Genomic DNA, 56932 nt, shown 5'->3' on the forward strand with positions numbered 1-56932 from the left:
GCTGCGCCGATGGTAGTGTGGCTCAAGCCATGCGAGAGTAGGTCATCGCCAGGGTTTACACCCAAAACCCCGCTGCTCACGCAGCGGGGTTTTTCTTTGGCCGCAGAAAATGCGGGTGGTGGTGCCCGCTGGCCGGCAGGCGCGTTGATGAAACCGCCGCGAGCGGCAGCGCCAACCAAGGTTGGCATCCACCCAGGGTGGAGCGCCCAAAAAAAGCGGCGCCCCGTGGGGCGCCGCTTTGATCTCAAAGATACTCAGTCGAGCAAGCTCGACTCTACTTGGCCGGCGCCTTGTCCTTCATCATCGCGTCGCGGGCCGCCTTGAACGGATTGCCCTCGTACCAGTTCGGCCAACGCTCACCGCCAGCCAGTTCCTTGCCGACGCCGTACATCAGCTGCAGGTCTTCGACGGTGCCGTCCAGCTTCCAGGTGGCCGCGTCGAACTCGTCCTTCGGGCCGTGGTAGCGGTTGGCACCGTAGTCGGCGGCGGCCTTGCGGCCGGCCTCCACGCCGCCCTCGCGCAGGTCCTCACCGCCATCGGCATACAGGGCCGGCACGCCGGCCTTGGCGAAGTTGAAGTGGTCCGAACGGAAGTAGAAGCCACTTTGCACCGAGGTCTCACCGTGCAGGGTACGGTCCTGGGCGGCGGCCAGCGGCTTGAGGATATCTTCCAGCTCCGAGCTGCCGAAACCGGTCACGGTCACGTCCTTGGCGCGGCCCGCCACCGACATCGCGTCGATGTTGATCACACCGGCAATCTTGTCCAGCGGGAAGGTCGGGTGCGCGACGTAGTACTTCGAACCGAGCAGGCCCGACTCTTCCAGGGTCACTGCCAGGAACACCACCGAGCGCTCCGGCTTCGGCTGCTGGTGGGCCATCGCTTCGGCCACTTCAAGGATGCCGGCCACGCCGGTCGCGTTGTCCACCGCACCGTTGTAGATGTTGTCGCCGGTTTCACCCTCGTGCTTGCCCAGGTGGTCCCAGTGCGCCATGTAGAGCACGGCTTCGTCGGCACGCTTGCTGCCCGGCAGCACGCCCACCACGTTGCGCGACTGCTTCTGCGCGATCCGGCTCTTCAGATCAACCGCCGCAGTAGCCTTCAGCGGCACCGGCTTGAAGCCGCGCTTGCTCGCATCCTTGTAAGCCTGCGCCAGATCCAGGCCGGCACCGGCGAACAGGGCCTTGGCGGCCTCCGCACTCAGCCAGCCCTGCACCGGGATGCGGGCGTCCGGATCATCCTTGGCGGGCAGGTCGTACTGCGGGCCGGCCCAGGAGTTCTTCACCACATCCCAGCCATAGGAGGCGCCGGCGGTGTCGTGCACGATCAGCGCGGCGGCGGCGCCCTTGCGCGCCGCCTCTTCGAACTTGTAGGTCCAGCGGCCGTAGTAGGTCATACGCTTGCCGTCGAACAGCTTCTCGTCATCGACGTGGAAGCCGGGGTCGTTGACGAACATGACAACCGTCTTGCCCTTCCAGTCCTGGCCGGCGTAGTCGTTCCACTTCTGCTCTGGTGCATCGACGCCGTAGCCGACGAACACCAGGTCGCTGGCATCGACCTTGACCTCGGCCTGGCCGGTACGCGTGCCAACCACCATGTCGGTGCCGAACTTCAGCTCGGTGGTCTTGCCGCCCTGGGTGATCTTCAGCACGGTCGATTCGTCGGCCGTGGTCTCGGTCATCGGCACGTCCTGGAACCAGCTGTCGCCGTTGCCGGGCTGCAGGCCGATGCGCTGCATCTGGTCGCGGATGTAGTTGACCGTCAGCTCTTCGCCCTTGCTGCCCGGGGCGCGGCCTTCGAACTCATCCGAGGCCAGGGTCTTGACCATCTCGGCGAAGTCGCCGGCATTGATGTCCGGCGAGAACTGATGGGCGGCGGGCTTGGCGGCCGCAGTATCGGTGGCTGGCGCGGTGGCCGGCGTGTCTTCGCCTTTGCAGGCACTGAGCGCGGCCGCGGCGGCCAGGCACAGGAGGAGTTTGCGGGGCATCGTCGATTCCTGGGTAACAAAGGGTGGCCGTACGTTCTGCACGACCGGTTGGGCGAGGATCACCGGACCGAACGGCGCGGTGGCTCAGTCCGCCGGGGCGGTTTCGGTGTCGAACGGGATCGGCTCGGCGCCGGTGACCGGCCCGATGCGGGCGCTGCGGTGCACGTACAGCACCACCTCGCGTTCGAACTGCAGGGGGCCATTGACCACGGCATTGGGGCCGATGATCACGCGCGGCTTGCGGCTGGCAGTCAGCGAGACGCTGAAATTGGGCTTGCGGACGTGCACACCGCCGTTGACCTGCGAGCCGATCCCCACGGTGATGTCACCGTTGACGGTCTCCACATCCTTGCCGACGCGGCTTTCGACCAGGCCGATGCCACCGTTCACGGTTTCAACGCCGCCTTCGATCTGGCTGCCACGGTCGCTGAAGATGCTGCCGTTGACCGTGCTGACGCCGCCATGCGCAATGACTTCGCGGCCCAGGCGTACGCCGCCGTTGACTGTCTCGATCTTGCCGGTGCGTGCGCGATCGGCCACTTTTACCCCGCCGTTGACGGTATCGATGCTGCCGGTCTCGACGCCTTCGCCGACGCGGATACCGCCGTTGACCGTGTCCAGCTTGCCGTAGCGCTGGCCGGGTTCGGCGCTGATGCTGCCGTTGACCTTGCTGATGTTGTCCTGGGCGCCGGCCGGGCCGGCGGCGAGCAGGACGCCCAACAGCAGCGGAATGGAAAGAGCTTTCATGGGGACCTCGATGGATGTGCGGCTGGCAGGCCGCGTGCGGAGATGTCACCATTCCCCGGTAGCCCCCGCAACTGCCTGAAGTCACTGGAAAGCCCTTGCACGACAACGCCTTCCCATCACGCCGACATCACATCGCCGCTGCCCGCGGCGGGCGCTGCCTGCTGTTGGCGCTGGCGATCGCGCTGGCCCTGCCACTGCCCGCCGCGGCGCAGAGCACCCGTGAGACCGAGCGCAAGCTGCAGAAGCTGCGCACCGAACTGAAAGGCGTGGCGCAGGAGCGTCGGCAGATCGAAGGCCAGCGCGGCCAGGCGTCACAGCAACTGCGCGAGGCCGACGAGAAGGTGGCCCGCAGCGGACGCGCGCTTGCGCAGACCGAGACCGCACTGCGTGAGCAGAGCCGTGCCCTGGCCGAAGCCGAGCAGCGCCGCAGCAGCCTGCAGAACAACCTGGCCCAGCAGCACCGCGAACTGGCCGGCCTGCTGCGCGCGGCCTATCAGCTGGGCAACCACGCACCGCTGAAGCTGCTGCTGTCGCAGGACACTGTGGCCGATGCCAACCGTGCCCTGGCCTATCACCGCTATCTGCAGCGCGAACGCGCGCAGCGCATCACCACCCTGACCGCCGACCTGAAGGAACTGGAAGCCCTGCAAACGCAGATCGCCGAACGCCAGCAGAAGCTGCAGGGCGCGCAGCGTGACCAGAAGCAGCAGGCGGCCACCCTGGCGGCCGATCGCCGTGATCGGGCGCAGACCGTGGCCTCGCTGGACGAGCGCTTCAAGGATCAGCGCGAGAAGGAACAGGCGCTGGGCCAGGATGCCAAGGCGCTGGAAACGCTGCTGGCCAACCTGCGCGCCGCCGCAGCCCGCGCCGAAGCCGAGCGCCGCGCCGCCGCGCGCCGGGCCGCTGCCGAGAAAGCGGCAGCCGAGAAAGCCGCACGCCAGGCCAAAGCGGAAGGCCGCCCGCCACCGCCGACCAAGGTGCCGCCCGCGGTGGCCTCGGCACCGGCACCGAAGGTGGGCGGACTGGGCTGGCCGTTGTCCGGCAATCTGCTGGCCCGCTTCGGCGGCAAGCTGCCCGACGGGCGCACCAGCAGCGGTGTGCTGATCGGCGCACCGGCCGGCAGCACCGTCACCGCCGTGGCCGACGGCACCGTGGTGTTCTCCGACTGGATGACCGGCTACGGCATGATCCTGATCGTCGACCACGGCAACGGCTACATGAGCCTGTACGCACACAACGACACCCTGCTGAAGGATGCCGGCGCACGGGTCAGCCGCGGCGATGCGGTGGCCAAGGTCGGCAATTCGGGCGGCCAGGGCGTCACCGCGCTGTACTTCGAGCTGCGCCGTGGCGGGCAGCCGGTCAATCCGGACAGCTGGCTGCAGCGGCGCTGAATCCGGCACTTCCGCGAGCCTGGTGGATTCAACGGGAATTTAGCTGTGCTTCGCGCATAATCGGTGCATGTGCCTTGGGCACGATGCCACCGTCGACAGGAGTGATCCATGCGCGTAGCCCGTACCGCCACCCTCTTGCTGGCTTTGTTGCCAGCGCTGTCCTGGGCGCAGCAGACCGCGCCCGCCCCGAGCCAGGAGACCAGTGGGCAGGCAGCGAACAGCGAGGAGGCGGTAACCTCGAAGGTGCCGCTGGAGGAAATCCGCCGTTTCGTGGCCGTGTACAACGCGGTGCGTGCTGCCTACGTGGATCCGGTGGACGACAAGAAGCTGATGCAGTCAGCGGTGCGTGGCCTGCTGCTCGACCTCGATCCGCACAGCACCTACTTCAACAAGGAAGACGCGCAGGCCTTCGACGAGCAGGCCAACGGCGCTTACGAGGGTATCGGCGTCGAGTTGCAGCAGCAGCCGGACAACGCCAGCATGAAGGTGATCTCGCCGATCGACGACACGCCGGCAGCCAAGGCCGGCATCCTCGCCGGTGACCTGATCATCGCCATCGACGGCAAGCCGATCAGCGCGATCGACGCCAGCGAGCCGCTGCGCGGCCCGGCCGGCAGCAAGGTGGTGCTGACCATCGTGCGCGAAGGCAAGCCGAAGCCGTTCGATGTCAGCCTCACCCGGCAGACCATCCGCGTGACCAGCGTACGCAGCCGACTGCTGGAACCGGGCTACGGTTACATCCGCCTGAGCACCTTCCAGGCCGATACCGGTTCGGACTTCCAGAAGCACGTGCAGCAGCTGCAGAAGCAGTCCGGCGGCCAGCTCAAGGGCCTGGTGCTGGACCTGCGCAGCAACCCGGGCGGCCTGCTGACCGCCGCGGTGCAGGTGGCCGATGATCTGCTCGACAAGGGCAACATCGTCAGCACCCGTGGCCGCATCAGCATCAGCGACGCACGGTTCGACGCGACCCCCGGCGACCTGTTGAAGGGGGCACCGGTGGTGGTGCTGGCCGATGCCGGTTCGGCCAGTGCCTCGGAAGTGCTGGCCGGCGCGCTGCGCGACAACAAGCGCGCCCGCGTGGTCGGCAGCCGCACCTTCGGCAAGGGCTCGGTGCAGACCGTGCTGCCGCTGGACAACGGTGATTCGGTGAAGCTGACCACCGCGCGCTATTACACGCCCAGCGGCAAGTCGATCCAGGCCACCGGCATCGTGCCGGACGTTGAATTGAAACCTGCCGCCACGCCGGCGGAGGATGCACTGCCGGCCAGCCTCAGCGACTACAGCGAAGCGACCCTGCCGGGCCATCTGCGCGGTGACGATGAAGGCACCGAGGGCTACCACGCCGGTGCCGTGCTGCCGGGTGACGGCCCGATCAACGACGCGCTGGCCGAACTGAAGAACCCGGGTTCGGTGGCGGCACGCCTGAAGGCCGAAGCCGCCAAGGCGGAGGCGGCCAAGGCCGCGAAGGCCGCTGCGGCGAAGCCCGAAGCCAAGCCCGAAGCCAAGCCGGAACCGAAGGTGGACAGCGTGCCGGAAGCCAAGCCCGCACCGGTCCCGGCCAAGCCTTGATTCTGTAGAGCCGAGCCATGCTCGACTGATCTACGAGCGGGTGAGCGCGGAGCCGGCCAGCGGCCGGCACTACCCGGTGTCAGAATCCGTGGCGCTTGCGCAGCCGGCGCGCGATGGCCGCGCGCACGTAGACCCCGTACAGCAGGCCGAACAGGAAGCCGCCGATGTGCGCCCACCAGGCCACCATGCCGAAGCTGGGGCCGATGTGCGCGAACACCACCTGCAGTGCGGCCCACACGCCGATCAGCAGGTAGGCCGGGGCGCGCACGAACTCCAGGAACAGGCCGAGCGGGATCACCACGCCCAGCCGGGCGCCGGGGAACAGGGCCAGGTAGGCGCCGATCAGCGCCGAGACCGCGCCGCTGGCTCCGATGATGATCTGGTCCGGGCTGCCCATGGTGTAGATCGCGACCAGGTTGGACACTGCGCCGCCGACCAGGAACAGCAGCAGCAACCGCCATGGCCCCAGCACGCGCTCGGCGGGCAGGCCGAAGATCAGCAGGAACACCAGGTTGCCCAGCAGGTGTGACCAGTCCGCGTGCAGGAACAGGGCGGTGAACAGGCGCAGCACGCTGCCGTCCTGCAGGGTCGCCCACCAGTCCAGCGGGTGGGTCAGCCCGGTGGACAGCGCGCCCCAGTCCAGCCAGAGGCTGCCGCGGGCGTCGTCCGGACGCGAGATCGACCACAGGAACGCCAGCCACAATGCCGCAAACAGCACGGGCGTGGCCCAGCGCAGGGCCGCCTTCTTGCGCGACGGGAGGGAGACGAACATGGCATTAGCCTAGCGTGCGGGCGCTGGCGGCGGGGATGGTCCTGTTCAGCTTTTGAGACGAAAAAACCGCCGGCGCTGTTATTGTTTCATTAACAGCTCTGGGTAATACTCGCATACGGCGTCGTATGTCGGGAGGGGAATCCGGCGCGCTCCGAAGGGCCCCAGGGCCTGCCGGGCGCAGGCGCACTCAGAGCACCATCACCGCTTACCGGAGAGAGAACTACGATGCAAACCGCTTCCACCATTGCCCGTTTGACCCTGCTGGCCGTCGGCGTTGCCGGTGCGCTGGCCGCCGCCGATGCCAACGCCGCCGCCTTCCAGCTGAAGGAAAACAGCGCCAAGGGCCTCGGCCGTGCGTTCGCCGGCTCCACCTCCGCTGAAGGCGATGCCTCGGTGGTCGCCACCAACCCGGCCTCCATGCGACTGCTGGAAGGCACCCAGATCCAGGGCGACGTCAGCGCCATCAGCTTCGGCGCCAAGTTCCGTGGCCAGGGCAAGTACGGCAACGGCGCTCCGATTTCCGGCGGCAACGGCGGCGACGCCGGCATGATCGCCCCGGTTCCGGCGGCCTACTTCCACCTGCCGTTCGGCGAGAAGGAGAACATGCACTTCGGCGCCTCGCTGACTGTGCCGTTCGGCTTCAAGACCGAATACGACCGTGATTGGGTCGGCCGCTACAACGGCGTCAAGACCGAGCTGCAGGCGATCGACCTGGGCGTCGCGTTCTCCTATGACGTCAATCCGTACCTGTCGTTTGGTGCTTCGGTGTTCGCCGAACGCCTGAACGTCGATCTGACCAGCGCCGTCGACACCGGCACCGCGATCAACGCCAGCGCCCAGCAGAAGGCGGCTGCTGCCGTTCTGGCCGCCGGTGGCACCCCGGCCCAGGCTGCTGCCGCCTCGCGTCAGGCCGCCGTGGCCATGGCCCAGCAGGGCTTCGCTCCGGGCACCGCCGATGGCTACCTGCGCATCAAGGGTGACGAAGTGTCCATGGGCTACACCCTGGGCATGACCGTCAGCCCGGTGGAAGGCACCAACATCGCCTTCAGCTACCGCTCGCAGGTCAAGCACAAGATCAACGACGGCAAGGCCGACTTCACCATTCCGGGCAACGCCGCGACCTTCCTGGCCGCTGCCGCTCCGGGCACCTTCATCGACAGCAAGGGCCGTGCTTCGATCACCCTGCCGGCCAGTGCCACCGTCAGCTTCACCCACCGCGTGAACGACCAGTGGAAGATCATGGCCGACGTCTCGCGCACCGCGTGGAGCAAGTTCGACCAGGTCACCGTCGACTATGACTCCAACCAGCCGGACAGCGTGCTGCCGTTCCACTACCGCGACACCACCTTCGCGTCGATCGGTACCGAGTACCGCATGAACGAGAAGCTGACCCTGCGCGGCGGTCTCGCCTACGACCAGACCCCGACCACCGACGCCCACCGTGACGTGCGCGTGCCGGACACCACCCGCAAGTGGCTGTCGCTGGGTCTGACCTACGCGGCCTCGGACAAGATGGAATACAGCGTGGGCTACACCCACCTGTTCACCAAGGATCCGAACATCTCCTCGACCTCGGCCACCGCCAACACCGTGACCGGCAAGTACAAGGTCAGCGGCGACGTGCTGGCAGCTTCGATGCAGTACAAGTTCTGATCCAGGCGATCGCCTGAAGCAGGACATGGAGGGCCCCGCGCAAGCGGGGCCTTTCCTTTTTCATGGCGTGCCCTCCCAGCAGGGCGCGGATCCATGACAATAGGGCGATGAACCTGTCCGACCCGAACTTCCAGCTGGAGCTGGCTGCCAACATCGCCGTTGCCGGCTCGATCCTGCTGGCCGGCCGCAACAACGTGCACACCTGGTGGTTGGGCATCGTCGGCTGTGCACTGTTCGCAGCGGTGTTCGAACGCTCGCATCTGTACGCGGACATGGTGCTGCAGTTCTTCTTCATCGCCATCAGCGTGCTGGGCTGGTGGCAGTGGCTGCGTGGCGACCACGGCGCGCCGCTGCCGATCACCGCGCTGCGCCCGCGTGCGTGGGCCTGGCTGGCGCCGTTGGCGGTGGCGGCCACCTTCGGCTATGGCTGGATGCTGACCCGCCTGACCAACGCCTACGCGCCGTACATCGATTCGGCGGTGCTGGTGCTGAGCGTGATCGCGCAGATCCTGATGATGCGGCGCAAGCTGGAATCGTGGTGGGTGTGGCTGCTGGTGAACACCGTGGCGGTGCCGCTGTACTACAGCCGTGGCCTGCACCTGACCTCGATCCTGTATGTCGGCTTCTGGATCAACGCGCTGGTGGCGCTGCGCCATTGGCGCAACCTGATGCGCGTCGAAGCACGTTGAGCAACAAAAAACCCCGCTTTCGCGGGGTTTTTCGTTTACCGCATCAACCGGGCGATCAGTCGCCCAGGGTCAGCAGCGAGGCGTTGCCGCCCGCGGCGGTGGTGTTCACCGTCACCGTCTTCTCGGTGGCGAAGCGCAGCAGGTAGTGCGGGCCGCCGGCCTTCGGGCCGGTGCCGGACAGGCCCTGGCCGCCGAACGGCTGCACGCCGACCACCGCACCGATCTGGTTGCGGTTGACGTAGACGTTGCCGACGTGGACGCCGTTGCTGATGCGATCAACGGTTTCGTCGATGCGCGAATGCACGCCCAGGGTCAGGCCGTAGCCGGTGGCGTTGATCTGGTCGATCACCGCGTCGAGCTGGTCGCCCTTCCAGCGGATCACGTGCAGGACCGGCCCGAAGATTTCCTTGTGCAGCTGGCCCAGGTCCTTCAGTTCATACGCACGCGGCGCGAAGAAGGTGCCATTGGCCGCTTCAGCGGACAGCTCGGCGGCGGCGATCAGGCGTGCTTCGCGGTCCATGCGCACGGCGTGGTCCTGCAGGATCTTCAGTGCATCGGCGTCGATCACCGGGCCGACGTCGGTGGACAGCAGGCCCGGGTTGCCGACCTTCAGTTCCTTCATCGCACCGGCCAGCATGGTCATCACCTTGTCGGCGATGTCGTCCTGCACGAACAGCACGCGCGCGGCCGAGCAACGCTGGCCGGCGGAGGTGAAGGCCGAACCGATGGCGTCCTTGACCAGCTGTTCCGGCAGCGCCGAGGAGTCGGCGATGAAGGCGTTCTGGCCACCGGTCTCGGCGATCAGCACGCCGATGGCGGCGTCACGGGCGGCCATCGCGCGGTTGATCGCACGGGCGGTGTCGGTGGAGCCGGTGAAGGCCACGCCGGCCACGCGCGGGTCGGCGGTCAGCGCGGCACCGACGGTGGCACCGTCGCCCGGCAGGAACTGCACCACCTCGGCCGGCACGCCGGCGTCGTGCAGCAGCTTCACTGCGTAGTAGCCGATCAGGTTGGTCTGTTCGGCCGGCTTGGCGATGACACTGTTACCGGCGGCCAGGGCGGCAGCGACCTGGCCCAGGAAGATCGCCAGCGGGAAGTTCCACGGGCTGATGCAGACGAACACGCCGCGGCCGTGCAGCTGCAGCTCGTTGGATTCACCGGTCGGGCTCGGCAGCTTCTCGGCGTGGCTGAACTGCTCGCGTGCCTGCTTGGCGTAGTAGCGCAGGAAATCCACGGCTTCGCGCACTTCGGCGATGCTGTCGGGCAGGCTCTTGCCGGCTTCCTTCACGCACAGCGCCATGAACTCCGGCATGCGCGCTTCCAGCTGGTCGGCGGCGTGCTCGAGGATGGCGGCGCGGCTGGCAGCCGGGGTGCGGTTCCAGGCCGGCTGCGCGGCCACGGCATTGGCCAGCGCCTTCTGCACGGTGGCGGCATCGGCGGCCAGCCACTGGCCGACCACCTCGCGGGTGTCGGCCGGGTTGGTCACCGGCAGCGCGGCGCCGGCCGGGTTCGCACCCGGCACCAGCGGGGCAGCCTGCCAGGGCTTCACGGCCGCGTTGATCTGCTCGGCCAGGGCGCGCAGTTCGTTGTCGTTGGCGAGGTTGGCGCCCATGGAGTTCTTCCTGTCGTGGTTCTGGCTGCGCAGCAGGTCAACCGGCAGCGGGATCTTCGGGTGGGGGATCGAGGCGAACGAGGTGACCATCTCGACCGGATCGCGGATCAGGTCGGCGATCGGCACGCGTTCGTCGGTGATGCGGTTGACGAAGCTGGAGTTGGCGCCGTTTTCCAGCAGGCGGCGCACCAGGTACGGCAGCAGGTCTTCATGCGAACCGACCGGCGCATACACGCGGCAGGGCAGGCCGAGGCGGTCGGCCGGCACCACTTCGGCGTACAGGTCGTCGCCCATGCCGTGCAGCTTCTGGTGCTCGTACACGCCACCGTTGGCGATGCTGCGCACCGCGGCGATGGTGTGCGCGTTGTGCGTGGCGAACATCGGGTAGATCGCGTCGGCATGGGTGAACAGCCGCTTGGCGCAGGCCAGGTAGGACACGTCGGTGTTCTGCTTGCGGGTGAACACCGGGTAGCCCGGGTAGCCTTCGATCTGCGCGCGCTTGATCTCGGCATCCCAGTAGGCGCCCTTGACCAGGCGCACCTGCAGGCGACGACCGGCGCGGCGCGCCATGTCGGCCAGGTGGTCGATCGTGTACGGCGTGCGCTTCTGGTAGGCCTGCACGACCACGCCGAAGCCATCCCAGCCCGCCAGCGAGGCATCGCCGAACACCTGTTCGATGATGTCCAGCGACAGTTCCAGGCGGTCGGATTCTTCGGCGTCGACGGTGCAGCCGATGCCGTAGCTCTTGGCCAGCTGCGCCAGTTCCAGCACGCCCGGCACCAGGTCCTTCAGCACGCGCTCGCGCTTGGCGTGCTCGTAGCGCGGGTACAGCGCCGACAGCTTGATCGAGATGCCCGGGGCGTTGTTGACGTCGCCGTCGGGGCGGCCGCCGCGTGCCTTGTGATCGCCGCCGATGGCGTGGATCGCACGACGGTAGTCCTCCAGGTAGCGCAGCGCGTCCTTCATGGTCAGCGCGCCTTCGCCCAGCATGTCGAACGAGTAGCGGTAGTCCGCGTTGTCACCCTTGTGCGAACGCGACAGCGCTTCGCTGATCGTGCGGCCCATGACGAACTGGTGGCCCATGATCTTCATCGCCTGGCGCACGGCCAGGCGCACCACCGGCTCACCGACGCGGCCGACCAGGCGCTTGAACGCGCTGGGCGCATCGGCGCGGGTGGCGTCGTTCATCTGCACCAGCTTGCCGGTCAGCATCAGGCCCCAGGTGGAGGCGTTGACCAGCACCGAGTCGCTGCCGCCCAGGTGCTTTTCCCAGTCGGCGTCGGCCAGCTTGTCGCGGATCAGCTTGTCGGCGGTGTCCTGGTCCGGAATGCGCAGCAGCGCCTCGGCCACGCACATCAGCAGCACGCCTTCCTCGCTGCCCAGGTCGTACTGGCGCATGAAGGCTTCGATCGCGCCCTGGTCCTTGGCGCGCACGCGCACCCGGCCGACCAGATCGGCGGCCAGGGCCTGCACCCTGGCCTGCTCCTCGGCGGGCAGGCGGGCCTGCGCCAGAAGATCGCGCACGTGGCTGGCCTCGTCCTTCAACCAGGCATCGGTGATGGCCTGGCGGAACGGGTTGGGGGACGCCGGCAGTTCCGGCGACAGCAGCGCGCCGGGACGCGGGGCGTCGCTGGCGGCAGGGGAGGAGGAGGGTGCGTTCATGCCGGTCCGGCCAGTGGAAAACTTGGCGATTTTAATCATTTTTCCGGGTTCCGGAAGTGCCCCGCAGCTACCTTCGTGAAGTGCTGATAGCCCCTAGCTGCGGTGGATTCAGCGTGTTCAGCAGGCTCGACAATATTTGTGCTGAATTCGTCATTCGTGCCGCCGACCTCATGCTGTGTTGCAGCATGGGAAAAAGTGTGAATGCACCCTTGCTACCGGCGAGAGCGCGGGGCTACCATCGAGACGTTTCCCGCGGCAGGAACGCGGTTGCGACATGATCGAGGTGCTTCCAGCTCCGGATGGGTCAGGTACGCAGCTGCGGCTGCGTCCCCCACGGGCGCTCGATGCCCGGCAGTTCGTCCTGTTGTTCACCGTGTTGTCGGGTGCGATGTGGCTGGTGTCCGCCCTCGGGTGGTTGGCCGGCAATGCATTCGCCCCCCTGTTCGCGCTGCTGTACAGCCTGGTGCTGGCGGCGGCGCTGCGTGCCTTGTGGCGCAGCGGAGAACGGCAGGAGGAGATCCGGGTAGTGCCGGCGTACGTGGAGGTCATCCCCGTACCCGGTGGATCGCCGGTGTTCCGGGCCCACCCCCACTGGGTGCGCCTGCTCACCGACGATGAGAGGGTCCGGCTGGCATCCAGCGGCCGGCAGGTGGAGGTGGGGAGTTTCCTCGCGCCGGCCGAACGTCAGACGCTTGCAGAGACACTTGAAAGCTTGCTCGCCGCCAGCGATGGCGGCAACCGACGACGCTAAGGGTCTAGGCAATGAAGCAAAGCAGCAGGTGGGGCACGAAGTGCGTTGCAGCGGTCGCCGCCATGGTGGCCGGGGGACTGGTTCCGGCATTGGCATGGGCCCAGGCGGCCGATCCCAAGCCGTGGCAGCTGAACATGGGCAAGGGGGTGACTCAGACCTCGCGCCTGGCCTGGGAGTCGAACAACCTGTCGTTGATCATCTGTACGGTGATCGGCGTCATCGTGTTCGGGGCGATGGCCTACGCCATCTTCAAGTTCCGCAAATCCAAGGGCGCGGTGGCCGCCACCTTCAGCCACAACACCAAGGCCGAGGTGATCTGGACGGTGATCCCGGTGATCATCCTGATCGTGATGGCGTGGCCGGCCACGGCCAACCTGATCAAGATGTACGACACCCGCGATGCCGAGATGACGGTGAAGGTCACCGGCTACCAGTGGATGTGGAAGTACGAATACCTCGGCGAGAACGTCACCTTCACCAGCCGCCTGGACCGCGAGTCCGACCGCGTGCGGCAGAGCGGCATCGTGCCGACCCGCGAGAGCCATCCGCATTACCTGCTGGACGTGGACAACCGGCTGGTGCTGCCGGTGGATACCAAGGTGCGCTTCGTCATCACCTCCGACGACGTGATCCACGCCTGGTGGGTACCGGCGCTGGGCTGGAAGCAGGACGCCATCCCCGGCTTCATCAACGAGGCCTGGACCAGCATCGAGCAGCCCGGCGTGTACCGCGGCCAGTGCGCCGAGCTGTGCGGCAAGGACCACGGCTTCATGCCGATCGTGGTCGAGGCGGTGTCCAAGGAAGACTTCAAGCAGTGGCTGGCGCAGCGCAAGCCGGCGCCGCCACCCGCGCCCGCGCCTGCGGCACCGGCGGAACCCGCGGCGCCGGCCGGTGAGGCGCCTGCCGCCCCCGCTGCGGCGGACGCCACCAGCGCACCTGCCACCGCAGCCAGCGGCGCGTGATGTAAAGCCCGCAGCCGCTTGCGGCTGCGGTGACAACCGATTCTGAGAGGTGTTTTGCAATGGCGCACTCGGCAGTTGGGCACGACGATCACCATCACCAGCAGAGTTTCTTCGAGCGTTGGTTCTTCTCGACCAACCACAAGGACATCGGCACGCTGTACCTGGGTTTCAGCTTCATCATGTTCATCATCGGTGCGGCGATGAGCGTGGTGATCCGCGCCGAACTGGCGCAGCCGGGCCTGCAGTTCGTCAAGCCCGAGTTCTTCAACCAGATGACCACCGTGCATGCGCTGGTGATGATCTTCGGTGGCGTGATGCCGGCCTTCGTCGGCCTGGCCAACTGGATGATCCCGCTGCAGATCGGCGCGCCGGACATGGCGCTGCCGCGCATGAACAACTGGTCGTTCTGGCTGCTGCCGGTGGCCTTCAGCCTGCTGCTGCTGACCCTGTTCCTGCCCGGTGGTGCGCCGGCCGGTGGCTGGACGCTGTACCCGCCGCTGTCGCTGCAGGGTGGCTACAACGTGGCCTTCAGCGTGTTCGCGATCCATGTGGCCGGCATCAGTTCGATCATGGGCGCGATCAACATCATCGCCACCGTGCTGAACATGCGCGCGCCGGGCATCGACCTGCTGAAGATGCCGATCTTCTGCTGGGCCTGGCTGATCACCGCCTTCCTGCTGATCGCGGTGATGCCGGTGCTGGCCGGCGCGGTGACCATGCTGCTGACCGACAAGTTCTTCGGTACCAGCTTCTTCAATGCCGCCGGTGGCGGTGACCCGGTGATGTACCAGCACATCTTCTGGTTCTTCGGGCACCCCGAGGTCTACATCATGATCCTGCCCGCCTTCGGCGTGGTCAGCGAGATCATCCCGACCTTCAGCCGCAAGCCGCTGTTCGGCTATCAGGCGATGGTGTACGCCACCGCCGCGATCGCGTTCCTGTCGTTCATCGTCTGGGCCCACCACATGTTCACCGTGGGCATGCCGCTGGGCGGCGAGATCTACTTCATGTTCGCCACCATGCTGATCTCGATCCCGACCGGCGTGAAGGTGTTCAACTGGGTCAGCACCATGTGGCGCGGCTCGCTCACGTTCGAGGCGCCGATGCTGTGGTCGGTGGCGTTCGTCATCCTGTTCACCATCGGTGGCTTCTCCGGCCTGATGCTGGCCATCGTGGCGGCGGACTTCCAGTACCACGACACCTACTTCGTGGTGGCCCACTTCCACTACGTGCTGGTAACTGGCGCGGTGTTCGCGCTGATCGCCGCCGTGTACTACTGGTGGCCGAAGTGGACCGGGCGCATGTACAGCGAGAAGTGGGCCAAGGTGCACTTCTGGTGGTCGATCGTATTCGTCAACCTGCTGTTCTTCCCGCAGCACTTCCTCGGCCTGGCCGGCATGCCGCGCCGTATTCCCGACTACAGCGTGGCCTTCGCCGACTGGAACCTGATCAGCTCGATCGGTGCGTTCGGCATGTTCGTCACCCCGTTCATGATGGCCGCGATCCTGCTGTCCTCGCTGCGCAACGGAGAGAAGGCCGAGGCGCGCAGCTGGGAAGGCGCGCGTGGCCTGGAATGGACGCTGCCGTCGCCGGCACCGGCGCATACCTTCACCACACCGCCGACCATCCGCCCGGGCGACCTGGCGCATGACGACATCACGCATTGAGGTGGGGCATGCATAACGAGAGCCCGCTTCCGATCGGTAGAGTCGACGGTCAGTCGACTCGCGAAGAGCAGCCGACCAGCGGTCGGCTCCACCACAGCGAGAGCAACGGCATCGAACAGCAGCGCCAGCGTGCCAAGCGTACCGCTGCCTGGGTCGGCGCCATCGCCGTGCTGGTCTACGTCGGCTTCATCCTCAGCGGGGTGATCGGCCGATGAGCGACGCACCGGCCAGCACCCCGTCACGCAGCGCCGGGCTGCCGCGCCTGATCGGCGTGGCGGTGGCGGTGTTCCTGCTGACGTTCTCGCTGGTGCCGCTGTATCGCATCGCCTGCGAGAAGGTGTTCGGCGTGCGCCTGGAGCGTGGCCCCGGCAGCGAGGCCAGCGCGGGGGCGGTGGCCGGCAAGCGTACCGTGCGCGTGGAATTCGATGGCGGCGTCAACTCGCGCCTGCCGTGGTCGTTCCATCCCGAGCAGCTGACCATGGACGTGGTGCCCGGCGAGCTCAACGAAGCGCTGTACTTTGCCCGCAACGACAGCACACAGGCCGTGGTGGGAAGTGCCGTGCCTTCGGTGGCACCGGCACGCGCGTCGGGCTTCTTCAGCAAGACCGAGTGCTTCTGTTTCACCGCGCAGACGCTGCAGGCCGGCGAGAAGCGCGACATGCCGGTGCGCTTCATCGTCGATCCGGATCTGCCGCCGGAGATCAGGACGATCACCTTGTCCTACACCTTCTACCGCAACGACGCGTTGTCCGATCGGCTGGCCCCGGCCGCCACTTCGGAAGGCGCGCACGCCGCACCCTGACCCGGATACCGACATGGCCCAGACACCGACCGACGCCAACGTGTACTTCGTCCCGGCCCAGAGCAAATGGCCGTTCGTGGGCTCCATCGCGATGATGGTGACCATGGTGGGCGTGGCCAGCTGGCTCAACGATGCCAGCTGGGGACGCTGGACGTTCTACATCGGCATCGCGATGCTGGTGCTGACCCTGTTCTGGTGGTTCAGCGACGTGGTGCGCGAATCGCAGGCCGGCAACTACAACCGCCAGGTCGACGGCTCGTTCCGGATGGGCATGGTCTGGTTCATCTTCTCCGAAGTGATGTTCTTCGGTGCCTTCTTCGGTGCGCTGTTCTACACCCGTAACCTGGGCCTGTCGTGGCTGAGCGGCGAAGGCCGCGGGGTGATGACCAACGAGTTGCTGTGGCAGGGCTATTCCGCTGGATGGCCGACCAATGGTCCTGCGGCGATCGGTGGTGCGTTCCAGACCATCCCGGCCTGGGGCCTGCCGCTGATCAATACGCTGATCCTGCTCACTTCCGGCGTGACCCTGACCATCGCCCATCACGCACTGAAGGCTGGCAACCGCCGCCAGCTGCTGATCTGGCTGGGCCTGACCGTCGTGCTCGGCCTCGGCTTCCTGACCTTGCAGGCGGAGGAATACATCCACGCCTATAAGGAACTGAACCTGACGCTGGGCTCGGGCATCTACGGTTCGACGTTCTTCATGCTGACCGGCTTCCACGGCGCGCACGTGCTGCTGGGCACGATCATGCTGATCGTGATGTGGCTGCGTTCGGCCAAGGGCCACTTCACCCGCGACAACCATTTCGGTTTCGAAGCCGCCGCGTGGTACTGGCACTTCGTCGACGTGGTGTGGCTGATGCTGTTCCTGTTCGTCTACGTGCTTTGACCGCGCGCGGATTGGTGGGGTCAGCCACCGATGCCGTGCGGTTTGATCCAGCCCATGTAGATGCTCACGATCACCAGTACGATCAAGGCCACAGACACCGCGATGCGGCGGGTCAGTGCATTGACCGTGCGCTTGGTCTGGCCGCGGTCGACCAGCAGGTAATACAGGCCGGCGCCCAGATTCCAGACGATGACGATCAGAAACGCGATTACCAGCAGGGTCTTCAGCGAATCACTCATGCGCGGCTCGTGGGCAGGGTGGATGCGCCTATCTGACCGCGTTTGCGCGGACTTGTCATGATGCGCCAGCACACGCGCGTGATCGGATGGCTGCTGGCGGTGCTGGCGATGACCGGTTTCAGCGCATTGGGGCTGTGGCAGCTGCAGCGCATGCATGCCAAACAGGCAATGTTGGATGCGCAGGGTCCAGCAGTGGCACAGGCGTTGCCGCTGGCGCAGGCACTCGCGGCTCCCGGTGCCCTGCACGGCGTGGCCGACCACGGCCGCTTCCTGCCCGGCGTGGTGCTGCTGGACAACCAGACCCGGCATGGCCGCGCCGGAGTGAAGATCTATCGCCCGTTCCGTAGTGACGACGGCAGTGTGCTGCTGGTCGACCTCGGTTGGCGGGCGTTGCCACCGGATCGCACCTTGCCGGATCTGCCGACGCCGCCTTCGCCGGTAGCCGTGCGTGGCTTGCTGGCACCGCCACCGTCGGCGGGACTGGCATTGGGGCCGGCGTTCTCCGCGACGGGTGAGGCTGGGCGCTGGCTGGCCAGCCGGCTGCCCGCCGAAGGCCTGGCCCGTGCGCTGGGGCTGCAGGCGCTGCCCGGCCGCGTGCTGCGCCTGGACCCGGCGCTGCCATTCGGCGATGAGCGCGATCTGGACCTGTTGCCAAACACGCTGCCGCCGCAGCGCCACCTGGGCTACGCGGTGCAGTGGTTCGGGCTGGCCCTGACCGTGCTGGTGGTGGCGCTGGTGCTGGAGCGGCGCAGGAGACGCCCCATCGCCCGGTAGTGCCGGCCGCTGGCCGGCATCCCCCGGAATCCTGGATGGCGGCCAGCGGCCGGATCTACCGGGGTACCGCACCCGCATCCCTTTCCCAACCGTGAGAAAATGCCCCGCATGAACACTGCTACGTCCCCGCAGGCGCGCGGCTCCGGCCGCCGGACCCTGGTACTGCTGTTTGCCGTGTTCTTCGGGGCGGTGGCGCTGGCCGCCGTGCTGCGTTTCTCGGGCTGGCAGCCGACCGGGCACCGCAATGCCGGCCAACTGCTGAAGCCACCGGTGGACCTGCGCCAGCAGGCGCCAACCCTGGCCAGCGGGCAGCCTTACCCGTGGAATCCCGAGGCCCGTACCTGGCGCCTGCTGGTGGCCCCGGCCGGCGCCTGCGATGCACAGTGCGTCACTTTGTCGCAGGGACTGGGCAAGGTGTGGCAGCTGTTCGGCCATAACGCCGATAATGTCGAGATCCTGTGGCTGGGTACGCCACCGGCGTCGATCGCCTCGCTGCCCGCGCTGCGGCCGCTGGCTCCGTCGCCGGCCCTGCGCGCGGCGTTGCCGGGCGTCGATGATCCGGCGGGACTGCCGGTCTACGTGATCGATCCGAACGGCTTCGTGATCATGCGCCATGCCCCCGGGAGTGACCTGGGTGGCCTGCGCAAGGACATGGCCACGTTGCTGAAACTGAAGTGAGTCCCGTTTGATGAGCCTTTCCGCGCGTCCGGCGCTGCACCGCAATTTCCACCGCCTGGCGTGGTTCGCCATGATCATGACCGCGAGCACGATCATGTTCGGCGCCTTCGTTCGCCTGTCCGACGCCGGCCTGAGCTGCCCGGACTGGCCGACCTGCTACGGGCAGGCCACTTGGCCGCAGCACGTGGAAGAGACCATCGGCCACCCGGCGGCGGAGATCCGCCCGCTGGAGACCCACAAGGCGTGGCGTGAACAGGTGCACCGCTTCCTGGCCGGTGCGCTGGGCATCGAGATCCTGACCCTGGCCCTGCTGGCCACGCGCAAGCGCCGCTTCGGAAGCACGGCGGTGGTGACCGCCTGCGTACTGGTGGCCGCCGGCATACCGCTGTACATGATGGGCTGGCATGGCACCGCCAGCATCCTGGCGCTGATCGGCGAGGCGATCCTGCTGATCGCCGCGCTGCGCTGGAGCAACATCGACCTGGCGCGCGCTGCACTGCTGACCCTGGCGGTGGTGATCTTCCAGGCCCTGCTGGGCATGTGGACGGTGACCCTGCTGCTCAAGCCCATCGTGGTGATGGGCCACCTGCTGGGCGGCATGCTGATGTTCGGCCTGCTGGTGTGGATGGCCTGGCGCGCCACGCACATGCCGATCACCCTGGCCGAAGCGCCGAAGCTGAAGTGGCTGCTGCGCATCGGCGTGGCGGTGCTGGTCACGCAGATCGCGCTGGGGGGCTGGGTCAGCGCCAACTACGCCGCACTGGCCTGTGGCGGCGGCAGCGCCTCGCTGGACAACTTCCCGCGTTGCGCCAACCAATGGTGGCCGCAGCACAACTTCGTCGAAGGCTTCACCCTGTGGCGTGGCATCGGCGTGGATTACGAAGGCGGCGTGCTGGATGGTGCCTCGCGCATCGCCATCCAGATGGCGCACCGCATGTTCGCGGTGGTGGTGGCCGTGTACCTGCTGTGGCTGGGCGTGCGCCTGTTCCGGTTGCCGAGCATGCGTGGCTGGGCCAGCGCGCTGATCGCGCTGCTGGTGCTGCAGGTCACCCTCGGCATCCTCAATGTAAAGCTGGCGCTGCCGCTGGAAGTGGCGGTGGCCCACAACGGCGTGGCCGTTGCCCTGTTGTTCGTGCTGGTCAGCCTGCTGGCCCGCCTGCGTGCCCCGGACTGATTCCATGTTTTCCAATTACCGCCAGTACTGGGACCTGACCAAGCCCAAGGTCGTCGCCCTGATCGTCTTCACCGCGCTGGTCGGCATGGTCCTGGCCATTCCGGGCGTGCCCAGCTGGGAGCAGGTGCGCGCCGGCGTGCTCGGTTTCCTCGGCATCTGGCTGGCAGCCTCGGCGGCCGCGGCGATCAACCAGCTGCTGGATGCGCACATCGATGCGCAGATGGCGCGCACCTCGTGGCGTCCGCTGGTGGTGGGCAAGGTCAAGCCGTGGCAGGTGCTGGTGTTTGCCGGCGTGCTGATCGTGCTGTCGATGGGCATCCTGGTGCTGTGGGTGAACCTGATCACCGCGGTGCTGACCTTCGCCTCGCTGATCGGCTACGCGGTGATCTACACCGTGTACCTCAAGCGCGCGACCTCGCAGAACATCGTGATCGGTGGCCTGGCCGGCGCGATGCCGCCGATGCTGGGCTGGGCGGCGGTGACCGGCATGCAGGGCTCGTCGGACTGGGCGTATTCGGCGCTGCTGGTGCTGATCATCTTCATCTGGACCCCGCCGCACTTCTGGGCGCTGGCGATCTTCCGCCGCGAGGACTACGCCAAGGCGGAGATCCCGATGCTGCCGGTGACCCACGGCGTGGTGCACACCCGCAAGCAGATCATGGCCTACTCGGTGGTGCTGGCGCTGGTCTGCCTGCTGCCGTACCTGGTGGGCATGAGCGGCGCGTTCTACCTGGGCGGCGCGATCGTGCTCAACGCGGTATTCCTCTGGTACGCCTGGCGCATGCTCAATCCGCCGGACGAGCTGTTCTCGATGAAGATGTTCCATTACTCCATCGTCTACCTGATGGCGCTGTTCGCCTTCCTGCTGGTCGACCACTGGATCCTGCCCTGGCTGTAAGGGGCTGCCCTTTGTAGAGTCGAGCCATGCTCGACTCAGGTCCGATCTGAGGGCGGCAGCATCCACGCATGGCGTGGATCACCTTGAACCGCGGTTGCTGCGCCGCCATTGCTGTTCCTGACCCCAAGGAAAGGAACGAGCAGGGATGCATTCGATCTTCCGCTGGACCGCTGCGCTGATGCTGGCGCTGGGCATGGCTCTCAGTGCGCATGCCGACGACACCGCCGCGCAGATCCGCCAGCACGCCGGCGACCACCGCCTGCTGGTGCTGGGCGAATTCCACGGCACCCGCGAGACCCCGCTGCTGGTGCGCCAGCTGGTGGAAGCCTACGTGGCCGATGGCGCAGCAGTGCGGCTGGCATTGGAGTTGCCGACCCACGAGAACGCTGCACTGGCGACCTACATGGCGTCTGCCGGCACAGCTGAAGCGCGCGCTGCATTGCGTGGCACGACGTATTGGAACATCCACGGCCGGATGCACGACGGCCGTCGCAGTGAGGACATGCTGGATCTGATCGAGGCGGCACGCGTGTTGCGCAGCGAGGGGCGCGATGTGCAGGTGTTTGGCTTCGACCGTGTGCTTTCCGCCGATATGGCCGGCACCGGTGCACGCGATCGGGTGATGGCCGAAGAAGTGCGGGCGCACGCGACGGCGCTGTCGAAGAATGGGCGCCTGCTGGTGCTGACCGGCAACGTGCATGGCATGCGCAGGCAACCGCAGATGATTGCGTACCCGCCGATGACGGCACTGCTGAAGGACCTGGACCTCTACAACGTCCGCATCGAGGCGCGTGGCGGGGAGGGCTGGGGCTGTGTCGCTCCTGGACGTTGCGAAGCGCGTCAGCTGCCGGACCATACCGGGGCATCGCTTAGGGTGGATACCGGTGCTGACCGCAGCTACGACCTATGGGTATGGCTGCCGCGCTTCAGCGTGGCGCGATTGCTGGACAGCGGTTCGGTCCAGTGACCATCCGCGAAGCATGAGCTCGGCATTGTAGATCCACACCATGCGTGGAGGGTCTTCCACAGAAGCCCGCGCGTTCAGTGTCGGCTTCTGCTTGCCAGCACCGCCAATGCGTCAGGTAACCAGGCTGCCACGTTGTAGGGGGTTGCCGCGTTGCATGGTTCCTGCGAGCGATAGGTCACAGATGCGGATTGATCCGGAAGGCGGGATGGTCGGATGTGAGTACACAGGGCCTGCGAGCTGAATCGCAATTCTGTGGAGCCATCAATGCAATGTCATGTTTCTCTACCCATCGTTTTATGCGCTGCGCTTGCGTGCATAGCTGGCAATGCAGCAGCAGAAGTGAAGGCACTGAGTCGGTCCAACTGCATTGGATTCATCAATGAATCCGTTACCTACGAACGCCCTCAGTTCCGCAATTTCCAGGGGTCGGCCGCTACCACGCACATCCCGCTTGGAAACATCGAATCGAAGCATGTCCTTGGAGCTCCGAACAACGGGCTGTACTCCTGGCGCTTCTACGCAGGCGATGGCACCGATCCGGAACGAATGGTTGTTCACGGTTATCACACATGGGCGCTAGGTGGGCGCGTGTTTACGCAGTCCACGAGCGCGGTCGATTGCCAACTTTCGGAGTGGTGAGCATCATGAAAAGCCTTTGCATAGTTGCAATCTCACTGGGGATGTCGATGTCAGCCCAAGCATCGCAGGCCGATCCAGCCCCTGATCCGCTAGGACGTTGGCTGCACCAACGTGCCATGCAAGCTTCAATGCAGGAGGGCTCGGCCATGAGTAGGTCGTCCGCCGGCGTTGGCAGCTACCAGATCGTGCGACTGGCAGACCTGGATGCGCCCGTAGAAGTGAAGCAGCAGCTTCGCGCTGACATCGAGCGATCCAACGGTGTCGTGCAGGCTGCAGCAGGGAACATCCCCTCACAGGCTGAAATGCTGGCGGCCGTGCCCCGTACTCAGCGTTCGGCGTCGGAACTGCGCCAGCGCCTGCCGCAGCCACCCAGCAGCCTGGACGCCAGCGTCCTGGGTCCGTCCGAGCTGATAGGGATGGAGCCCAGTGGCGCGCTGGAGGGAGGCAGGTCCTCGGGCCTGAGCCGCTTCTACCGACTGGAGGGTGTCGGCATCGTGGAGTTCAGCGAGAACAACTTCGTCGCCGCGGGCACGCGTATCGAGGTCATCGCCGAGGCGCAGAACACAACGGTGAAAGGCGCGCCCGCGCACGTGAAGAAGAGTGCGGACAGTGCCGGCCATACCCGCGTCGAGCTTGCCTGGACAGGAGACAGCAAGACCTACAGCTTGATCGCCACCGGCGAGCGGGGAAGCGACGTGGAGCGCAACGCGCGAGTGATGCACGACATCGCTGCGGATATTGTGGATTAGCGGCGCCGCGAGAGTCATCCACGCCATGCGTGGATGCGTGTCCCAGTATCAACCCGCGCGCCCGGTCAGGGCGCGCGCTTGGCATACCGCTGCGCGATCACGCCGCAGACGATCAGCTGGATCTGGTGGTAGATCATCACCGGCAGCACGATGGCACCGAGGCTGCCGCCGGCGAACAGCACCTTGGCGATGGGCACACCGGTGGCCAGGCTCTTCTTCGAGCCGCAGAACACGATGGCGATCTCGTCTTCGCGGTTGAAGCGCAGGCGGCGGGCGATGAAGGTGATCAGCGGCATGGCGATGCCCAGCAGCACGGCGGCAACCACCGCTACGGCCAGCAGCGAGAGCAGCGGCGTCTTGCTCCACAGGCCCTCGGTGACGGCCTCGCCGAACGCCGAGTACACCACCAGCAGGATCGTGGCCTGATCGGTGTAGCGCAGCAGCGCACGCTGCCTCTCGACCCAGCCGGCGATCCACGGCCGCAGCAGGTGGCCGGCCACGAACGGCACCAGCAGCTGCAGCATGATGCCGCCGATCGCATGCAGCGGATCGTGGATGCCACCGGAGGTGCCGGCCAGTGCGGTCAGCAGCAGCGGGGTCAGGAACACACCGAGGATGCTCGACAGCGAAGCACTGCACACCGCTGCGGGTACGTTGCCGCGCGCCATCGAAGTGAACGCGATGGACGACTGCACGGTGGAGGGCAGGGTGCACAGGAACAGCACGCCCAGGTACAGCTCCGGGGTCAGCAGCCAGCCGGACAGCGGCTTGAACATCAGCCCCAGCAGTGGGAACAGGATGAAGGTGCAGGCCAGGATGGTCAGGTGCAGCCGCCAGTGCAGCATGCCGCCGATGATCGACTCGCGTGGCAGGCGCGCGCCATGCAGGAAGAACAACGCTGCGATGGCCACCGTGGTGACGTCGTCGAGGACGATGGCGGCGGCACCTTTCATCGGCAGCAGCGAGGCCAGGCCGACGGTGCACAGCAGGGCGATAGTGAAGTTGTCAGGTCGCAGGCGCGACCACCAGCGGGTCATGGTGGGCAGAGTCCTTGGGGCGGAGGAGTCAGGGCGAAGCGGCGGGCGCGGCCAGGCGTTGGCGGGTGGCGGCTTCCAGCGACGTCAGGCCGGCACGTTGCCCGAGCTGCAGGGCCTGTTCCGGGCTGGCGTGTTCGTAGCGTGCGTTGACCAGGCCGAGCACGGCACCGGCGCGGTTGCCGGACGCGCAGTGCAGCAGCACCGGACCTGCGCTCTGCTGCAGGACCTGGTGCACGGCGCGCAGGTTGGCCGCATCCAGGCCATCGGCCCCGGCCACGGGAATGCGTACGTAGCGCAGGCCCAGCGATTCGGCCGTGCCGGCTTCATCGAAGCCGCGGTCCTCATCGGGCTGGCGCAGGTCGATGACCGTGCGCACGCCCTGCGCGGCCAACGCCTGTAGTTGTGTGGCGCTGGGCTGGCCGCCGGCATACAGGCCGGGGCGGACTTCGTTGAGGGGGGTGGTTTCGGCCAGGGCCGTCAGTGGCAGGCAGAGCGACAACAACAGCAGGCAGGTCAGGCGCAGCAGCATGGTCCTCTCCGTTGGCGGCAATCAGCGGCCCAGTTTGGCGCGGACCTTCCAGAGCTCGCGCAGTTCGTACTTGTCAGTATCGTCCAGACCCTGCTCACGCTGCTTTGCCAACAACTCATCGAGACGTTGCTGTAGCAGCTGTTTCTCCAGCTGTGCCACCACATCGTGCAGCTCCTGGGTCCAGCTGGCGTCATCGCCCGGCAGCGTCTGTGCCGCCAGCGTGTGCAGCGCAGCCTGCTCTTCACGGCCGTCGAAGTGTTCCAGCAGGGCGCCGGTACTGATGTCCGGGCGCTGCTCGACCAACCCCAGCAGTTCCAGCAGCAGCTCCACGCCGGGCAGGCGCAGGCCCTGGAAGTGATGCTGACCACCCAGCGTGAGCGCCAGCGAGGGCTGCTGCAGCAGCACGGCGATCGCGCCGCGCACCAGGCTGCGCTTGGCCACCGGCTGGATTGTGCGCGCCGGCTGGCGCTGCGGCATCGGTGCGCGCGCGGAGGCGGTGTTGCCGCCGAGGCCGGTCAGCTGCGCCAGCTGCTGCTTCATCAGGTCGCCGAAGGCGCCATCGGGGATCTGCGCCAGCATCGGCTTTGCCCGCTCGGCCAGGCGTGCCTTGCCATCGAGCGTACCCAGGTTGACCTCGCGGGTCAGTTCGTCGAAGAAGAACTGCGACAGCGGCGTGGCCTGCTTCAGGCGCTCGTTGAACGCCTCGGCGCCTTCCTTGCGCACGATGGTGTCCGGGTCCTCGCCGTCGGGCAGGAACAGGAAGAAGGCCTGGCGGCCATCCTTCATGCGCGGCAGCACCGACTCCAGCGCCTTCCAGCCGGCGCGGCGGCCGGCGGCATCGCCATCGAAGCAGAAGAACACGTCCGGCGCGTTGCGGAACAGCAGCTCGGCATGGTCCGGCGTGGTCGCGGTGCCCAGCGTCGCCACCGCCTGGGTGACCCCGAACTGGAACAGCGAGACCACGTCCATGTAGCCCTCGACCACGATCAGCCGCTCGATCTTCTGGTTGGCCTGGCGGACCTGCCACAGGCCGTACAGTTCGCGGCCCTTGTGGAACAGCGCGGTCTCGGGGGAGTTGAGGTACTTGGGGCCGTCGTCCTTCTCGAACACGCGGCCGCCGAAGGCGATGACACGGCCACGGCGGTCGAAGATCGGGAACATCACCCGGTCGCGGAACTTGTCGTAGACGTGGCCGCGGTCGTTCTTGGAGAACAGGCCGGCGCGGTCGAGCAGCTTCATCCGCCGCTCGTCCTTGCCCAGCGCATCGCGCAGGCCACTGTAACCGTCCGGCGCGTAGCCGATCTGGAAGCGCGCGCGGTTTTCCTCGTCCACGCCGCGGCCGTCCAGGTAGCTGCGGGCCTTTTCGCTGCCTTCCAGGTTCTTCTGGAAGAACTTGGTGGCCGCATCCAACGCGGAGTACAGCTCGCGGCTGTCGTCCTGCTGCTGGGCGTTGCGCGGGTTCTCGTTGCGCGGCACTTCCATGCCAGCGCGCTTGGCCAGTTCATCCACCGCATCGAGGAACTCGAGGCGGTCGTAATTCATCAGGAAGCTGATCGCGGTGCCGTGCGCGCCGCAGCCGAAGCAGTGATAGAACTGCTTGGTGGGCGAGACCGTGAACGAGGCCGAGCGTTCGTCATGGAATGGGCAGCGCGCCGCGTACTCCTTGCCCTGGCGCTTCAGCGGCACGCGGCTGCCCACCACCTCGACAATGTCGGTGCGGGCCAGCAGGTCGTCGATGAAAGCGTCGGGGATACGGGCCATGGGCAACAGAACGGGGCGCGGCCGCCAGGGCGCGCTGCAGGGGGCGGCAGGTTCCCCTAGTTTACTCGCTGGCGATGCCGGGACCGGCCTGTTGGCCTTCAGCCCCGGCACGGGCCAGCTGCGCCCGGGCATGCTGGCGTTCGTCGATCACCGCGGTCATCAACGCACCGACGAAGAACACGGCGGTGGCGTAGTAGATCCAGACCAGCGCGATCACCAGTGCGCCCATCGACCCGTAGGCACTGCCCGGGGCCACGGTAGCGATGTAGACGCCGATGCCATAACGGCCCAGGGTGAACAGTACCGAAGTGATGGCACCGCCGATGAAGGCCTGGCGCCAGGCCACGCGGCGGTCCGGCAGGTAGTGGTAGAGGAAGGCGAAGGCCAGCGTGTACAGCAGCAGCGAGGTCAGGTAGCCGATCGCCGGCAGTACCGAGGGCAGCTGCGCGAATACCACCTGCAGGGCGGTGGTGGCGGTCATGGACAGGATCAGCAGGAAGCCCAGCGCCAGTACCACGCCGAACGAGAACACGCGCTTGCGCAGCCAGGCCTTGATGCCTTCCAGGCGCTGGCCGCTGGTGTGGAAGATCCGGTTCAGCGCGTTCTGCAGCTGGGCGAACACGGCGGTGGCACCGACGAACAGCAGCAACGTACTCCACAGCCCGGCCAGCGATCCGACGCTGGGCTGGCTGTTGGCGTTGTGCAAGACGGTGTCGGCGACGCTGGCCACGCTGCTGCCGGCGACCGAGCCGATCTGGCTGATCAGCGTCTGTTGCGCGGGCGGGTACAGCGAGGCGGTCAGCCACAGCAGCAGCACCAGCAGCGGCGCCATCGACAGCAGGGCGTAGAAGGAGACCGAGGCGGCCTGGGTCAGCACGTCGATTTCGACGAAGCGCTTGGCCACCGCCATCGGGAAGCTGTCCTGCAGGCGATCAGCGTAGTGGCGAAGCCGTGCGGGGATGCCGTGGGGGCGCGTGTCGGCGGGGGAGTGCGATGGCTCGACCATGGGGACGTTGTAGCAGCCGGGGGTCGAAGGTGCGGTGAAGCGGATGCATCGATGGGGTCAGAGCCCTTCCGCAGCGCGAAAGGGATCCGACCCCGGCAATGGCTTATGCCAGCTGCTGCTTGACCAGCTTGGACACCAGGCCCATGTCGGCCTGACCGGCGAGCTTGGGCTTCAGTGCGCCCATCAGCTTGCCCATGTCGGCCGGGCCGGAGGCACCGGTTTCGGCGATGGCGGCCTGGATGGCGGCCACGATCTCGGCTTCACCCATCTTGGCCGGCAGGTAGGCCTCGATGACCACGATCTCGGCACGCTCGATCTCAGCCAGGTCTTCGCGGTTGGCGGCTTCGAACTGGCTGACCGAGTCCTTGCGCTGCTTGACCATCTTGTCGAGCACGGCGATCACGGCGGTGTCGTCCAGCTCGATGCGCTCGTCCACTTCGCGCTGCTTGATGGCGGCGTTGATCAGGCGGATCACGCCCAGCTTGTGCTTCTCGCCCGCCTTCATGGCGGCCTTCATGTCTTCGGTGAGCTGCTGCTTCATGCTCATGAGGAACCTCGTGGTGGTGGGTGGGGCGGGGCGGATGCCCGGGCCCGGAAACGCAAAAAGCCGGCGACGCTCGCGCGTGCCGGCTTCGGCTCCATCGCGACAGGCAGGCCCGCCGCAATGAAGATGCGTCCGATCAGTACAGGCGCTGACGCTTGGTGACGTCGCGCGACGAGCGGCGCAGCTGACGCTTCACAGCAGCGGCGGCCTTGCGCTTGCGCTCCTGGGTCGGCTTTTCGTAGAACTCGCGCTTGCGGGTTTCGGCCAGCACACCGGCCTTTTCGCAAGTGCGCTTGAAGCGGCGAAGAGCAAACTCGAAGGGCTCGTTCTCGCGGACTTTGACGCTGGGCATGGAATCTCCGGGACACAGTAGAACCGGGTCACGCCCGGCGAGCCGCACATTATAGCGGCGAAACGACAAACTGCAAGCGGCCAACCCTGAATACGGGCCGGGGGTTCGAAAGCAGTGAGATCTGCACGTCCCCCGAGGGGGCGGCAGGGGCGTCATAATAGCAGGCATGCGAGTCCTTGGCATCGAATCTTCCTGTGATGAGACCGGCGTGGCGGTGTATGACACCGACCTGGCCGGCAGCGCGGCCCTGCGCGCCCATGCGGTCTACAGCCAGATCGCCCTGCACGCCGAATATGGCGGTGTGGTGCCCGAGCTGGCCAGCCGCGACCACGTCCGCAAGCTGCTGCCGCTGGTGCGCCAGACCCTGGCCGAGGCCGGCCTTGGCGTGGGCGACATCGATGGCGTGGCCTACACCGCTGGCCCCGGCCTGGTGGGCGCCCTGCTGGTGGGCGCGGGTGTGGCCCGCTCGCTGGCCTGGGCGCTGGAGGTGCCGGCGGTGGGTGTCCACCATATGGAAGGCCATCTGCTGGCGCCGTTGATGGAGGATGACCCGCCGCAGGCGCCGTTCGTGGCCCTGCTGGTGTCCGGTGGCCATACCCAGCTGGTGGCGGTGGACGCGATCGGCCAATACCGCCTGCTGGGCGAGACCCTGGACGACGCAGCCGGCGAGGCCTTCGACAAGACCGCCAAGCTGATGGGCCTGCCGTACCCGGGCGGCCCGCAGCTGGCCAGGCTGGCCGAGCAGGGAACACCGGGCGCGTACCGCTTCGCACGGCCGATGACCGACCGCCCGGGGCTGGATTTCAGCTTCTCCGGCCTGAAGACCCAGGTCCTGATGGCCTGGCGCGATAGCGACCAGAGCGAACAGACCCGCGCCGACATCGCCCGTGGCTTTGAAGATGCCGTGGTCGAGACCCTGTCGATCAAGTGCGAGCGCGCGCTGGAGGCGGCGGGGACCAACGTGATCGTGGTGGCCGGCGGCGTCGGCGCCAACACGCGCCTGCGCGCACGCCTGAAGCAGATGGCCGAGCGCCTCGGCGGCCGTGCCTGCTTCCCGCGCCCGGCGCTGTGCACCGACAACGGCGCGATGATCGCCTTCGCCGGCGCACTGCGGCTGCAGGCCGGCCAGCACAGCCCGCCGAAGGTGGATGTGACCCCGCGCTGGGACATGGCGACCCTGCCGGCGGTGTGAACCCCGACGGCCGCGCTCTGTAGCGTCGAGCCATGCTCGACTGCGCGTGATCGACGCTACGCACGCGCACCCAACGGCGATGCCGCCAGCACGATCGTGGCCCGCTCATGGCGCTGCAGCCAGCTCAGCGTATGCGGGCAGCGCGCATGGATCAGCCGCCCGATCGCCGCCAGGTCGGCGCCGATGTCGCGTTCCAGGATCGGCTCGTGGTGCACGATGCGGTTGCGCAGGTGGCGGATGCGCCCGATGTCTGCGTGGACGGCCTTCCTGGTCACGCTGGGATGAGCTGCAGGTGCATGACGCAGCACCTGGCCCAGCGCAGGTATCCACAGCGTGGCGTCGAAGCGACAGGTGAAGAGCTGCTGCCAGAACACCATCGGCAGGTCGGCGACGATCCCGGGTATATCTGTTGCGCGGCTGGCGGCCTGTTCCAGCGCGGCTCTGGCTGAGGTGGATGAAGAGGCAGGTAGCCTGCGTCCGAAGGCATCGTTCCAAGGCCACCGCGGGCCGTGCTGTCGGGCCAATGCCGATGCCGCTGCGTTGCGCGTGACCACTTCGCACAGGTGGACCGGCATCATCAACGCGCCGCACATCCGCATGTTCCACACGTACAGGGATTCGGCAGTAACGTCAGGGCCGCAGCTTGATGCGATTCTCTCGTAGGTCGACAACCGCTCCGCTGACAACGCGCGCCTCAATGCATCGTATGCAGCCATCGTGATGTGCGGTGGTGAAGGGAAAACGCAGGTTGTCGAGGGATCGAGTCGGCCACCATCAGGAAACCTCCTTGCGTGCGTGGCCTGTTTCCCGCGTTTCGGCCGGGGCGAACACGAGGGTCTGCGTTGTCGGGATTGGCCTTGACCCGCCGTTTGATGACTGACTAGTCTGGGCACCTGCGCCACCGGGACTCGCGGCTTGAGAAAGCTCCCCCCGGGGACAAAGGTAGTACCAAAGGGCCCCGCTAGCAGGGCCCTTTGCTTTTTCTCGAGCCGCGTCCCTGCCGGCCGCCCACCGTCCGTTCCGGGCAGGCTCACCGCCGTGCCGTTACCATGGTTGCCTGTATTCGGCTGGTAACCGCAATGGACAAGGTTTTCATCGAGGGGCTGACGATCGACGCCCTGATCGGTATCTACGATTGGGAACGACGGATCCGCCAGGACCTGGTGTTCGACCTGGAAATGGGCTTCGACAACCGTCGCCCCGCGGCCACCGACGACATTGCCCACACCCTGAACTACAAGGCGGTGAGCAAGCGCCTGGAGCAGTTCGTGCGTGAGTCGGAGTTCGGCTTGGTCGAGACCCTGGCCGAGCGCTGCGCGCAGATCGTGCTGGACGAGTTCGACGTGAAGTGGCTGCGCCTGAAGCTGAGCAAGCCGGGCGCGGTGCGCGGTGCGCGCGCGGTGGGCGTGATCATCGAACGCACGCGGGACTGACCCGGCGGCGCCGGCTGCGGCCGGCAACCCGGTAGTGCCGGCCGCTGGCCGGCAACCTCAACAGCAACGAAGGAAGGAGACAACCGATGGTGGACGCGGTGGTGGCGGTACAGTGGCTGGAAAAGCTGCAGAACACACTGGAACCCTATCCCGGCGCCTACCTGGCGTTGATGATCACGGCGCTGCTGGTCGCAGCGGGCCTGGCCAACTGGGTGACCAAGCGCATCCTGGTGCGCGGTCTGCGGCGCCTGCTACAGCGCCTGCCGGGAGCCGAGTCCGGGCGCGGCAGCCATCTGATGCGGGTGATCTCGCGCCTGTCCAACGTGGTGCCCAGCCAGGTGATCGCCTCGGGCATCACCCTGATACCTGACCTGCCGCCAAACCTGGTCAACGTCATCATCAAGCTGTGCATCGTGTGGGCCGTACTGACGGTGTCGATGGCGTTCTCGCATGCGCTGGACGCGGCCAACAGCCTGTACGAACGCAAGCCCGATGCGCGCAACAAGCCGATCAAGGGCTACCTGCAGGTGGTCAAGATCGTGGTGTTCGTCGCTGCCGGCCTGTCCATCATCGCCACCCTGTTGGGCGTAGCGCTGGGGCCGCTGGTCACCGGCCTCGGCGCGGCCACGGCGGTGCTGATGCTGATCTTCCAGGACACCATCCTGTCGCTGGTGGCCAGCGTGCAGATCAGCGGCGATGGCCGCGTGCGCATCGGCGACTGGATCGAGATGCCCAGCCAGAACGCCGACGGTGACGTCATCGACATCGCGCTGCACACCGTGACCGTGCAGAACTTCGACAAGACCATCACCACCATCCCGACCAAGAAGCTGGTGACCGAGTCGTTCAAGAACTGGCGCGGCATGCAGGAGGCCGGTGGCCGCCGCATCAAGCGCGCGCTGTACCTGGACCAGCACAGCGTCGGCTTCCTGGACGAGGGTGACCTGGCCTTCCTCGGCGAATTCGCGCTGCTGCGCGACTACCTGCACCAGAAGGCGCAGGAGCTGGGGCAGTGGAACGGGCGCCTGCGCGAACAGGGCGTGGCCGAGGTCAACAGCCGTCGGGTGACCAACCTGGGCACGTTCCGGGCCTATGTGGAGCGCTACCTGCGCAGCCATCCAGGCATCCATACCGACATGACCCTGCTGGTACGGCAGCTGCAGCCGACCACCGAGGGCCTGCCGCTGGAGCTTTACTGCTTCACCCGCAGCACCGCCTGGGGCGAGTACGAGGCGGTGCAGTCGGACATTTTCGACCACCTGCTGGCGATCCTGCCGGCCTTCGGGCTGCGCGTGTTCCAGGCCTCCAGCGACGCCATGTTGATGGCCGGGCAGCGCCAGTTGGCTGGCTCGGAGTAAGCTGCGAGGCCTCCGGCCGGACCGTACGGATCCGGCTGGAGCCTGAAACTGAATGACGAAACCTCTCGCCAAATGGCTCGGGATCGCTAGAATGCCGGGCTTGTAAACGTTTTCATCAAGGACTGCTGGTGGCCTCCGATCGCATCGAATCCCTCATTGCCCAGATGACCGTCGAGGAAAAGGTCGGCCAGCTGGGTGTCTTCGCGGACATGGTCCGCCCGTTCGCCCCGGACGTGAACCCGGAAGCCAACGTGCGCAATGCCGACCAGGTGCTGCAGCAGGTGCGCGAGGGCAAGGTCGGCTCGCTGTTCAATGGTGTCGGCGCCGAGCTGGGCCGCCGCATCCAGCAGGTCGCCACAGAGGAGAGCCGCCTGGGCATCCCGGTGATCCTGGCCGCCGACGTCATCCACGGCATGCGCACCGTATTCCCGATCCCGCTGGGCGAGGCTGCCAGCTTCGAACCGGAGCTGGCCGAGCGCACCGCCCGCGCCACCGCCATCGAGGCGACCGCCGCTGGCCTGCACTGGACCTATGCGCCGGCCGTGGACATCGCCCGCGACCAGCGCTGGGGCCGTGGCGCCGAAGGTGCCGGTGAGGACGTGGTGCTGGGCTGTGCCTTCGCCGCCGCCCGCGTGCGCGGCTTCCAGGGCAGCGACCTGCGCGCCGACGATTCGCTGCTGGCCACGCCCAAGCATTTCGCCGCCTATGGCGCGGTGATGGCCGGCATGGAATACAACATGGTGGACATCTCGCCGCAGACCCTGCGCGACGTGCACCTGCCGCCGTTCAAGGCCGCCTTCGATGCTGGCGCGATCACCGTGATGTCGTCGTTCAACGACATCAACGGTGTACCGGCCAGTGCCAACGCCGAACTGCTGACCGACATCCTGCGCGGTGAGTGGAAGTTCCCGGGCGTGGTGATTTCCGATTACACCGCCGACATGGAGCTGGTCGCCCACGGCTACGCCGCCGATGACCGCGATGCCACCGCCAAGGCGTTCACCGCCGGCCTCGACCTGAGCATGCAGAGCGGTTTCTACGCCGAGCACCTGCCGGGCCTGGTCGAGAGTGGCGAAGTGCCGATGGCGGTGCTGGATGAGGGCGTGCGCCGCATCCTGTGGCTGAAGGAAACCATCGGCCTGTTCGACGATCCGTACCGTTCGCTGGACCCGGCGCGCGAAGCCGATACCTCGCACATCGCCGCGCATGACGAACTGTCGCGCGATGCCGCACGCCGTTCGATCGTGCTGCTGAACAACCGCGACAACGTGCTGCCGCTGCAGAAGACCGGGCAGAAGATCGCGCTGATCGGCCCGTTCGTGCAGGACCGCGAGAACATCGAAGGCTGCTGGACGCTGTTCGGCGACAAGCAGCGCTATGTGGACCTGGAAACCGGCGTGCGCGCCGCCATCGGCGATGAATCGCTGCTGGAGATCGTGCCCGGCTGTGATCTGGAAGCCGCGATTCCGGGTGGCACCGAAGCGGCCGTGGCGGCTGCGCTGCGCGCCGACGTGGTGGTGCTGGCACTGGGTGAACCGCAGCGTTACAGCGGCGAAGCACAGTCGCGCGTGGAGATCACCCTGCCGCCAGCACAGCAGGCGCTGGCCGAGGCCGTGGCGATGACCGGCAAGCCGCTGGTGGTGCTGCTGCGCAACGGCCGCGCGCTGGCGCTGCAGGGTGCGGTGCGCAATGCACAGGCGGTGGCGGTGACCTGGTACCTGGGCACGCAGACCGGCCATGCCGTGGCCGATGTGCTGTTCGGCGATTACAGCCCGTCCGGCCGCCTGCCGGTCAGCTTCCCGCAGGTGTCCGGCCAGCAGCCGTACTTCTACAACCACCCGCGCACCGGCCGCCCGGAGCTGCCGACCATGTCGGAGTTCAAGGCGCGCTGGCGCGAGATTCCGAACGAGCCGCTGTACCCGTTCGGCCACGGCATCGGCTACACCTCGTTCGACTACGGCGTGCCGCAGCTGAGTGCGGCCCAGCTGGGTTGGGACGAGACCCTGACCCTCACCACCACGCTGACCAACAGCGGTGAGGTGGCGGGCGAGGAAGTGGTGCAGCTGTACATCCACGACCGCGTGGCCAGCCGCGTGCGTCCGGTGCGTGAACTGAAGGACTTCCGCAAGGTGGCATTGCAGCCGGGCGAGTCGACCGAGGTCGTGTTCACCCTGACCCGCGAGCAGCTGGCCTTCACCGGCCGCGACGGCGTGCTGCGTGCCGAGCCGGGCCAGTTCGACGTGTGGGTGTGCGCCTCGTCGGCCGCTGGCGAAGCGGTGCAGTTCGAACTGCTGAAGGGCTGATCGAAGAAAAGGGGACGGAGGGAATTAAGTCGTTTGCGCCATAGACGACTTAATTCCCTCCGTCCCCTTTTTGTTGCCATCACTGGGCTGGGGCTACCATCGGGGCCTTGATCCGATGGAGCCCGCGTCATGCGCAAGATTGCTTTCCTGATTCCGGCCCTGCTGCTGGCCGCCTGTTCGCAGCCGGCACCCCCGGCCGAGCCTGCTGCCGATGCGCCGCCGCCGATGACCGGTTCCACCCCGGCCGAAGCGGCGGCCAGCACCACGCCGGACCCGGCCGCTGCACCGCAGGCAGCGGCAGAACACGCCAGCGAAAACTCCGCCCCCGCCGCCGAAGAGGGCGATGCACGCACGCGCATCGACAGCGTGCTGGGCGATGCCGCGCAGTACGAGAAGGTTTTCAACGCGTTCAAGACCGCCGTGGTCGGTGGTGACCGCGCGGCCGTGGTGGAGGAAGTGCGCTTCCCGTTGAACGTCGCTGGTGGCAAGAAGATCACCGGCCCGGGCGAGTTCCAGCGCAACTACGAGAAGATCATCACGCCGGCGGTGGTCAAGGCGATGTCCGAGCAGGACTTCGGCAAGGTCTTCGTCAACCAGCAGGGCGTGATGATCGGCGATGGCCAGGTCTGGCTGACCGGCGAGTGCCTGGACAAGGCCTGTGCGCGTACCGAGGTGAAGGTCGGCACCATCCAGTGAATGCGAACGGCCCCGTGTAAGGGGCCGTTGGGTAGGGGCGATGCCGGCCAGCGGCCGGCACTACCGGGCGTCAGGTCTTCGGGGTGAGCTTCAACAGGCGTGCCTTGCTGCCGTCTTCCAGCAGCCACAGCGCGCCATCCGGGCCCTGTTCCACTTCGCGGATGCGCTCGCCCATGTTGAAGCGTTCGGCTTCGCGCGCGCTGTCGCCGTCGAAGGCCACGCGCACCAGCGAGGTGGAGGACAGTCCACCGATGAAGCCGCTGCCCTTCCACTGCGGGAACAGGGTGCCGCTGTAGATCACGAAGCCGGCCGGGGAGATCACCGGCGTCCAGGTCACCTTCGGCGCGGCGAATTCCGGACGGGTGTCGTGGTCGGGAATCGGGCGGCCATCGTAGTGGTTGCCATTGGAGACAATCGGGTAGCCGTAGTTGGCGCCGCGCACGATCAGGTTCAGTTCGTCACCCCCGGCCGGGCCCATCTCGTGTGCCCACAGCTTGCCGTTGGCATCGAAGGCCATGCCGAGGATGTTGCGGTGGCCCAGCGACCACACCTGTGCGGCGACGCCCCCCTGCGAGGCGAACGGATTGTCGGCGGGCAGGCTGCCATCGTCGTTGAGGCGGATGATCTTGCCGAGGTTGCCGCTCATGTCCTGCGCAGGATCGAATTTCTGCCGCTCGCTGGAACTGATCCACAGCTTGCCGTCCGGACCAAAGGCGAGGCGGTGACCATAGTGGCCCTCACCGCTGACCTTGGGGCTTTGCCGCCAGATCACCTTCAGGTCCTTCAGCTGGCCGGCGCCGTTGGCGTCCAGCGCCAGCGTGGCGCGGGCGACGGCGGCACCACGGGTATCCAGCGTGCCTTCCTCGGCGTAGCTGAGGTAGATCACGTGGTTGAGGGCGAACTGCGGATGCAGGATCACATCGCCGAAACCGCCCTGGCCGCCATAGGCAACCTTGGGAACGCCGGTGATTTCGTGCTTCTGGCCGCTGGCCAGGTCCAGATGCTGCAGCTTGCCGCGCTTCTCGGTGACCAGCAGGCTGCCGTCGGGCAGGAAGGTCATCGCCCACGGTTGGTCGAAGCGGCTGACTTCGGTGGCGGTGAACGGGCGTTGGTCGGCGGCGCGGGTGGAAGCGGCGTTGGCGGCGGCCGGTGTCGTCTCCGGACCGGCAGCATTGCAGGCGGAGGTGGCGAGGATCGGCACCAGGCCGAGGGCGAGCAGCAGGGGCGTGCGGGTCATGGGTATCTCCAGTGCGGGGATGCGGATGGCCGGGCTGTCCCTTGTATACCATCGCAGCCGTGACCGTCGTGGCCCGAAGGTCCTGCGACCCCTGTGCGGCGGCTGTGGGATCGTCTAGGGTGGGCACGCCCGGGCAAAGCGTGCCCGTCTGACTGCCAAGGATCTGCAATGAACACTGCCATGCCCCACAAGCCGTCCACCGCCTTCATTGCCGCCTCATGGGTGGCGCTGCTGCTGGGGGCCGCGGCCTACCTGATCGGCCTGATCAACGCCACCTCGATGGCGCTCAACGAAAAGGGCTACTACCTGACCCTGCTGTTGTTCGGGCTGTTCGCGGCGGTCTCGCTGCAGAAGAGCGTGCGTGATCGCGTCGAGGGCATTCCGGTCAGTGGCCTGTACTACGCGCTGTGCTGGTTCGCGCTGCTGTCGGCACTGATGCTGCTGCTGGTCGGGCTGTGGAACGCCACCCTGGCATCGAGTGAGAAGGGCTTCTACGGCATGGCGTACGCGCTGTCGCTGTTCGGTGCGGTGGCGGTGCAGAAGAACACCCGCGACCTGATTGCCGCCGGTGGCGGCGAGAGCAGGCGCAGTGCGGTCGTGCCGCCGCTTCCGGAACAGGAATGATTCTGCAGAGCCGAGCCCATGCTCGGCTCCAGCAGGTTTTCTGTAAAGTCGAGCGGTGCTCGACTCTGAGCCGAGCATGGGCTCGGCTCTACAGGAGCCTGGCGTTATCGCTTCAGCTGCGGATCCGCCAGCTGCGCTTCCTCCCAGCCACGGCGCACCGCGCTGCGTGCCTGCGCCCAGTCCAGGCGGCTGCGGCCGCGCTCGCTGGCCCAGCGTGATTCCAGCTCGCCCTCCACCTCCTCGTAGGCGCGGATGATGTCCTGCGCACGCGCGGCGTGGCCGATGCGGTAGGCCGGTTCATAGTCCTCGAAGAACAGCTGGTCGTCGTAGTACGGCTCGGCGGTGTAGCGCTCGCGCCAGAAGTTGCTCACCGCATCGCGCGGCGTGCTGTCGTCCGGTACGCGGCCGGGAATCTGGTAATCGGTCATGGAAGGGCTCCGTTGTGGACGAAGCCTGATCGTGCCTGGGGGCGGGTTAACGGCCGGGGCCGGCAGCGTGATCGCCAGATCAATCCGCCGGTCAGGGCGCGCCACCGTTCACCCGGCGTCGGCATCCTTGCGCGGCAGTTTGTAGATCACTGCACCGATGGCGAACGCCACCAGCGCGGCGGCGATGTTCTGCCAGCTGGCACTGGCGAACAGCGCCAGGCACAGCAGCAGCGCCAGTACCGGAATCAGCGGGCCGCCGGGCAGTTTCAACGCGCCCGGGCGGTCGGCGTAGCGCTTGGCCAGTACCAGTACCGCAGCGGCGGTACCGATGTAGGCGAACAGGCGCGTGGTCATCGACAGCAACGCCAGCTGCACGAACGAACCGGACAGCGCCAGGCCGAGCGCGATCAGGCCCTGGCACAGGATCGACGCGGCCGGGGTATGGAAGCGCGGATGCACCTGCGCCAGGATCTTCGGCCCATAGCCATCGCGGGCCAGTGCGAACAGGAAGCGCGGGCCCATCATCATCGTGTTGCTGTTGGTGCCGAGGATGGAAATGGTGGCACCGATGGTCAGGATCAGCGCCAGCGCCTCGCCACCGAATCCGGCGGCGGCATCGGCCAGCGGCGTAGCCGAGCTGGACAGCCCGGCCAGCGTGCCCTGCGCCACCACCTGCACCGCACCGTAGATGACGGTGACGGTGATGATCATGGTGATCAGCGCGAACGGAATATCGCGGCGCGGATTGCGGTACTCGCCGGCGGCGGCCGGGATGTTCTCGAAGCCGGCGTAGGCGTACAGCAGCAGCAATGCGGCCTCGCCCATGCGCTGCAGGTCGTGCGGGTCCGGGCGCTGGCCGGAGAACGCCAGCTGCGGATCAATGTAGAACGCGCCGATGGCCACGAACAGCAGCAGCGGCAGCATCTTGCCGATCACCAGCACCACGCCGGTGCGCGCGGCCGAGCGCACGCCGATGATGTTGACCCCGGTGAGGAAGCCCAGCGATACCACGATCACCGCGATGCGACCCATGCCGGCACCGGCCCATGGCCAGAAGCGTGCGACCGCATCGGCCAGTGCATTGCTGAGCGCCGCGGCCGAGCTGATGCGGGTCAGCCAGATCATCCAGCCGATCTCGAACCCGGCGAAGCGGCCGAACGCCTCGCGCGCATACAGGTAGCTGCCACCCGGCTCATCGAAGTAGCTGGCGGCCTGCGCGTAGCACAGCACCAGCAGCGCGACGACGATGCCGGCGGCGACCACGCCCCACAGGCTGAAGGGCCCGAGCAGGGCGACGGTGGCGGCCGGCAGCAGGTAGATGCCGCTGCCGATCACATCGTTGATCGACAGGCCGACGATCTGCCAGCGACTGACCGCGCGCTGCAGCTGCGGTTCGTCCTGCGCGCTCAACGGGCGTCTCCGCCCAGTGCGGGCAGCTGCCACTGCGCCTGCAGGCGCTGGTACTCGGCGCGCGGCAGCAGCACGAAGCGCGGCGTGTCCTGCGGCCGCAGCCAGTCCAGCAGCGCCTGCATGCGCGCCAGCGGCATGGCAGTGCAGCCGGCCGTGGCCTCGCCGGGCTGGCGCCACAGATGGGCGAAGATGCAGCTGCCCTTGCCGGGCTGGTTGTCCGGGTTGTGGGCGATCACGAAGCCCTGCTGGTAGCGCACATCGCCCTTGTTGTGCAGGTCCAGCCGCATCGGCTCGGTGGAGCCTTCCACGGCTGCCTTGCCGACCTTTTTCGCATCGACGATGCGGTTGTAGAACGGCGAGGCGGGCACGTCCATGCAATAGCTGCTGTCGAGCATCGGCTGGTACGGCATCGCGGTGCCGGGGCGGGTGACGGCGTAGCCGAACGCGCTGCCGAGCGCGAACACACCGGCCGGGCTGCGGCCGTCGCCTTCCTGCTTCTGCGGGCCATCGGCCTGTGCCGGATGCAGGCCCAGCCCCCATGCGCTGCCGGTGCGGCCCAGTGCCACCGGGAATGGTTGCCCATGCGGGTGCCAACCCTTGCCATCGCGTACATATGCCTGCAGTTGGCCCTGGGTGCTGTCCCAGCCTTCGCTGGTGACCACGATCAACTGGCGCGCGCCGTCCAGCGGCGCGGCGTGGACGGCCCACGCTGTGGCAAGCAGCAGCGCGAAGGCGGCGAGGCGGGCCAGCGATTTCATCAACATGCGCTCCGGTCAGGAATCCAGCAGGTGGTCGATCCGCTCCAGGTTCACGGCCAGCTGCTGCTGGCGGTCCGGATTGGCGTGGCAGAGCAGCACGAACAGGAAATCCAGCAGGGCGTGCATGGCACTACGGTACAGCAGCTGCGCGACCTGCGGCGTGCGGTCGTGCGCGCAGACCGCCAGTGCCGCGTCCGCATGCGCGCGCAGCGGGTTGGCGGTGTGGCGGGTGATGGAAATCACCTTGCCCCCCATGTCCTGGAATTGCCGCGACAGCTGCGAAAGCTGGGGCAGGCTGCCGAATTCGGAGAACACCAGCAGCACATCGTTCGGGCGGGCCGCCGACAGGTTGGCCAGCATCAGGACCGGGTCGGTATGCGGCACCACCAGCAGCCCGAGCAGCGACAGCCGCATGGCGAACTCGCGGGCGTACAGGCCGTCATCGCCCAGCCCGTACACGAACAGCTTCGGGGCGCCATCGAGCAGCTGCACGATGCGTTCGATCTCCGCGCGCGGGTTGGCCTGGCGGGTTTCCTCTTCGGCCAGCGCCTTGCTTCGGCGCAGGGCCTCGCCCAGGCGCAGGTAGTCGTCGCCGCTGTCCGGCTCGCTCGGTGCCTGCTGCGGGTCGGTGCCGGCGCGCGCGACGTCCTGGCCGATGGAGTATTTCAGGTCCGGGTAGCCCTTGAAGCCGAGCTTCTGGCTGAACTTCACCACGCTGGACTGGCTGATGCCCAGCGCGCTGGCCAGCTGCTGGGACGAGTAATCGCGCAGCAGGTGGGCGTTGTCGAGGATGAAGTCGGCAATGCGGCGTTCGATGGCCGACATCTGCCCGCGCTCGGAGCGGATCTTCAGCAGGGGCGGCATGCGGGGTGTCCGGGCATGTGTAGGCGCGTTGCGGTTGGCAGCGTAGAGCGTGTCATGGAATGGGTCGGGCGGGTGGGATTTGCAGGGGACGCCGTGAATCCATCCATGGAGGCTTGGCCGCCGCATCCATGCGGCGGACACCCCTGCAAGCCCCACCCGCCCGACCCCGGACAGATCGTGCGCGTGCCAGCCGCGAAGGGGTTACGGGGTAGGGCAGGAGCAGGTGCATCCACGCATGGCGTGGATCTACTGGGGACGGTGGATGCTGTTGACGTTGAGTCCGCCTTCAAGCGAGCCGAGCACCGCAGGTCCGGCGAGGGCGAAGAGGCGCGGGTGTCTGAGCGAAGCGAGTTCCGCGCCGTCCCTCGGCGGGCCGAGGAGCGCAGGGTACCGACGTGCGCAGCACGCCGGCTCGCGGCCGGCGGAGCGTTTCTTTTGGTTACTTTTCTTTCCGCAGACCGCACTGCAGGAGCAGGGCGGAACGGCATTGCCGGCCCGCAGGGTGACGCACAAGGATGTGCGTCATCAAGAAAAGTAACGCCCGACCCAAAGTCAGTCGTACGCCAGGCCGGCCGCAAGGCAGAAATCACCCCAGCATCTCCAGCCCCCGCACTTCGGTGATGCCCAACCCCGGTACGTCGCTGATGCTGATCTCCGATTCGTTGAAATGCACGCCACCGCTGACCGGGTCGAACTGGCCCAGCGACGGGCCGTCCAGGTCGACCTTGGTGATCACATCGCTCTTGGCTACTGCCAGGTGCACCGCGGCGGCCACGCTGATGCTCGACTCGATCATGCAGCCGATCATGCACGGCACACCGTAGATGCCGGCGATGTCGGCAATGCGGATCGCGTTGGACAGGCCGCCGGTCTTCATCAGCTTGATGTTGATGATGTCCGCTGCGCGCTGCTGGATCAGGTCCATCACCTGGCTCGGGCTGAACACGCTTTCGTCGGCCATCACCGGCGTATTGACCCGGTCGGTGACGTACTTCAGTCCACTGATGTCAGCGGCTTTCACCGGCTGTTCCAGCAGTTCCAGCACCACGCCGGCCTCTTCCAGCGTACGCATCGCATGCACCGCCTGCTTGGCGGTCCAGCCCTGGTTGGCGTCGAGGCGCAGCAGGGCGCGGCCCTCGACGGCGGCATGGATCGCCTTGACCCGCTCGATGTCCAGGCCGATATCCTTGCCGACCTTGATCTTCAGCGACTCGAAACCACGTTCGATCGCCGACAGCGAGTCGGCCACCATCTTGTCGATGTAGTCCACGCTGATGGTGATGTCGGTGGTGATCACCGGGTCGCCGCCACCGAGCATCTGGTAAAGCGGTGCGCCATGCAGCTGCGCCCACAGGTCGTACAGCGCGATCTCCACCGCGGCCTTGGCGCTGGTGTTGCGCTCCATCGCGCTCTGCACCAGCCCGCACAGGCGGTTGAGGTTGACCACCTCCTGGCCGATCAGGCGCGGTGCGATGAAGTGGCGGATCGCTTCGATGATCGAACCATGGGTATCGCCGGTGATCACTGCCGTGGCCGGCGCTTCGCCATAACCGGTGTGGCCGGTGTCGGTGCGGATCAGCACCACCACGTCCTCCACGGTCTCCACCGTGCGCAGGGCGGTCTTGAACGGCGTCTTCAGCGGCACGCGCAGCATGCCCAGTTCGATGGCGGTGATCTTCATTCAGGGAGTCTTGGCTCGCAGGCGCTGGATGTTGGTGATGCGGTCGATGTAGCGGACGCTGTCGCTGGCCATCATCGGCTCCAGCGGCGTGACCGAAACACCATTGAGATGGGCCTGCACACGCGTGCCGTTGGCACCGAACCAGCTGCCACCCGCCGTATCGTGGATGACCCAGGTGCGGCCGTCGACGTGGCCGATGGCCATCATCACGTGGCCGGGGATGTAGACCAGGTCGCCTACCTGCAGTTCGGTGACGGCGCGGTCGCGCACGGTCTTGCCGTCCTTGCCGGTGAACGGCAGGCGGTCCAGCGCAGGGCTGACCGCCTGCGCGCTGGTATTGCGCGGCAGCAGCACGCCGAAGCTGCGGTAGATCTCGGACACGAACCCACTGCAATCGCGGGTGTCGTAGTCGTGGCCCCAGCCGTATCGCTCGCCGAGGAACTTGAAGGCCTGCTGCAGCAGCAGGCGCGGGGTCAGCGGCAGGTAGTCGGCGGCGGTGTCCTGCGAGCGCGGCAGCAGCGCCGGCACCAGCTTCAATCGACCATCGGCCTCGCGTACCGGCAACTGCACCACCCACGACGCATGCGCCTGCTGGCCGTTTACCGGCGTAGCAGCGGGCCAGCCGGCCAGCACCGGCAGGCGCACGCCCATGTCCAGCTGCAGGCGCGACACGCGCGGTTCTTCCGGGGTGTAGGCGGTCTGCGCGGTGGCGCCGGTGATGATGCGGTAGGGCCCCTGTGTGCCGTAGCCGAGTACCGTGGCCTTGTCACCGCTGGCAATCGCGTCGGCCTCGATCCACGCGCTGTAGCGCTCGCTGTGCACGAACAGCCAGCGGCCATCGGCACTGCGATGGACCACGGCCACCTTGTCGCCGGGGAACAGCGCCGATTCCTGGAAGCGGTCGATGTCGGTGTCACCGACGCTGCTGAAGACGCGCTCGCGGGTGGGGAAGGTGCGCAGCGCCGCACGCCTCACCACCAGCGCATACTGCGGCGCTGCCTGCGCGGGAATCGCCTCCAGCCCGAGGTTGGCTTCGATCGCGCGGCGCAGTGCCGGTGTGATGGGCTGGCCCTTGTCGTTGTAGAGGGCGCGCGTGGGCCAGCTCGACAGTGCGGTGATGCTGTCGTGCACCGCGGTTGCATCCAGCTGCGCGGGCAGCAAAGCGATGTCCTGGATGTGGCTGTCCTGCGCCCGCATCCGTGCGTTCTGCGCGTCGATCTGCGCGCGGTCGAGGATCGGCGCATCGGCGTTGTCCAGGCGCGCGGCCCAGTACTGCGGGGTCAGGAACGCCTCGTGCAGGCCGATCACATACGGCAGTGGTGCGCCGGGATCGGGTGCAGGAGTGGTCTGCGCAAAGGCGGGCGCCACCAGCAGACACAGCGCCAGGGTCAAGCGGCGCGGCCAATGCCGGTGCCGCTCGCGGGAAGCCAGGATCATGCGCTGCACACCCTCCTCGAATGCCTGTTGGAATATTTATTCCTTTCGGCCTCGAAATCAAGAATAAATTATTGACCGGCATCCCGGCCCGTGTTACACAGCCGTTACCACCCGCGCTGGGGAAGTGTCGCTGTGGATCCTGCCGTTCGCAAACCGCGTCTGACTGCTGCTGCCGGCCTGGGGGCCGCGCTGCTGCTGTGGGCGTGGTCGGCGGGCGCGGAGCCGCCACCCTCGGCCATCCAGTTCGCGCGGGTCGTGCAGATGATCGACGCGGGACGGTTCTCCGAAGCCTATAGCGAATTGAATACCTGGTCGGCGGCCGATGCGGCGGAACCGGGCGTCAGTTTCGATGACATCGCGTTCCAGGAAGAACGCATGCGCCGCATCCGCCTGGATTTTTCCCTCGACGAAACCGCCGCCAAGGCCGCCGTGCGGCGCTGGATTCCCGACCTGACCGACGAGGAATTCGCGCGCTGGGATCAACTCGGCCTGATCGAGCACCTCGATATCGATGGCACGCGCTGGTACTTCAAGCGCGCACCGTCGAACCTGTTCCTGCTCAGCGATGAAGCACGTGCACGCCGCCGCGCGGATGCACCGATGCCGGCACCGGGCCCGAACGAGGTGCTCAACGCGCACCACGCACGCGTGCTTGCCGCGGCCGATCAGAGCGGCAAGGCCTCGGTGCTGCCGCAGCGCATTGAATTCACCCAGTCGCTCACCGTGAAGGCCGATGCGGTGCCGGCCGGCGAGATCGTGCGCGCATGGATTCCGTACCCGCGTGAGATTCCCGGCCAGCAGGAACAGGTGCAGTGGCTGGGCAGTACGCCCGGCAAGGCACACGTGGCCCCGGCCGGTACCCTGCAGCGCACCGCCTACCTGGAAGCCAAGGCCGTGGCCGGCAAGCCGACCCGTTTCGAGGTCCGCTACGCGATCACGATCTTCGCCCGGCATACCGCGATCGATCCGGCCAAGGTGCAGCCGACGCCAGCCGATCCGGCGCTGCAACCTTACCTGTCCGAGCAGCTGCCGCATGTGCGCTTCACTCCCGCACTGAAGCTGTTCTCCAACCAGGTGCTGCAGGGTGAGACGCGGCCGTATGAGGTGGTGCGCAAGCTGTTCGCTGCCGTTGATCGCATTCCGTGGGCCGGTGCGCGCGAATATTCCACGATCAGCAACCTCAGCGATTACGCGTTGCGTGCCGGCCATGCCGACTGCGGTCAGCAGACGCTGCTGTTGATCACGCTGCTGCGCATGAACGGCATTCCCGCGCGCTGGCAGTCGGGCATGGTGTTCTCCGACGATGGCAGTGGCTACAACAACCTGCACGACTGGGGGCAGGTCTACCTGGCGCCGTATGGCTGGCTGCCGATGGACGTGACGACCGGCGCACTGGCCAGCGACGTGCCGGCCCTGCGCAACTTCTACCTGGGTGGCCTCGACGGCTACCGCATCGCCTTCAACGATGATTTCGGCCAGCCCCTGGTGCCGGCCAAACAGCACTTCCGCTCGGAAACGGTCGACTCGCAGCGCGGCGAGGCTGAGTGGGCAGGCGGCAACCTGTACTTCGACCAGTGGAGCTACGACTTCCAGTGGCGGGTACTGCCAGCCAGGCAACGCTAGCGCGACACATCACACTCCACACCACTCAATTCTTGCAGGAGAGAGCAGGGGATGAAGGCATACAGCATCACACGGGCGGCGTTGTACGTCGCGCTCGGGGCGTGTCTGGGCGTGATCGCGCCCAGCGCATTCGCACAGGATGGTTCGGTGGTTGGCCGCTTGAGCAGCGACGCCGGCCAGGTACCGGCCGGTGCCACGGTAACCGTACGCAATCCGGCCACGGGCTTCGTCCGTTCGGTACAGGCCGAAGCCAATGGCAGCTACCGCATCCCGCTGCTGCCGGTCGGCACCTACGAGATGGACGTGAGCTTGCCGGGAGGAGTGGCAAGCCGTGTTGGCCAGGTTACCGTCAGCCTGGGCAGTGCGACTACGGTGAACGTGCCGCTGGGTGCGGTCAGCACGCTGGGCACGGTCGAAGTGCGTGCTCCGCAGGTGGTGTCGATGGTGGACGTGAAGTCCACCGAGTCGGCCACCAACATTACCCGCGAGGAGTTGTCGCGGCTGCCGGTGGACCGTGACATCACCGCCGTGGCCCTGCTGGCGCCGGGTGCGGTGAAGGGCAAGGGCTCACTGGGTGGGCAGGGCATCTCCTTCGGGGGCTCATCGGTGGCCGAGAACACTGTGTACATCAACGGGCTGAACGTCACCGACTTCTACAACCGGGTTGGCTTCTCCTCCGTGCCGTTCTCGTTCTACCAGGAGTTCCAGGTCAAGACCGGCGGCTACTCGGTGGAGTTCGGGCGCAGTACCGGTGGTGTCATCAACGCGGTGACGCGCTCGGGCAGCAACGATTTCAAGGCCGGCGCCGAACTGGTGTTCGAGCCACGCGCGTGGCAGTCGCAGGCGCGCGACCGCTACGACGGCAGCGGCAGCCGCTACATCACTGCCAGCCGCGACGACTACAGCCGCAGCGCGCTGAACGTGTTCGCCTCCGGTGCGCTGGTGCAGGACCGGTTGTTCTTCTTCGGCATGTACGAAGCCCGCGACTATCGCCCGACATCGACCAACGACGCCGGTACCCGCCTCAACCAGGGCAAGGCCGATGATCCGTTCTGGGGCGGCAAGCTCGACTGGCGCATCACCGACAACCAGATGTTCTCGCTGTTCGGCTTCTCCGATCGCAACAAGACGCTCACCGACGTCTACGCCTATGACTACGAGCGTGGCAGCACCGTGGGCGAACGTGCCAACCAGATCATGAACACCGTGGGTGGCCGCAACTGGTCGGGCACCTACAGCTGGCAGGTGAACAACGACCTGACCATGAAGCTGATGTACGGCGAGAACAAGCGCAACCGCGTGCAGAGCTCGCTGATGGACGAGAACTGCAATCGGGTCTTCGACAATCGTACCGCCAGCCAGGGCGTGCCCACCGCGCTGCAGGGTGATCGCAGCTGTACCAGCAGTTCCCAACTCGAATCCGCGCTGGATACGCGCAAGGCGGCACGCGCCGATTTCGAATGGACACTGGGCAACCATCTGCTTCGCTTCGGGCTGGACCGCGAGGAGAACACGTCCGACTACAGCCGCGCCTATCCCGGCCCGGGCGGCCTGCGTTACGACATCTACGCGCGCACGCCGGGCAGTTCGCTGAACGGCGGCGTGGTGCCGGCCAGTGGACTGGTGGCACGCACCCGCCGCTATGAGGTGGAAGGCGCATTCGAAACGATCAACTCCGCGTACTACCTGGAAGACAACTGGCAGGTGACGCCAAACCTGCTGCTCAATCTCGGCCTTCGCATGGAAGCCTTCGACAACAAGGGCGGCGACGGCAGCAGCTACATCAAGATCGACAACATGCTGGCGCCCCGCCTGGGCTTCTCGTGGGACGTGCGTGGCGATGGCACCACCAAGGTGTTCGGCAATCTCGGCCGCTACTTCCTGCCGGTGGCCAACGTCATCAACATCAAGCAGGCCGGTGGCTTCCTCGACGAACGCACCTGGTATGAGTTCCTGGGCTACAGCGGCGCGGCCAACAACGTGCCGGTGCTGGGCGCACAGATCGGACCGGTGGACAACTCGCAGGGCGATGGCAGCGTTCCGGACCTGCGCGCCGAAGTGAACCGCGACATGGATCCGGTCTACCAGGACGAAGCGATCCTGGGCTTCCAGCAGATGATCAACGAAGCCTGGTCGATCGGCGCCAGCGTGACCTACCGGCGCCTGCATAACGCCATCGATGACATGAACATCACCGCCACCGGCCAGTGCGGTGCGATTGACGGCGTGTGGATCATGGGCAACCCGGGGCGCACCAACACCGTGTGGGGCGATACCGATTGTGACGGCCGCAATGATGGCTGGATCAGCATCGATACGTCGAAGGAAGGCTGGGCGCTGTATGACGACAACGGCAACTATGTCGGCCAGCGCGGCTGGGTGAAGCCCAAGCGCGACTACAAGGCGCTGGAGCTGCAGGTCGATCGTGCCTGGGATGGCAAGTGGGGCTTCAACGCGTCCTACACGCTGGCCTACGGCCGCGGCAACGCCGAAGGTCCGGTCAATTCCGATACCGACTTCGCCGATGCCGGGCGCACCGAGAACTTCGACAATCCGTGGGTGAACTACGGCGGCTATGGCTACCTGGCCAACGATCGCCGCCACCAGTTCAAGTTCCGCGGCAGCTACGCGCTGACCGAGAACCTGAGCGTGGCCGCGACCCTGGGCGTGCAGTCGGGCAGCCCGATCACCCGCTTCGGCGCAGGCAATCCTTTCGATGCGACCGACTTCCACAGCTACTACGTGTGCGTGTCCAACTGCCAGGCCACGGTGCCGTCCGAACGGGTGTTCGTGCATTCCCCGCGTGGGGGTGATGGGCGCACGCCGTGGACCTACGATCTGGACGTGAGCGTGTCCTACAAGGTGCCGATCCCCACCGACCTGCGCCTGAAGCTGGCGGTGTACAACGTGCTCAACCAGCAGCGCGTGGTGACCGTGGACCAGGACTACGAACCGCAGGACAGCATCGGCACGCCGAACCCGCTGTTTGGCTACGGTACCGGGTTCCAGTCGCCGCGCTACGCGCAGCTGACCGTGACATGGGCGTACTGACGCCCATCGTGCACGCGCGGCGTGGCCTCTGCATGGCCGCCTTGGCAGTGTTTCCGGCTGCGGCAGCGCAGCCGGCCGGCACCGCATCCATCGATGCCGATGTCGCGGCCGTGGTCCAGCACGAACATCTGCCCGGGCTGGCCATGGCCGTGGTCGAGCAGGGGCGGGTGGTCTACCGGCACGCCGAAGGCGCGCGCGGCGATGGCGGGCGCATTGATGAGGACACGCTGTTCAAGATCGCCTCCAACAGCAAGGCGATGACCGCCGCGCTTCTGGCGCGCCTGGTGCAGCAGGAAAAGCTGCGCTGGGATGACCCTGTGCAGCGCTATCTGCCGGCGTTCCGCATGCATGACGCATGGGTGGGCCAGCAGATGCAGGTGCGCGACCTGCTGATCCACAACAGCGGCCTCGGCCTGGGGGCGGGCGACCTGATGCTGTGGCCAGAGCCGAACACGTTTACCCGTGCCGACATCATCGCCGGGCTGGCGCATTTGAAGCCGGTCAGCAGCTTCCGCAGCCACTACGCTTACGACAACCTGATGTATGTGGTGGCCGGCGAAGTGGCCACTGCGGCCGGTGGCAAGCCCTATGACCAGCTGATGCGCGAACAGGTGTTCGAGCCACTGGGCATGGCACGCTGCCAAGTGGGGGAGTGGTCGGTGAAACGCGTGGGCAACGTGGCGCAACCGCATGCCTGGCGCGGCGAACGCAACGAGGTGGTGAACATCGATGGGGCCATCAGCCCCGACCTGCCCTCCATGGCGGCCGGTGGCATCCGCTGCTCGCTGCGTGACATGACGCGCTGGATGCAAGTGCTGCTGGATCCCACGCTGGCGCCGGACTGGCTGGGCGCTGAGCAGCGCCGCACGCTGTGGACCCTGCACATGCCGATGCCGCTGGGCGAACGGCAGCGGCGCTGGGACAACGCGCACTTCTACGGTTATGGCTACGGCTGGCGTGTGTCGGACATGGACGGGCAGTGGAAGGTGGCGCACACCGGCACGCTGTCGGGCATGTATTCGTCGCTGGCGCTGCTGCCCGACCGCAAGGTGGGCGTGGTGATGCTGATCAACGGCGAGGGCGAGGATGCGCGTACCGCGCTGATGCAGGCCATGCTGAAGCGCTTCACCGCACCCGATGAAGCGCGGCCGGCGATGGAGTACCTGGCTGAACTGAAGGCTGACCAGGCCACGCGGGCGGCAACCGGCCATCAGCGGCCGATGACTTCGGATGCACGGCAGGCATCGGCTTCCGATTTGCCCCGCTGGCAGGGCCGCTACACCGACCCGTGGCTGGGTCCGGCCTCGCTGTGCCCGGGCAAGGACGGCCTGCGTTTCAGCGTGGACAAGTCGCCCAGGTTGCAGGCCACGGTACTGCAGCTGCAAGGGCGCTGGCTGCTGCGCTGGGATACGCTGGGCGACGAAGCGCAGGCGTGGCTGCAGCCGGGCGAAGGCCTGTCGCCGACGCTGGACCTGCGCGCCATCGATCCGGACATCGACTTCAGCTATGACTTCCAGGACCTGCATTTCACTCGTACTGGCGATTGCCCTGGCCACGACCGCCAGCGCCACTGAGGTACCGCGCGTTTCAGCGGCCACCGATGCGGCCAGCGCCGGACTGGTGGAGATCCGCACGCTGTCGCCGCGCATCGACATGGACATCCGTTACGCCGGCGCCAACAACTTCACCGGCGCGCCGGTACCCGGCTACGAGGCGCCTTCCTGCTATCTGCTGGCGCCCGTGGCGAAGGCACTGGCCCGGGTGGAGCGGGATCTGCGCGCAGATGGATGGGGTCTGCGGATCTACGACTGCTATCGACCGGTGCGCTCGGTGCAGGCCTTCATGGCCTGGGTGAACGACCCGCGCGAGCTTTCGCGCAAGGCATTGCAGTATCCGGACCTGGACAAGCCGCACCTGCTGGCCGACGGCTACATCGCCCAGCGTTCCGGCCATAGCCGCGGTGCCACCGTCGACCTCGGCCTGCTCGATTGCCGCAGCGGTACCTGCACGCCGCTGGACATGGGGACGGATTTCGATTTCTTCGGGCCGCGTGCGCATACGCAGACGAGCGGACTGAGCGACGTGCAGCAGGCGAATCGACAGCGGCTTGTGCGCGCGATGGCACGGCGCGGTTTCGTGAATTACCCGCAGGAGTGGTGGCACTACACGCTGCAGCCCGAACCGGACCCCGGCACCGCGTACGACGTCCCGGTGCGGTAGGGGTATCTGCAGGGCGCCGCCCTGCCGATACCCTTACACTGGCCGCCTTCTCATCCCTGCCCACCCGATGAACCTTCCCCTGCACTTCGGCCTGCTCGGCACCCTGGAAGCCGGCGCCATCGCCCTGCTGGTCGGCCTGCTGGTGTACTTCCTGTGGTCGCGCCTGTGCCGGCTGCTGCACTGGTCGGTGGGCCATGCGATCGGTTGGGCGTGCGTCATCTCGGTGGTGATCTCCACCGGCATCGATGCATGGAAGCTGTTCTACATGGGCATCGTGCGGCTGGAGTCGCCGCTGTATGCGCGCCTGTTCCTGTCCACCATCCACGATCCGAACGAACTGGGCAGCCGCGTGGTGCTGGAAATCGCCGGTGCGCTGGCCGGTGTTGCATTGGGATGGGTGATGTTCAGTTCGCGGTCATTGGAAAAAACCGTCGACTGACGCAGGTTTTTCGTTGCCTGCCGGTTAAATCCCGCTGCGCTGAATGCGCAGCTTATGAGCTGCTCACTCCGCCCTAACCAGCGTGCTAATGCATGCGCGCAGGCCAGTGGTTAATCGCGTGTATGCATGCCGGTCGCAACCCAAAATCGATTCAGAAAGGCGGTGGCAGGGTAGGTGCCGTGCGGAGACAACACGCCGCGCAACACCACCCAATCGGTAGGAGACACCCCTGATGACTATTCGCAACCGCAAGCCCCTGATCGCCCTGATCGTCGCCGCCGGCAGCGTGCTGGCCATCCCGGCGATGGCCCAGTCGGCCAAGCAGCAGGCCGCGCAGGCGCAGAATGAAGCCGCGCAGGCCCAGCAGGCGGCGGCACAGGCCGGGCAGGCGGCTGACCAGGCCACCAACGCGGCCGCAGCGGCCTCGGCACAGGCCAATGGCGGTGGCCAGACCTGGGCCAGCATCGACACCGATGGCAACGGCACCATCAGCAAGAGCGAGGCACAGGTGAACGCGGGCCTCGCCCAGGTGTTCGACCAGGCCGATACCAACAAGGACGGCGAGCTGAGCGCCGATGAGTACAAGGCCTACGTGGCCGCCCAGCAGGCCGGCGCAGGTGCCGGCGCGGCGCAGGGCCGCTGATCCACACCTGATTCGGGAAAACCGGTGCATGGGGACCCGGGCGGCTACGGCCGCCCGGGTTTTTCCCGTCCACCGGGCCCCTGTATCCTTGGCGGATGAATACCCCCATGCCTGCGCCGTCGCGCGCCATCGGCCTGGTTGGTTTTGACGGTGATGACACGCTGTGGAAGAGCGAGGACTACTACCGCAAGGCCGAGCAGGATTACCTGGACCTGCTGTCGCGCTACGTCGACGTGCACGACACCCAGACCGCCCGCCACCTGCTGGAAGTGCAGCAGCGCAACCTGGCCGTGTTCGGCTATGGCGTGAAGGGCATGGTGCTGTCGATGATCGAAGCGGCCATCGATATCACCGGCCAGCGCATCGACGCCAAGGACATCCAGCGCATGCTGGACATCGGCCATGACACCCTGCGCCACCCGGTCGAGCTGATCGACGGCGTGCGCGCATCGGTGGCGGCCATTGCCGAACAGTACCCGGTGGTGCTGATCACCAAGGGCGATCTGTTCCATCAGGAAGCCAAGATCAAGGTGGCCAACCTGCGCGAGTTGTTCCCGCGCATCGAGATCGTCTCGGAGAAGGACCCGGAGACCTACGCGCGCGTGCTGGCCGAGTTCGACCTGCCGATGCAGCGCTTCGTGATGGTCGGCAACTCGCTGCGCTCGGATATCGAGCCGGTGGTCACCCTTGGCGGCTGGGGCGTGCATACCCCGTACGCGGTGACCTGGGCCCACGAGACCCAGCACGGCGTGGCCGACGACGAACCGCGCATGGTCACTGCCGATACCGCGCATGACTGGCCGGCCGCGCTGGCCGCGATCGAGGCCAAGGCGGCTGCGGCGGCCTGACAGGGCCGGGCGGCTGCGGCAGAATCGGGGCATGAACGTCCGACTGCGCGCACTGATGCTGTCCCTGCTGCTGGCGCCGGCCACCGTGCTGGCCCAGCAGACCGCCGAGCGCTCGGCGGCCTACACCGTGGAAACCGGTGACCGCTGGATTGATGCCCAGCTGCAGGACATCAACCATTACGCCGAACGCTACCCCGACGCCTTCCTCGACGAGGTATCGCGCTATGCCGGCGTGCCGCGCGGCTACATCAGCGCACTGTTCACCACCCATGGCTGGCAGGCCGGGGATATCTATTTCGCCTGTTTCTGGGCCAAGGCCAGCGACCAGACCTGCCGTGACAGCGTGCGCGCCTTCAGCCAGGACCCGGAGGGGGGCTGGGAGGCGGTGGTCACGCGCATGCCGGTGAAACCGGACAACCTGCATGTCCGCGCGGTGCGCCACGCCATCGTGGCCAGCTACCAGCACTGGGACCGGCCGATCACCCTGGATGCCACGCTGAAGCGCCAGCTGAAGCGGTAGTGCCGGCCGCTGGCCGGCAATTCCTATCCTATGCTCCAGGCATCCAGAGGTTGCCGGCCAGCGGCCGGCACTACCCGATCGCGGTCATGTTGCTCTGCATATCGCAGCCGCCGCGCGCTCCGGCGACAATACGTGTTCGAGCTGTTCCCCGTTCCCGTAATCGAGTGACTGATGAGCGCCTCTTTCGTTTCGCCTGATGTGATCCGCCGCCTGTTCGCCCAGGCCATGTCCCGCATGTACCGCACCGAAGTGCCGCTGTACGGCACGCTGGTGGAACTGGTGGAGCGGATCAACGCGCAGGTGCTGGACCAGGACCCGGCGCTGGCCGCGCAGCTGCAGCGCAACGACGAGCGCGCGCGCCTGGACGAGGAGCGCCATGGCGCGATCCGCGTCGGCACCGTGCAGGAACTGGCCACGCTGCGCCGCCTGTTCGCGGTGATGGGCATGTTCCCGGTCGGCTACTACGACCTGTCGGTGGCCGGCGTTCCGGTGCACTCCACCGCGTTCCGGCCGCTGACCGGTGCCGCGCTGGCACAGAATCCGTTCCGCGTGTTCACCTCGCTGCTGCGCCTGGAGCTGATCGAAGACGAAGCGCTGCGCGCCGAGGCTGCGCGCATTCTCGAACGCCGCCGCATCTTCACCGAGGGCGCGCTGGCGCTGATCGACCAGGCCGAGCGTGACGGTGGCCTGTCGCAGGAAGATGCCGAACGTTTTGTCGAAGAAGCGCTGGAAACCTTCCGCTGGCACGGCGACGCCACCGTCGACCTGCCGACCTACCACGCCCTCAACAAGGCACACCGGCTGGTAGCCGATGTGGTCAGTTTCCGTGGCCCGCACATCAACCACCTGACCCCGCGCACGCTGGATATCGACGCGGCGCAGGCGGCGATGATCGAGCACGGCATGGCCGCCAAGGCGGTAATCGAAGGCCCGCCGCGCCGTGCCTGCCCGATCCTGCTGCGCCAGACCAGCTTCAAGGCACTGGAAGAAGCGGTGCATTTCCCGGACAGCGAAGGCGGTGATGCCGGCACGCATACCGCGCGCTTCGGCGAGATCGAGCAGCGCGGGCTTGCGCTGACCCCGAAGGGCCGCGCGCTGTACGACCAGCTGCTGTCGCAGGCACGCGATGCCGGTGGCGAAGGCAGCACCGGTGGCGACTACGGCCAGCGCCTGCAAGCGGTGTTCGCCAGCTTCCCGGATGACCATGACACGCTGCGCCAGGAAGGCCTGGGCTACTACCGCTACCAGCTGACCGACGCCGGCCGCGCCGCGCCGGAACGCGTGGCCGATCTGCCGGCCGAAGTGCTGGTGGCCACCGGCCTGGCCACTGCCGACCCGATCGTCTACGAGGATTTCCTGCCGGTCAGCGCCGCGGGCATCTTCCAGTCGAACCTGGGTGGTGAAGAACAGCGCGCCTATGCCGCGCACGCCAACCGCGAGGCCTTCGAGCAGGCGCTGGGCGTGGCGGTGAATGACGAGTTCGAGATCTACGAGCGGCTGCAGGCCGAATCGCTGGCGGCGCTGCGCGCCGCGTGAAGGTAGAGCCGGCCGTTGGCCGGCTGTTCCGGGGAGCCGGCCAGCGGCCGGCTCTACCAGGGTTCGCGGGCCTCAACCCTTCATCGTGCCGGTATCCAGCCAGCGCTGGTGCCACGATAGTGCTTCCGGCAGCAGGTGCGGGGTGTGCTTGCCGTAGCTCTCGCGGCTGGCACGGTCGAAGTAGTCCTGCAGCTGCGCGCGGAAATCCGGGTGCGCACAGTTGTCGATCAGCACCTGCGCACGCTTGCGCGGGGTCAGCCCACGCAGGTCGGCCAGGCCCTGTTCGGTGACGATCACCGACACGTCGTGCTCGGTGTGGTCGACGTGGCTGGCCATCGGCACGATCGCCGAAATGGTGCCGTTCTTGGCGGTGGACGGGCTCAGGAAGGCGGACAGGAAGCCATTGCGGGCAAAGTCACCCGAACCACCGATGCCGTTCATGATCCGCGTGCCCATCACGTGCGTCGAATTGACGTTGCCGTAGATGTCCACTTCGATCATGCCGTTCATGCCGATGCAGCCGAGGCGGCGCACCAGTTCCGGATGGTTGGAGATCTCCTGCGTGCGCATGATGATGCGCTCGCGGTAGAAATCGATGTGCTCCTTGAACGTCTCGTTGGCCTGCGGGCTCAGTGCGAAGCCGGTGCACGAGGCGTAGCTCAGCACGCCATCGCGCAGCAGGTCGAGCATGCCGTCCTGGATCACTTCGGTGAACGCGGCCAGGTCGCGGAAACCACTCTTGGCCAGGCCGGCCAGCACCGCGTTGGGGATGTTGCCCACGCCCGACTGCAGCGGCAGCAGGTTCGGCGGCAGGCGGCCCTTCTTCACTTCGTGCTTGAGGAACTCGATCAGGTGCGCGGCGATCTGCTCGCTGGTCGCATCGATCGGGCTGAACGGGCTGTTGCGGTCCGGGCCGTTGGTGCGCACCACCGCCACGATCTTGTCCGGGTCGCAGCGCAGCGCGGTGTCACCGATGCGGTCGTTGGCGTTCACCAGCGGAATCGGCTTGCGGTGCGGCGGCAGCGCGGTGCCGTAGTAGATGTCATGCATGCCGTCGACGCCGGCCGGCTGCCATTCGTTGACCTCGACGATCACCTTCTTCGCCAGGTCCAGCCAGGTCTTGTTGTTGCCCACCGAGGTGGAGGGCACCAGCGAGCCATCCTCGCGGATGGCCGACACTTCGATCACGGCGGTATCGATCTCGCCGTAGAAGCCGAACCACACGTGCTGGGCGACGTGGCTGAGGTGGATGTCGATGTAATCCAGCTTGCCCTCGTTGATGCGGTTGCGCGCATCCGGGTCGCTCTGGAACGGCATGCGCATGGCGATGCCATCGGCCTTGGCCAGCGCGCCATCGAGTTCCGGCGCGGTGGAGGCGCCGGTCATCAGCTTGATCTGGAAGGGATTGCCCTGGGCATGCACCGCTTCGATGCGGCGCGCCAGTTCGACGGGAACGGCCTTGGGATACCCGGAGCCGGTAAAGCCGCTCATGGCCACGGTTTCACCGGGCTGGATCAGCGCGGCTGCGGTCTCGGCGGAGACCACGCGGTCACGAAGACGCGCGTTGGCGATGCGATCAACAGACATGACGACAGTGTTTCTGGGGGGAAACCCGATTATCGGCCATCCTCATCCGTACGGGGGGTTCTACCTTCGTGGAATGGCTTTTCCCTACCGGGGTCACCCGTACCGGCCGGTTTTGTTTTGCAGTGCAGCGTGCAAAGTGCTTTCGCAGCCCGCACGATGGCCCTGCATCCCGACGTGGGGGAGGGAGCAGAGCCCGCTGGCAGTTCGCTGCAAGCGGGCTTTTTTATTGCCTGCCGCCCATTATGAATACGCGACATCCATTATCGGTAGTGCCGGCCGCTGGCCGGCAACCTGCGCACCCCTGCCGGCCAACGGCCGGCACTACCGGGTCCGTTGCGCCCCGGCCGGGTCGATACAATCGGGCCATGACCTTCGCCCCCGCTGAACTGCCCGCTACCCTGCAGCCCGTCGTTGATCGCGCCTTGTCGCGATTGGCCCAGGTGCTGCCCGAGCCGATCCCGCCCGAACTGCAGCCGCTGCTGACCCGGCTGGCGGTCGCCAGCGACTTCGCGCTCGACACCCTCGTGCGCCAGCCGGGGCTGTT

The 56932-nt window shown here is 66.9% G+C and carries 52 protein-coding genes (1 of these 52 cut by a window edge); 32 read left to right on the plus strand and 20 right to left on the minus strand.

Annotation, left to right across the window (positions count from 1 at the left end):
* Positions 1-274: 274 nt before the first annotated feature.
* Both N440_RS19600 and N440_RS19605 read right to left on the minus strand, forming a co-directional pair.
* Positions 275-1984 (minus strand): M28 family metallopeptidase, encoded by a 1710-nt coding sequence (locus tag N440_RS19600; protein ID WP_133936372.1) that lies wholly within the window; start codon positions 1982-1984, stop codon positions 275-277.
* Between the two features lie 84 nt (positions 1985-2068).
* Entirely contained in the window at positions 2069-2731 is a 663-nt protein-coding gene (locus tag N440_RS19605; RefSeq protein WP_133936373.1) for a hypothetical protein, read from the minus strand.
* Positions 2732-2826: 95 nt separating this feature from the next.
* Here N440_RS19605 and N440_RS19610 point away from each other — a divergent pair, with 95 nt between their 5' ends.
* Both N440_RS19610 and N440_RS19615 read left to right on the plus strand, forming a co-directional pair.
* The gene (locus tag N440_RS19610; protein WP_133936374.1) at positions 2827-4125 is read left to right on the plus strand and encodes a peptidoglycan DD-metalloendopeptidase family protein; all 1299 of its coding nucleotides are present in this window, start codon (positions 2827-2829) and stop codon (positions 4123-4125) included.
* Positions 4126-4233: 108 nt separating this feature from the next.
* Positions 4234-5694, plus strand: coding sequence for a S41 family peptidase (locus N440_RS19615; protein WP_133936375.1), 1461 nt, complete (start codon positions 4234-4236; stop codon positions 5692-5694).
* Between the two features lie 79 nt (positions 5695-5773).
* On the opposite strand, the gene N440_RS19620 is transcribed toward N440_RS19615, so the two are convergent.
* On the minus strand, positions 5774-6466 hold the full coding sequence (locus N440_RS19620) for a rhomboid family intramembrane serine protease (protein ID WP_010484241.1): 693 nt from the start codon (positions 6464-6466) through the stop codon (positions 5774-5776).
* Positions 6467-6691: 225 nt separating this feature from the next.
* On the opposite strand from N440_RS19620, the gene N440_RS19625 reads away from it, so the two are divergent.
* Both N440_RS19625 and pnuC read left to right on the plus strand, forming a co-directional pair.
* Complete coding sequence (locus tag N440_RS19625; protein ID WP_133936376.1) at positions 6692-8119, plus strand: outer membrane protein transport protein; 1428 nt, start codon at positions 6692-6694, stop codon at positions 8117-8119.
* Between the two features lie 107 nt (positions 8120-8226).
* Positions 8227-8808, plus strand: coding sequence for a nicotinamide riboside transporter PnuC (gene pnuC, locus N440_RS19630; protein WP_133936377.1), 582 nt, complete (start codon positions 8227-8229; stop codon positions 8806-8808).
* Between the two features lie 55 nt (positions 8809-8863).
* Here pnuC and putA read toward each other — a convergent pair whose 3' ends face one another.
* Entirely contained in the window at positions 8864-12082 is a 3219-nt protein-coding gene (gene putA / locus N440_RS19635) for a bifunctional proline dehydrogenase/L-glutamate gamma-semialdehyde dehydrogenase PutA (protein ID WP_133936378.1), read from the minus strand.
* Between the two features lie 274 nt (positions 12083-12356).
* Here putA and N440_RS19640 point away from each other — a divergent pair, with 274 nt between their 5' ends.
* The 6 genes from N440_RS19640 to N440_RS19665 are packed head-to-tail and all read left to right on the plus strand — an operon-like array spanning position 12357 to position 17153.
* Positions 12357-12833, plus strand: coding sequence for a DUF2244 domain-containing protein (locus N440_RS19640; protein ID WP_004153894.1), 477 nt, complete (start codon positions 12357-12359; stop codon positions 12831-12833).
* Between the two features lie 11 nt (positions 12834-12844).
* Entirely contained in the window at positions 12845-13795 is a 951-nt protein-coding gene (gene coxB / locus N440_RS19645) for a cytochrome c oxidase subunit II (RefSeq protein ID WP_133936379.1), read from the plus strand.
* 59 nt (positions 13796-13854) lie between these two features.
* On the plus strand, positions 13855-15462 hold the full coding sequence (gene ctaD / locus N440_RS19650; protein ID WP_004153896.1) for a cytochrome c oxidase subunit I: 1608 nt from the start codon (positions 13855-13857) through the stop codon (positions 15460-15462).
* 8 nt (positions 15463-15470) lie between these two features.
* Entirely contained in the window at positions 15471-15677 is a 207-nt protein-coding gene (locus N440_RS19655) for a hypothetical protein (protein ID WP_133936380.1), read from the plus strand.
* Positions 15674-16264 carry a cytochrome c oxidase assembly protein gene (locus tag N440_RS19660; RefSeq protein ID WP_053448582.1) on the plus strand — a complete coding sequence of 197 codons (591 nt, stop codon included), beginning with the start codon at positions 15674-15676 and terminating at the stop codon, positions 16262-16264. Before N440_RS19655 ends, N440_RS19660 begins: the two co-directional genes overlap by 4 nt.
* 13 nt (positions 16265-16277) lie before the next feature.
* Positions 16278-17153 (plus strand): cytochrome c oxidase subunit 3, encoded by an 876-nt coding sequence (locus N440_RS19665; RefSeq protein WP_049457763.1) that lies wholly within the window; start codon positions 16278-16280, stop codon positions 17151-17153.
* A gap of 20 nt (positions 17154-17173) precedes the next feature.
* Here N440_RS19665 and N440_RS19670 read toward each other — a convergent pair whose 3' ends face one another.
* Complete coding sequence (locus N440_RS19670) at positions 17174-17392, minus strand: twin transmembrane helix small protein (RefSeq protein ID WP_008264755.1); 219 nt, start codon at positions 17390-17392, stop codon at positions 17174-17176.
* A 57-nt stretch (positions 17393-17449) separates the two neighbouring features.
* Between N440_RS19670 and N440_RS19675 the strand changes: the two genes are divergently transcribed.
* The 6 genes from N440_RS19675 to N440_RS19700 all read left to right on the plus strand — a co-directional run bounded on the left by N440_RS19675 (position 17450) and on the right by N440_RS19700 (position 23271).
* Positions 17450-18166 carry an SURF1 family protein gene (locus tag N440_RS19675; protein WP_133936381.1) on the plus strand — a complete coding sequence of 239 codons (717 nt, stop codon included), beginning with the start codon at positions 17450-17452 and terminating at the stop codon, positions 18164-18166.
* Between the two features lie 108 nt (positions 18167-18274).
* Complete coding sequence (locus N440_RS19680) at positions 18275-18844, plus strand: hypothetical protein (protein WP_040009144.1); 570 nt, start codon at positions 18275-18277, stop codon at positions 18842-18844.
* Positions 18845-18854: 10 nt separating this feature from the next.
* On the plus strand, positions 18855-20018 hold the full coding sequence (locus N440_RS19685) for a COX15/CtaA family protein (protein ID WP_004153902.1): 1164 nt from the start codon (positions 18855-18857) through the stop codon (positions 20016-20018).
* 4 nt (positions 20019-20022) lie between these two features.
* Complete coding sequence (gene cyoE / locus N440_RS19690) at positions 20023-20916, plus strand: heme o synthase (RefSeq protein ID WP_133936382.1); 894 nt, start codon at positions 20023-20025, stop codon at positions 20914-20916.
* Between the two features lie 145 nt (positions 20917-21061).
* Positions 21062-21883: a calcium-binding protein gene (locus tag N440_RS19695; RefSeq protein ID WP_133936383.1), complete on the plus strand. Its 822-nt coding sequence runs from the start codon at positions 21062-21064 to the stop codon at positions 21881-21883.
* Positions 21884-22668: 785 nt separating this feature from the next.
* Complete coding sequence (locus N440_RS19700; RefSeq protein WP_133936384.1) at positions 22669-23271, plus strand: hypothetical protein; 603 nt, start codon at positions 22669-22671, stop codon at positions 23269-23271.
* A gap of 65 nt (positions 23272-23336) precedes the next feature.
* Here the strand turns inward: N440_RS19700 and N440_RS19705 are convergent, their stop codons facing one another.
* The 6 genes from N440_RS19705 to rpsU form a co-directional block, all read right to left on the minus strand.
* Positions 23337-24308: a bile acid:sodium symporter family protein gene (locus N440_RS19705; protein WP_053510529.1), complete on the minus strand. Its 972-nt coding sequence runs from the start codon at positions 24306-24308 to the stop codon at positions 23337-23339.
* Positions 24309-24336: 28 nt separating this feature from the next.
* The gene (locus N440_RS19710) at positions 24337-24837 is read right to left on the minus strand and encodes a protein tyrosine phosphatase family protein (protein WP_133936385.1); all 501 of its coding nucleotides are present in this window, start codon (positions 24835-24837) and stop codon (positions 24337-24339) included.
* Between the two features lie 21 nt (positions 24838-24858).
* The gene (dnaG, locus tag N440_RS19715) at positions 24859-26598 is read right to left on the minus strand and encodes a DNA primase (protein WP_133936386.1); all 1740 of its coding nucleotides are present in this window, start codon (positions 26596-26598) and stop codon (positions 24859-24861) included.
* Positions 26599-26659: 61 nt separating this feature from the next.
* A complete protein-coding gene (locus N440_RS19720) occupies positions 26660-27604 on the minus strand; it encodes a YihY/virulence factor BrkB family protein (RefSeq protein WP_049457757.1) in 945 nt (314 codons plus the stop codon).
* Between the two features lie 103 nt (positions 27605-27707).
* Entirely contained in the window at positions 27708-28151 is a 444-nt protein-coding gene (locus N440_RS19725; protein WP_004153909.1) for a GatB/YqeY domain-containing protein, read from the minus strand.
* 133 nt (positions 28152-28284) lie between these two features.
* Positions 28285-28500 (minus strand): 30S ribosomal protein S21, encoded by a 216-nt coding sequence (gene rpsU / locus N440_RS19730; protein WP_002808376.1) that lies wholly within the window; start codon positions 28498-28500, stop codon positions 28285-28287.
* 166 nt (positions 28501-28666) lie between these two features.
* Here rpsU and tsaD point away from each other — a divergent pair, with 166 nt between their 5' ends.
* Positions 28667-29692, plus strand: a complete 1026-nt coding sequence (gene tsaD, locus N440_RS19735) for a tRNA (adenosine(37)-N6)-threonylcarbamoyltransferase complex transferase subunit TsaD (RefSeq protein WP_133936387.1) — start codon at positions 28667-28669, stop codon at positions 29690-29692.
* 56 nt (positions 29693-29748) lie between these two features.
* On the opposite strand, the gene N440_RS19740 is transcribed toward tsaD, so the two are convergent.
* The gene (locus N440_RS19740; RefSeq protein WP_133936388.1) at positions 29749-30408 is read right to left on the minus strand and encodes a hypothetical protein; all 660 of its coding nucleotides are present in this window, start codon (positions 30406-30408) and stop codon (positions 29749-29751) included.
* Positions 30409-30771: 363 nt separating this feature from the next.
* Between N440_RS19740 and folB the strand changes: the two genes are divergently transcribed.
* The 4 genes from folB to N440_RS19760 all read left to right on the plus strand — a co-directional run bounded on the left by folB (position 30772) and on the right by N440_RS19760 (position 35482).
* Positions 30772-31125, plus strand: a complete 354-nt coding sequence (gene folB, locus N440_RS19745; protein WP_005407807.1) for a dihydroneopterin aldolase — start codon at positions 30772-30774, stop codon at positions 31123-31125.
* Between the two features lie 86 nt (positions 31126-31211).
* Complete coding sequence (locus N440_RS19750) at positions 31212-32483, plus strand: mechanosensitive ion channel domain-containing protein (RefSeq protein WP_133936389.1); 1272 nt, start codon at positions 31212-31214, stop codon at positions 32481-32483.
* 128 nt (positions 32484-32611) lie between these two features.
* Positions 32612-34786: a glycoside hydrolase family 3 N-terminal domain-containing protein gene (locus N440_RS19755; RefSeq protein WP_133936390.1), complete on the plus strand. Its 2175-nt coding sequence runs from the start codon at positions 32612-32614 to the stop codon at positions 34784-34786.
* Between the two features lie 129 nt (positions 34787-34915).
* Positions 34916-35482: a hypothetical protein gene (locus N440_RS19760; RefSeq protein WP_133936391.1), complete on the plus strand. Its 567-nt coding sequence runs from the start codon at positions 34916-34918 to the stop codon at positions 35480-35482.
* Positions 35483-35552: 70 nt separating this feature from the next.
* On the opposite strand, the gene N440_RS19765 is transcribed toward N440_RS19760, so the two are convergent.
* On the minus strand, positions 35553-36719 hold the full coding sequence (locus N440_RS19765) for a PQQ-dependent sugar dehydrogenase (RefSeq protein WP_133936392.1): 1167 nt from the start codon (positions 36717-36719) through the stop codon (positions 35553-35555).
* Between the two features lie 168 nt (positions 36720-36887).
* Here N440_RS19765 and yiaA point away from each other — a divergent pair, with 168 nt between their 5' ends.
* The gene (gene yiaA / locus N440_RS19770; RefSeq protein ID WP_133936393.1) at positions 36888-37343 is read left to right on the plus strand and encodes an inner membrane protein YiaA; all 456 of its coding nucleotides are present in this window, start codon (positions 36888-36890) and stop codon (positions 37341-37343) included.
* Positions 37344-37447: 104 nt separating this feature from the next.
* Here yiaA and N440_RS19775 read toward each other — a convergent pair whose 3' ends face one another.
* The 6 genes from N440_RS19775 to N440_RS19800 form a co-directional block, all read right to left on the minus strand.
* The gene (locus N440_RS19775; RefSeq protein ID WP_133936394.1) at positions 37448-37771 is read right to left on the minus strand and encodes a hypothetical protein; all 324 of its coding nucleotides are present in this window, start codon (positions 37769-37771) and stop codon (positions 37448-37450) included.
* Positions 37772-37879: 108 nt separating this feature from the next.
* A complete protein-coding gene (locus tag N440_RS19780) occupies positions 37880-39181 on the minus strand; it encodes an amino acid permease (protein ID WP_049444533.1) in 1302 nt (433 codons plus the stop codon).
* On the minus strand, positions 39178-39939 hold the full coding sequence (locus tag N440_RS19785; protein ID WP_133936395.1) for a L,D-transpeptidase family protein: 762 nt from the start codon (positions 39937-39939) through the stop codon (positions 39178-39180). Before N440_RS19785 ends, N440_RS19780 begins: the two co-directional genes overlap by 4 nt.
* Before the next feature lie 15 nt (positions 39940-39954).
* Positions 39955-40803, minus strand: a complete 849-nt coding sequence (locus N440_RS19790) for a MurR/RpiR family transcriptional regulator (RefSeq protein WP_133936396.1) — start codon at positions 40801-40803, stop codon at positions 39955-39957.
* 586 nt (positions 40804-41389) lie between these two features.
* On the minus strand, positions 41390-42484 hold the full coding sequence (locus N440_RS19795; protein ID WP_040009090.1) for a dipeptide epimerase: 1095 nt from the start codon (positions 42482-42484) through the stop codon (positions 41390-41392).
* Positions 42485-43921: an SH3 domain-containing protein gene (locus tag N440_RS19800; RefSeq protein ID WP_133936397.1), complete on the minus strand. Its 1437-nt coding sequence runs from the start codon at positions 43919-43921 to the stop codon at positions 42485-42487.
* Between the two features lie 132 nt (positions 43922-44053).
* On the opposite strand from N440_RS19800, the gene N440_RS19805 reads away from it, so the two are divergent.
* From N440_RS19805 to N440_RS19845, 9 genes are all read left to right on the plus strand, one after another.
* Positions 44054-45544 (plus strand): transglutaminase domain-containing protein, encoded by a 1491-nt coding sequence (locus N440_RS19805; RefSeq protein ID WP_133936398.1) that lies wholly within the window; start codon positions 44054-44056, stop codon positions 45542-45544.
* Between the two features lie 51 nt (positions 45545-45595).
* Positions 45596-48595: a TonB-dependent receptor gene (locus N440_RS19810; protein WP_133936399.1), complete on the plus strand. Its 3000-nt coding sequence runs from the start codon at positions 45596-45598 to the stop codon at positions 48593-48595.
* 32 nt (positions 48596-48627) lie between these two features.
* Positions 48628-50169 carry a serine hydrolase domain-containing protein gene (locus N440_RS19815; RefSeq protein ID WP_133936400.1) on the plus strand — a complete coding sequence of 514 codons (1542 nt, stop codon included), beginning with the start codon at positions 48628-48630 and terminating at the stop codon, positions 50167-50169.
* Positions 50102-50815, plus strand: a complete 714-nt coding sequence (locus tag N440_RS19820) for a M15 family metallopeptidase (RefSeq protein WP_166671589.1) — start codon at positions 50102-50104, stop codon at positions 50813-50815. Before N440_RS19815 ends, N440_RS19820 begins: the two co-directional genes overlap by 68 nt.
* Positions 50816-50882: 67 nt before the next feature.
* Positions 50883-51254 carry a hypothetical protein gene (locus N440_RS19825; RefSeq protein WP_004153927.1) on the plus strand — a complete coding sequence of 124 codons (372 nt, stop codon included), beginning with the start codon at positions 50883-50885 and terminating at the stop codon, positions 51252-51254.
* A 232-nt stretch (positions 51255-51486) separates the two neighbouring features.
* Positions 51487-51897, plus strand: a complete 411-nt coding sequence (locus N440_RS19830; protein WP_004153928.1) for an EF-hand domain-containing protein — start codon at positions 51487-51489, stop codon at positions 51895-51897.
* A 95-nt stretch (positions 51898-51992) separates the two neighbouring features.
* Entirely contained in the window at positions 51993-52745 is a 753-nt protein-coding gene (locus N440_RS19835) for an HAD family hydrolase (protein ID WP_133936401.1), read from the plus strand.
* 31 nt (positions 52746-52776) lie between these two features.
* Positions 52777-53265, plus strand: coding sequence for a hypothetical protein (locus N440_RS19840; RefSeq protein WP_133936402.1), 489 nt, complete (start codon positions 52777-52779; stop codon positions 53263-53265).
* 171 nt (positions 53266-53436) lie between these two features.
* A complete protein-coding gene (locus N440_RS19845; RefSeq protein ID WP_133936403.1) occupies positions 53437-54801 on the plus strand; it encodes a VOC family protein in 1365 nt (454 codons plus the stop codon).
* 72 nt (positions 54802-54873) lie between these two features.
* Here N440_RS19845 and N440_RS19850 read toward each other — a convergent pair whose 3' ends face one another.
* A complete protein-coding gene (locus N440_RS19850) occupies positions 54874-56388 on the minus strand; it encodes an acetyl-CoA hydrolase/transferase family protein (RefSeq protein ID WP_053448609.1) in 1515 nt (504 codons plus the stop codon).
* 365 nt (positions 56389-56753) lie between these two features.
* Here N440_RS19850 and glnE point away from each other — a divergent pair, with 365 nt between their 5' ends.
* Positions 56754-56932 carry the beginning of a bifunctional [glutamate--ammonia ligase]-adenylyl-L-tyrosine phosphorylase/[glutamate--ammonia-ligase] adenylyltransferase gene (gene glnE, locus N440_RS19855; RefSeq protein WP_133936404.1) on the plus strand. It continues 2617 nt past the right edge of the window, so only the first 179 of its 2796 coding nucleotides appear in the window; it begins with the start codon at positions 56754-56756; its stop codon lies beyond the right edge, outside the window.

This window comes from Stenotrophomonas sp. CC22-02, from assembly GCF_004365115.1.
Lineage (GTDB): Bacteria > Pseudomonadota > Gammaproteobacteria > Xanthomonadales > Xanthomonadaceae > Stenotrophomonas > Stenotrophomonas forensis.

What these genes read in the sequence shown, in the direction of transcription:
- N440_RS19835 (WP_133936401.1), top strand. Translation starts at nt 51,993, where the DNA reads ATGAATACCCCCATGCCTGCGCCGTCGCGCGCCATCGGCCTGGTTGGT.
- N440_RS19850 (WP_053448609.1), bottom strand. Translation starts at nt 56,388, where the DNA reads ATGTCTGTTGATCGCATCGCCAACGCGCGTCTTCGTGACCGCGTGGTC.
- N440_RS19820 (WP_166671589.1), top strand. Translation starts at nt 50,102, where the DNA reads ATGACTTCCAGGACCTGCATTTCACTCGTACTGGCGATTGCCCTGGCC.
- N440_RS19740 (WP_133936388.1), bottom strand. Translation starts at nt 30,408, where the DNA reads ATGGCTGCATACGATGCATTGAGGCGCGCGTTGTCAGCGGAGCGGTTG.
- putA (WP_133936378.1), bottom strand. Translation starts at nt 12,082, where the DNA reads ATGAACGCACCCTCCTCCTCCCCTGCCGCCAGCGACGCCCCGCGTCCC.
- rpsU (WP_002808376.1), bottom strand. Translation starts at nt 28,500, where the DNA reads ATGCCCAGCGTCAAAGTCCGCGAGAACGAGCCCTTCGAGTTTGCTCTT.
- N440_RS19830 (WP_004153928.1), top strand. Translation starts at nt 51,487, where the DNA reads ATGACTATTCGCAACCGCAAGCCCCTGATCGCCCTGATCGTCGCCGCC.
- N440_RS19810 (WP_133936399.1), top strand. Translation starts at nt 45,596, where the DNA reads ATGAAGGCATACAGCATCACACGGGCGGCGTTGTACGTCGCGCTCGGG.
- N440_RS19675 (WP_133936381.1), top strand. Translation starts at nt 17,450, where the DNA reads ATGATGCGCCAGCACACGCGCGTGATCGGATGGCTGCTGGCGGTGCTG.
- N440_RS19625 (WP_133936376.1), top strand. Translation starts at nt 6,692, where the DNA reads ATGCAAACCGCTTCCACCATTGCCCGTTTGACCCTGCTGGCCGTCGGC.
- N440_RS19660 (WP_053448582.1), top strand. Translation starts at nt 15,674, where the DNA reads ATGAGCGACGCACCGGCCAGCACCCCGTCACGCAGCGCCGGGCTGCCG.
- N440_RS19815 (WP_133936400.1), top strand. Translation starts at nt 48,628, where the DNA reads ATGGCCGCCTTGGCAGTGTTTCCGGCTGCGGCAGCGCAGCCGGCCGGC.
- coxB (WP_133936379.1), top strand. Translation starts at nt 12,845, where the DNA reads ATGAAGCAAAGCAGCAGGTGGGGCACGAAGTGCGTTGCAGCGGTCGCC.
- N440_RS19760 (WP_133936391.1), top strand. Translation starts at nt 34,916, where the DNA reads ATGCGCAAGATTGCTTTCCTGATTCCGGCCCTGCTGCTGGCCGCCTGT.
- N440_RS19615 (WP_133936375.1), top strand. Translation starts at nt 4,234, where the DNA reads ATGCGCGTAGCCCGTACCGCCACCCTCTTGCTGGCTTTGTTGCCAGCG.
- N440_RS19705 (WP_053510529.1), bottom strand. Translation starts at nt 24,308, where the DNA reads ATGACCCGCTGGTGGTCGCGCCTGCGACCTGACAACTTCACTATCGCC.
- tsaD (WP_133936387.1), top strand. Translation starts at nt 28,667, where the DNA reads ATGCGAGTCCTTGGCATCGAATCTTCCTGTGATGAGACCGGCGTGGCG.
- N440_RS19795 (WP_040009090.1), bottom strand. Translation starts at nt 42,484, where the DNA reads ATGAAGATCACCGCCATCGAACTGGGCATGCTGCGCGTGCCGCTGAAG.
- cyoE (WP_133936382.1), top strand. Translation starts at nt 20,023, where the DNA reads ATGTTTTCCAATTACCGCCAGTACTGGGACCTGACCAAGCCCAAGGTC.
- N440_RS19825 (WP_004153927.1), top strand. Translation starts at nt 50,883, where the DNA reads ATGAACCTTCCCCTGCACTTCGGCCTGCTCGGCACCCTGGAAGCCGGC.
- N440_RS19775 (WP_133936394.1), bottom strand. Translation starts at nt 37,771, where the DNA reads ATGACCGATTACCAGATTCCCGGCCGCGTACCGGACGACAGCACGCCG.
- N440_RS19790 (WP_133936396.1), bottom strand. Translation starts at nt 40,803, where the DNA reads ATGCCGCCCCTGCTGAAGATCCGCTCCGAGCGCGGGCAGATGTCGGCC.
- N440_RS19655 (WP_133936380.1), top strand. Translation starts at nt 15,471, where the DNA reads ATGCATAACGAGAGCCCGCTTCCGATCGGTAGAGTCGACGGTCAGTCG.
- N440_RS19685 (WP_004153902.1), top strand. Translation starts at nt 18,855, where the DNA reads ATGAGCCTTTCCGCGCGTCCGGCGCTGCACCGCAATTTCCACCGCCTG.
- N440_RS19840 (WP_133936402.1), top strand. Translation starts at nt 52,777, where the DNA reads ATGAACGTCCGACTGCGCGCACTGATGCTGTCCCTGCTGCTGGCGCCG.
- N440_RS19710 (WP_133936385.1), bottom strand. Translation starts at nt 24,837, where the DNA reads ATGCTGCTGCGCCTGACCTGCCTGCTGTTGTTGTCGCTCTGCCTGCCA.
- N440_RS19725 (WP_004153909.1), bottom strand. Translation starts at nt 28,151, where the DNA reads ATGAGCATGAAGCAGCAGCTCACCGAAGACATGAAGGCCGCCATGAAG.
- pnuC (WP_133936377.1), top strand. Translation starts at nt 8,227, where the DNA reads ATGAACCTGTCCGACCCGAACTTCCAGCTGGAGCTGGCTGCCAACATC.
- N440_RS19640 (WP_004153894.1), top strand. Translation starts at nt 12,357, where the DNA reads ATGATCGAGGTGCTTCCAGCTCCGGATGGGTCAGGTACGCAGCTGCGG.
- ctaD (WP_004153896.1), top strand. Translation starts at nt 13,855, where the DNA reads ATGGCGCACTCGGCAGTTGGGCACGACGATCACCATCACCAGCAGAGT.
- N440_RS19765 (WP_133936392.1), bottom strand. Translation starts at nt 36,719, where the DNA reads ATGACCCGCACGCCCCTGCTGCTCGCCCTCGGCCTGGTGCCGATCCTC.
- N440_RS19785 (WP_133936395.1), bottom strand. Translation starts at nt 39,939, where the DNA reads ATGAAATCGCTGGCCCGCCTCGCCGCCTTCGCGCTGCTGCTTGCCACA.
- yiaA (WP_133936393.1), top strand. Translation starts at nt 36,888, where the DNA reads ATGAACACTGCCATGCCCCACAAGCCGTCCACCGCCTTCATTGCCGCC.
- folB (WP_005407807.1), top strand. Translation starts at nt 30,772, where the DNA reads ATGGACAAGGTTTTCATCGAGGGGCTGACGATCGACGCCCTGATCGGT.
- N440_RS19680 (WP_040009144.1), top strand. Translation starts at nt 18,275, where the DNA reads ATGAACACTGCTACGTCCCCGCAGGCGCGCGGCTCCGGCCGCCGGACC.
- N440_RS19700 (WP_133936384.1), top strand. Translation starts at nt 22,669, where the DNA reads ATGAGTAGGTCGTCCGCCGGCGTTGGCAGCTACCAGATCGTGCGACTG.
- N440_RS19600 (WP_133936372.1), bottom strand. Translation starts at nt 1,984, where the DNA reads ATGCCCCGCAAACTCCTCCTGTGCCTGGCCGCCGCGGCCGCGCTCAGT.
- dnaG (WP_133936386.1), bottom strand. Translation starts at nt 26,598, where the DNA reads ATGGCCCGTATCCCCGACGCTTTCATCGACGACCTGCTGGCCCGCACC.
- N440_RS19670 (WP_008264755.1), bottom strand. Translation starts at nt 17,392, where the DNA reads ATGAGTGATTCGCTGAAGACCCTGCTGGTAATCGCGTTTCTGATCGTC.
- N440_RS19750 (WP_133936389.1), top strand. Translation starts at nt 31,212, where the DNA reads ATGGTGGACGCGGTGGTGGCGGTACAGTGGCTGGAAAAGCTGCAGAAC.
- N440_RS19605 (WP_133936373.1), bottom strand. Translation starts at nt 2,731, where the DNA reads ATGAAAGCTCTTTCCATTCCGCTGCTGTTGGGCGTCCTGCTCGCCGCC.
- N440_RS19845 (WP_133936403.1), top strand. Translation starts at nt 53,437, where the DNA reads ATGAGCGCCTCTTTCGTTTCGCCTGATGTGATCCGCCGCCTGTTCGCC.
- N440_RS19665 (WP_049457763.1), top strand. Translation starts at nt 16,278, where the DNA reads ATGGCCCAGACACCGACCGACGCCAACGTGTACTTCGTCCCGGCCCAG.
- N440_RS19720 (WP_049457757.1), bottom strand. Translation starts at nt 27,604, where the DNA reads ATGGTCGAGCCATCGCACTCCCCCGCCGACACGCGCCCCCACGGCATC.
- N440_RS19695 (WP_133936383.1), top strand. Translation starts at nt 21,062, where the DNA reads ATGCATTCGATCTTCCGCTGGACCGCTGCGCTGATGCTGGCGCTGGGC.
- N440_RS19620 (WP_010484241.1), bottom strand. Translation starts at nt 6,466, where the DNA reads ATGTTCGTCTCCCTCCCGTCGCGCAAGAAGGCGGCCCTGCGCTGGGCC.
- N440_RS19800 (WP_133936397.1), bottom strand. Translation starts at nt 43,921, where the DNA reads ATGATCCTGGCTTCCCGCGAGCGGCACCGGCATTGGCCGCGCCGCTTG.